The sequence below is a fragment of the Acinetobacter sp. BMW17 genome (assembly GCF_001592855.1).
Taxonomy (GTDB): Bacteria; Pseudomonadota; Gammaproteobacteria; order Pseudomonadales; family Moraxellaceae; genus Acinetobacter; species Acinetobacter johnsonii.
Map to the genome: position 1 here is coordinate 52896 of NZ_LSOD01000019.1, position 57671 is coordinate 110566.

The window sequence follows — 57671 nt, forward strand, 5'->3', positions numbered from 1 at the left end:
CAGGTAGGACATTTGATTTGTAGCGTTATTTTCATACCTCTATTTTATCAAAAGCCATATTGTTTTTTTCAGCATACTTTTTGAAACACCGCCGATGTGTTTACCCATGAGGACTATCATTGGCTAGGGGTTGCAAGAGCTTTAATCGAACACGTCAAAATGCGCACCGAAAAGCGAGCATGTGATCGGGTTTATTGGCTCACCCATCAGGATAATTTAGTCTCACAGCAAATCTAGAATAAAGTCGCGAAAAAGATTGGTTTCATTCAATATCGGGCGTAGCTAAGTTGCTACATTTAAAAACAATTATATCGTTCTAAAGTTGCAACATATCGTTTTATCTTTATAGATGTATTCGTTGTAGAACTCTATAGACTAAGCAGTATTCCAATGTGAGATAAAAACATGAACTTTAAAGCTTTAACAATCGGTTTGGCTGTTGCAACTGCGACTACATTTGCTATGGCGAAACCTGTGGCATATCAAATTGACCCTACACATACAGCAACAGTTTTCACATGGAGCCACTTTGGTTTTTCAACGCCATCTGCAAACTTCAGCGACATTCAGGGTGTGATTAATGTCGATAATGCAAAACCTGCAAACTCATCGGTGAATGTAACGATTCCTTTATCTAGCTTAAACACCAACGTAAAAGCTTTAGATGAACACTTACAAGCGGCTGATTTCTTTGATGCAGCAAAATATCCAACCATCACTTTTAAAAGTACAAAAGTACAGGCTGTAGGCGCGAATAAATACAAAATCACAGGTGATTTAACCATTAAAAATGTGACAAAGCCTGTCGTTTTAGATGCAGTGTTGAATAAACAAGGTGAGCACCCAATGACCAAGGCACAGTCAATTGGTTTCAATGCAACCACTTCATTTGACCGTTCTGCTTTTGGTGTAGGCGCATACGTGCCTAACGTGGGTGATAAAATTACTGTGAATATCACCACTGAAGCATCAGTTCCACAGCCTAAAACTGCTGCGAAATAAGCGATACCTCCAAAAAAGCACCTTCATAGAGGTGCTTTTTTATGTCTGCTGTAAACTTAAAAATTAGAGCAATAGACCCGCCGAACGGAGTATGGCTGAATTATTAAACCAGTGCTTTAAAATACGCTGCCAAAACTTGTCCAGAGATATGTTCTAGTTGAGCTGCAAAGCGTTGGTTGTCTGTACGCAATGCTGGAATATTGATGTTCGCTTGACGAAGTTCAGCAGTATGCCCAATTAGCCATTTTTCTAAACCATCCGCTGCGACTTCAGGATGGAACTGTAAGCCTAGAATATTTTTGCCTACACGAAAAGCTTGGTTGGGATAAACTTCTGAGCTGGCCAACAGTTCAGCTTGAGCGGGGAGTTCAAAGGTGTCGCCATGCCAATGTAGTACTTCAGTTCCTACCAGTGCTTGTAATGGGTTATGTTCAACGGTATTGAGCTGTAACTGACTCCAGCCAATTTCTTTGCTATGACCTGCATATACTTTTGCACCGAGTGCATGTGCAATCAACTGTGCACCTAAGCAAATACCTAAAGTGGGTAAATTCTTTTCTAAACGAAATTTTAGTAAGTCTATTTCTTTTTGTAAAAAAGGGTAATCTTCAGTTTCATATACCCCAATCGGTCCACCTAAGATCACAGTTAGACCTGTGTAGTTCAACGCTTTAGCTAAGTCATTTTTGCCGGCTTCGAAATATCGTACCCGATAACCCAATTGATATAACACATCTTCCCATGCGCCCAAATCTTCAAAAGCAAGATGCTGAATCGCGTAAATGGTATCGGGTAATGTCGTCATAGTTGGCTCGTTCACAGGGGTTAAAGGAGTGTAAAAATGTACAGGGAAATGCGTAGAAGTTGAAGGCAATAAATCAGAAAATATGTAGAAAAAACTATAAATTCAATCCAAGATTTTACTTGAGCTGTAGCATGTTTTTAATCATCCATTTGCTTGAGCTTAAAATTTCCCGTTGTAGATCTTCATCTGCCATGCTGCGCGCCATGACGATTGCACCGACCAGTTGACATAGTACAGCCCAAGCTTGTGTTTCATTGCCTAGATGATGTGTAAAGAGTTCGTGACCACGAAGCATTTCCTGTTGAAAACACAGTTTTGTTGTTTCACTACTACGTGCTACCTCGGCTGCAAGAGAGGGAATAACACAGCCTTGATCTGGACGTTGCACATGAGACAGCGCTAAATAACGTTCAAGTTCGAAGTCAATCCACTCTTCGAGGTTGTCATGTGGATTGGCTTGCCATGCTTGAAAGCTGTGTTGTAACTCGGACTGGATCAGTGCTTCAAATAATTCATGTTTTGATGAAAAATGCGAATAAAAAGCACCGCTGGTCATTTGAGCCGCTTTCATAAAACCGTCGACGCCAGTATTGGCAAAGCCTTGCTTCTTGGCCAGTTGAGCACTGATTTTAAGCAGCTCTTGACGTTTTTCTTCTTTATAGCCTGTTTTATAGCGCATAGGAGTTCATCAAAATAAAATTGACTGATGCTGAAAACTATAACATAGTGATCGTTATGATAACGATCGTTATTTTATGAAGGGAGTGTATTTATGGATGAACTACAGCCAGAACAGCAGTTGCAAAAGACTGATGCTAAAAAGAAAGTAGCGTTAGTGATTGGCGCAGGAGATGCTACAGGGGGCGAAATCGCGAAACGTTTTGCACGTGGTGGATACATCGCCTGCATGACGCGAAGAAATGCCGAAAAGCTTCAACCCTTAATTGCAGAAATAGAAGCCGAAGGTGGCCTGGCATATGGTTTTGCTTCTGATGCACGTAAAGAAGATCAAGTCATCGCTTTAGTGGAAGAAATTGAAACCAACATTGGTGAAATCGATGTTTTGGTGTTTAACATTGGAGCGAATGTGCCATGTAGCATTTTAGAAGAAACTGCACGCAAGTATTTTAAAATTTGGGAAATGGCTTGCTTCGGTGCATTTTTGACAGGGCGTGAAGTGGCAAAGCGTATGGTCGTGCGTGAACACGGCAGCATTATTTTCACGGGTGCAACCGCAGGAATAAGAGGTGCAGCAAACTTTGCCGCTTTTGCTGGGGCGAAACATGCACTGCGTGCCTTAGCGCAAAGTATGGCACGTGAGCTTGGCCCGAAAAATATTCATGTGGCACACGTAGTGGTCGACGGGGCAATTGATACTGACTTTATTAAAGACACTTTTCCTGACATGTACGCGCGCAAAGAACACGATGGCATATTAAATCCCGTGCATATTGCAGAAAATTATTGGCATTTGTCGCAGCAACCGCGCGATGCATGGACGCATGAGTTAGATTTAAGACCTTGGATGGAAACGTGGTAAAAGGACAAAGCATGAAAAGCGTAGAATTTTATTTTGATTTGGGCAGCCCATATAGCTATTTGGCCTACTATCGTTTACTGCAAATGGCAGAGCGGCAAGAGATTCAGATTGTGTATAAGCCTATTTTATTGGGCGGGGTGTTTAAAGCAACAGGCAATCGTAGTCCGATTGAGATTCCTGTCAAAGGGGTTTATTCAATCTTAGATATGCAGCGCTGGGCGGAGTATTACCATATTCCAATGCAAATGAATCCGCATTTTCCAATGAATACTTTAACCCTAATGAGGATTTTGACAGGCATTCAATTGTTGCATCTAGAAAAGTTTGAGCAAGTTTTGAAACTGTTATTCGATGCAATGTTTGGTACACCGCAAAATCTGAATGAACCTACTGTCTTGGCAGAAGTGCTAAAACCAAGTGGTTTTTCTGTAGAAGATATTATGAGTATGGTTCAGGCGGATGTTGTGAAACAAAAACTGATCACTGAAACAGAACAAGCCATTCAACGTGGCATTTTCGGCGCACCGACATTCTTTGTGGGTGATAAAATGTATTGGGGCCAAGATCGCCTACATTTTGTAGAACAAGCGTTAAACAAAGCGAGCTAAAAAACCAAGTTAACAGAACACGCTATTTAAGATCAGCCGTAAAATCACGGCTGATCTGCTCCAAATTAAAATAAACGTTTAGGCGTATGTTCCATGTCTAGACTGACCATTTCATGTTCATCTTTTAAGTCTACACCTGAGTAACCGAGTTTCTTAGAGCCACGCATGAGAGATATTAGTCGTTGTACTGCAACAAGAATGCTTAAGCCCGCAGGTCGAACATTTGAAATACAGTTCCGTTTAGCATCCAACGTGCCTGAGGCTGCTTTCCATGTATAGTAAATGCCCATACTATCAGGTGAACTCAGACCGGGCCTTTCGCCAATCAGCATCACGAGCATAGTCGCCTGTAGGCACTCTGCAACTGGATCACCCAAAGCGACTCGGCTTCCAGTAGCAATAACGATTGGTGCAATGCTCCAGTGTTCCGCTTGCAACTGCGGAATAAGGTGCTGAATAAAAGGCACTGCATTTTCTTCAATCGCCCGTGCAGATAGTCCATCACCAATCACAATACAGACATCATAGTTTTGCGGGTTACTGGCTTTAAAAACCTCTAAACCATGTTGTGAAGTTGGACTTAACAGGCGGCCTAAGTCAGGACGTTTTAAGTATTCTTGCTTATTTTCAGCTTGACTGTGTACCGTTAGACTATCTAAACCTAGTGTATTAAAACTCGCAACTAAGTGTTCGACATCTAAAGCTTGATGTACCGCATCTTGCGCTTCCGCATGCGCCAGTTGAAATTTCAGCAGTTCATGGGTCGGGATGCTACAACCAGCGCGACCAATGGCAATACGTGCATCGGTAAATTTTTTTAAGTTTTCCCAAACATCCTGATGCTGTTCAGATTGATAGTTTTCTAGAGGAACAAGTGACATAAGCTGCTCCTTATATATGTAGAAGTTTTTCAAATTGTGGCGGAATATGTTCCGGCCAGAGAATGTGCTGCTGCTGTTGTTTAAAAATGCCTTGTTCAGCCAACCACAGATCAAACTCAGGTGCGGCTTTTAAGCCCAAAAGTTGCCTTAAATACAGCGCATCATGAAACGACGTGGTTTGATAGTTCAGCATGACGTCATCCGAACCCGGAATGCCCATAATAAAGTTCAAACCTGCTGCACCGAAAAGGGTGAGTAGCACATCCATGTCGTTTTGGTCGGCATCGGCATGGTTGGTATAGCAAATGTCACAGCCCATAGGTAAGCCTAGGAGCTTTCCACAAAAATGGTCTTCCAAGCCTGCACGAATAATTTGTTTGCCATTGTATAAATACTCTGGGCCGATAAACCCAACCACAGTGTTCACCAACAGTGGGTTGAATTTACGAGCCACAGCATAAGCACGGACTTCTAGGGTTTGTTGATCTACGCCGTGATGTGCATTACTAGATAAAGCACTGCCTTGACCTGTTTCAAAATACATCACATTTTGTCCCACAGTCCCACGCTTGAGAGCCAGTGTTGCTTCATAGCCTTCACGTAGTAATTCGAGATTAATACCGAAACCTTCATTGGCGCGCTGTGTGCCTGCAATCGATTGAAACATCAAATCAATCGGCACATTTTTCTCAGCCAGTTGAATCCCCGAACTGATATGCGTCAGTACACAAGACTGGGTTGGAATGTGATGCTCTTGGATCACATGATCGAGTAGTTTGAGCAGCTCCGATAAATTTTGTAGGTTATCGGTTGCAGGATTAATCCCAATGACGGCATCACCATTGCCATACATCAAGCCATCCAAAATACTGGCCGATATCCCCAAGAGATCATCGGTCGGATGATTGGGTTGTAAACGGGTCGAGAGATGATTTTTTAAACCGATGGTGTTGCGAAACTGGGTGATGACTTCACATTTACTCGCAACCAAGATGAGGTCTTGATTGCGCATAATCTTACTCACCGCAGCCACCATTTCAGGGGTTAAACCGAGTGCAAGTTGTTGTAATTTCTGCGTAGTCGCATCTTCACTGAGTAGCCAGTTACGAAAGTCTCCTACGGTAAAATGTGAAATTGGTGCAAATAAATCACTACGGTGCTCATCGATAATCAGGCGGGTTATTTCATCCTGTTCATAGTCGATCAACACTTCAGTTAAAAACTGCTTCAATGGGACATCGGCCAATGCCATTTGTGCGGCAACACGTTCAGTGGCATTTTCCGCTGCAACACCTGCAAGTTGATCACCTGAGCGCAGCGGGGTTGCTTTTGCCATTAAAGTTTTTAAATCATTAAACACATAGTGCTGATGTCCAATCAACGTTTTATAAGCCATGTCATAGGTCCTTCTATAAGTCTTGTTCGGCCTTACGAATACTTTCAAACTCTTCTTCAGGTGTACCTTGAACGAGTCGATGGCGACTATGGAAAATAAAGTAGGCAATAAAGACCGCATAAATAGCGGCAGCCATAAACCAAACTTTAGGATCCACCACAAAACCTGCAATCACAGCAATACTGGCTAAAACCAAAGCAATTGATGAGGTGGCAATCCCACCTGGGGTTTTATAAGGACGATGTAATTCTGGACGGCTGATGCGCAGTTTAATGTGAGAAAGCATCATCAAGACATAAGAAATGGTCGCACCAAATACCGCCATCAGGATGAGCAGATCACCTTCACCTGTTAGAGACAATAAAAAACCAATGATGCCGGGAATAATAATCGCTAAATAAGGCGCTTTGTTTTTATTGGTCAGTGATAACGAGGTCGGTAAATACCCCGCACGAGATAAGGCGAAAATTTGACGTGAATAGGCATAAATGATGGAGAAGAAACTTGCAATTAAACCTGCCAGACCTACAAAATTGACAAAACTGCCTAACCAACTGTTTTGACCATAGACGGCTACCAGTGCATCAACTAAGGGTGCGCCTGATTCTTTAAGTTGTTCTGCGCCAGCAGCACCAGCACCTAAGAACAGAATAAGTAGGGCAAAAGCGGCCAAAATTAGCATCGAACCGATCAAACCACGTGGTAAGGATTTGGATGGATCTTTGGCTTCTTCTGCTGCTAGTGGTACACCTTCTACCGCTAAAAAGAAGCAAATGGCATAGGGTACGGCCGCCCAAATGCCGATATAACCCATCGGTAGGAAGCTACTTGCACCGATATTTTCAGTTGGTGCAATGTTAAATAAGTTGGCGCTGTTAAAATGTGGCGCCATTGCGATGATAAAGACAAAAAGAGCGACGGCTGCAATGGCGGTAATGACAAACATAATCTTGAGGGCTTCACCTGCACCTTTAAGATGAATACCCATAAAAACCAGATAGCAGATGAGATAAATGATCCATCCACTGACACCAAATAAGGCCTCGCAGTAGGCACCAATAAAGCATGCGATAGCCGCAGGGGCGATGGCATATTCAATTAAAATCGCCGTGCCAGTGAGATAGCCACCAAATGGGCCAAATGCGGTACGCGCAAAGCTATAGCCACCTCCCGCAGTGGGCAGCATGGTGGCCATTTCAGACATAGACAGGCACATGCATAAGTACATGATGGCTACGACAACCGTTGCGATAAACATACCGCCCCAGCCACCTTGAGCAAGACCGAAGTTCCAGCCAGCAAAGTCGCCAGAAATGACATAAGCCACGCCTAAACCGACTAATAATAGCCAGCCTACAGCACCTTGTTTCAGTTGCCTTTTTTCAAAATAGTCGTCAGATGTGCTTACAGTTGAAGTAGAGAGTGGAGTCGTTGAGCTGTTAATGGGAGAATCGGTCATGTGAAGCTCCATATCTTGAGTTTTTATAGATGGCTTGATGGATGCAATATTTATGCAATTTCAGTACCAAGCGACTAGACGTCCTGTCTAATGTTTATATGACACAGTTTTGAATTATTGTTTTGATGGTTGATGGTTGATGGTTGATGGTTGATGGTTGATGGTTGATAGAGAAAATGTTTAGGGTAACGAATCACCCTAAACACATAGAGAACTATATATGAATAGACTAAGTGCTTAGAAGAAGCCCATAGGCTTAGTTGCATAGCTCACAAGTAAGTTTTTAGTTTGTTGGTAATGATCGAGCATCATTTTGTGGTTTTCACGACCAATCCCTGACTTTTTATAACCACCGAAAGCGGCATGTGCAGGGTAGATATGGTAACAGTTGGTCCAAACTCGACCCGCTTGAATTGCACGACCTGCACGGTAAGAGGTATGTGCTGAACGTGACCATACACCAGCGCCTAAGCCATAAATGGTATCGTTGGCAATTTTAATGGCATCGTCAAAGTCTTTGAATGTTGCCACTGAAAGTACAGGCCCAAAAATTTCTTCTTGGAAAATTTTCATGTCATTGGTGCCTTTGAAAATGGTTGGTTCAATATAGAAACCAGAACCCACTTCATTACGCTCACTACCACCTGTCAGTACTTGTGCACCTTCACCGCGACCTGTTGCGATACAACCCAAGATTTTCTCTTGTTGTTCCAGTGAAGCTTGCGCACCAATCATCGTTTCTGTATCGAGCGGGTGACCCGTTTTAATGCGTTTCACACGTTCAACTGCCATTTCAAGGAATTTATCTGCAATACTTTCTTGAACTAAAGCGCGTGATGGACAGGTACAGATTTCACCTTGGTTAAGTGCGAACATGGCAAAACCTTCAAGGGCTTTGTCTAAGAACTCATCGTCTTGATCCATAATGTCTTCAAAGAAGATGTTTGGAGACTTACCGCCTAATTCCAAAGTCACAGGAATCACGTTTTCAGTGGCATATTGCATGATCATTTGACCCACAGCAGTTGAGCCAGTGAATGCAATTTTAGCAATACGTGGATTGGTTGCGAGTGGACGACCCACTTCAACACCATAACCGTTGACGATGTTTAAAATACCGGGTGGTAGTAAGTCTTGAATGAGTTCAATTAAAACCAAAATACTCGCAGGTGTCTGTTCAGCAGGTTTTAAAACAATACAGTTACCTGCAGCAAGTGCAGGAGCAATTTTCCATGTCGCCATCAAAATTGGGAAGTTCCATGGAATGATTTGCCCTACCACACCCAATGGTTCGTGGAAGTGATAGGCAATGGTATCTTCATCAATTTCAGAAATGCCACCTTCTTGCGCACGGATACAGCCTGCGAAATAGCGAAAATGGTCAATGGCTAAAGGAATGTCCGCTGCGAGCGTTTCACGAATCGGTTTACCGTTATCCCATGTTTCAGCCACAGCCAATTTTTCTAGATTCTGTTCTAGACGATCTGCAATTTTAAGGAGTAAATTTGAACGTGTAGTAGGAGAAGATTTGTTCCATTGTTCTTTGGCTTTGTGCGCAGCATCCAGTGCAAGTTCGATGTCTTCGACAGATGAGCGAGGGACTTTTGTAAAAACTTTACCGTCGACAGGGGAGATATTTTCAAAGTATTCACCTTTTACTGGAGCAACCCACTCGCCACCAATAAAGTTGTCATACTGTGCTTTAAATTCTACTTTAGAACCAGATTGGTTAGGGTCTACATAGCGCATATTGAAGTTCCTTTGCTTATTGATTTTTTAAAAGCATCTACAGCTTTGGTATAAGGTACATCTGTACAATATTTAAGTAGCATAACTAATATAAGGTTGGAAAAAGGTTGGAAGGAAGGAGGTTTACAAGCCTTTGACAAATGTTTACAACCAAGTAATACAGTGGACGTATATCAGGAATTGTTTTGAGAATAAGGAATGATGGCAATGCAACATTTAATACAGAAAAGACAAGAAATAGAAAAGCTTAGAACCAGTAGCAGTATTTCGACGGTACAAGCTGAACAATTGGGAAAAAGTATTGCAAGTTCATGGCAGCGCTCTAACTCAGCAGAAATTCCAAAGGATCGCTTTGCTGCGCCCATTTCTGAAGGTTCTATGTCACAAGGTTCAGCGCTACAGCACGCTTTAAGTTATTGTGCAGATGAACTAAGACATATTGCACAGCAGTCGTCTATGGTTGTCGCTGTAGGCGATATTGGTAGTACCATTATTTGGAGTGCATCCAGTAGACAAATGCGTAATGCGGCAGAAAGTGTACATTTTGTTGAAGGTGGACAGTGGCGTGAGGAATTGGTGGGAACCAATGCATTGGCCTTGTCCTTAAAAACGCAACAGTCCAGTTGTGTCTTTTCAAATGAGCACTACATGAGCTCCATCCATGATTGGGTCTGTTATGCTGCACCAATCATCGACCCTTACTCAAAACACGTCCTAGGGGTGATTGATTTATCCACCACATGGAAAAACCACAATAGCCTTGGTCTACTCGCAGCAGAGCGCTGTGCATCCATCATTCAAACGGCTCTGTTAGAATACCAGCGTCAACAGTTATATATCCGTGCTTTTGGTGTGCCACAAGTACATTTCAATGGCAAAGTGATGGTACTCACGCCACGACAAATTGAAATTTTGACCATCTTGGCACTGTGCCCACAGGGCATGACTTTAGATACTTTGCATCAGGCTTTATATGGTGAGCGCAAGGTGAGTGTAGGGACGCTTAAGGCCGAAATGTCGCAACTGCGTGACTTGCTCGGTGGTATGTTGGGATCTCGTCCCTATCGGATTTTGGCGCATATCGAGGCCGATTTTTTACAAGCCGAGCAGGCCTTAGATGCAGCGTATATCGAGACCGCATTGAAGCTGTGTTCGGGTGTCTTACTACCTAAAACGGAAAGTCCATTTCTATGTGCATGGCGCGACTGTTTGGAGTCACGTTTAAGCAGTGCGATTTTTAAAGCCAATGAAACCGATATGCTGTTTAAACATGTCGCACGTTACCCAGAGGCGATTGATGCCGTTGAGCGACTCATTGAGCTGACACCGAAAGGACATCCTGCGCATCAGCTACTTGAGAAATATAAAATTTAAAAATTCTTAATTGTGTTTGAAAGGTATATTTACACTATTTTTTGCTCAAGCCACTGGAACAGCTCAGCATAGACTTCGGCACGAACTTCAGGTGCGGAGAGGACTAAGTCGTGTAAACCATTTTGAATGGTCACGACAGTGACGTCACCTTGTAAATTTTTGGCCTGCTTTTCAATGTCTTTAACATCTAAAATCACATCGCTGGTTTGTGCGGCTGCGCCCCATTTCTTTGGGTTGAGCGTTTGATGTGAATGCATAATGAGTGCAGGAACAGAGAGCTTTAAACCACCGCGATGAATTTCTTTCTGTGCTTCATGGATTGCACGTACAAAGCTGATCCGAACCATAGAATAGCTTGGTTGTTTCCACTTCAAATCAAAGTTCCATTCACCATGCTCGTTTTGATGTAGGCTCGGTACATACCATTTATTCAGTTCACTTGGAAACTTGAGGTCAGGAAAATGCTTTGCGAGTCGACTGAGCTGCGGCACGCCAAGTTTGCGCTTAATGGGATGCATATTAAAATCATAAAAAGGGCTATTGGCCCAAAGTGCTTTGATCAGTGGGTGCTTAGGATTGTGCGCAGCGTATAAAGTCGTGATTAAGCCACCCGTAGAGTGTCCTGCAAGTAGCACCGCAGTATGGCCTTCATTGCCAATGATCTCTAAGGCTTGGGTAATCTCAGCATCATATTCGTTGAGATCACGGACGTTATAATATTTTTGATGGCTCAAGTGAGAACGACCATATTTTCTTAAATCGAGCGCATAAAAATCATAACCATGCTGATTAAATTGTTCAGCCATTTCGGTTTGGAAAAAGTAGTCAATAAAACCATGGATATACAGCACAGCTTTTTGAGTATTTTGCGGTGCTTTTTTGCGCACGAGGGTTGCACATACAGCACCTTCATAATCGTCTGGAAAACTGAGTTTTAATTGTTCATAGCCTTCGCCGAGGACATCAGGTTGATAAGCAGGATGAGTCTGAGTTGCTGACATAATTTGCTCTGGTTGTTATTGTCATGAGTTTTCTTATCCTTGATGAAGTGCAAAACTTTGTCAACCACAAATAAAAAAAGACAATTTAAGTGCACAGGTAAGCAAGGATTAGGCTTACCTGAATGAAACAGTATGGACGTCTGTTTCATTCCACTTAAATTGTCAAAGCAAACAAAAAGTTAAGAAGAGAACTTAGACCGCTGCTTTAAAATCGACCACTGAAGCACTAGATTTGAGTGCAGCTTTGAAGATGTCGACCACTTGAGCATGGTTTGCTTTACGTGGGTTCGTCAACATGCAGGCATCTTTTTGCGCATTTTCAGACATAACACCCAAATCTTGCTCTTTCACACCCAGTTCAGACAAGCTCGATGGAATACCAATCGATGCAGATAGTTCACGAATTGCGTCAATTGCAGCATATCCAGCTTCTGTCACAGTTAAACCTGTGGTGTTAACTCCCATCAGTTCAGCAATTCGTGCATAACGGTCAGGGCAGGCAATTAAGTTGAACTCACAGACGTGTGGAAGTAGGACTGCATTACATACGCCGTGAGGTAGGTTATAGAAGCCGCCGAGTTGATGTGCCATTGCATGGACATAACCTAGAGATGCATTATTAAATGCCATACCTGCTAAATATTGTGCATAACTCATGGCATCACGTGCTTCTAAGTTTTCACCGTTCGCAACTGCTGGACTTAACCATTCGCTAATCATTGAAATGGCTTTTTCAGCACAGGCATCAGTGATTGGGTTTGCTGCTGTTGAAACATAAGCTTCAACCGCATGGGTTAAGGCATCCATACCTGTTGCAGCTGTTAAGCTTGCAGGTTTTGCAATCATGAGTTTAGGGTCATCAATTGCAATTAGTGGAGTGCAACGCCAGTCTACAATTGCCATTTTTACATGGGTATCTGTATTGGTAATAATACAGAAACGTGTCATTTCTGATGCTGTACCTGCCGTGGTGTTGATGGCAATAAGAGGAGTCATAGGAACCGTACTTTTATCGATCCCTTCGTAGTCACGAATATGACCACCACCCGCAGTCACGAGTCCAATACCTTTAGCGCAGTCATGCGAAGAACCACCACCTAAGGACACAATAAAGTCACAACCTTGTTCGTTATACGCAGTCACGCCGTTGTGGACATTGATGTCAGTTGGGTTCGGTTCTGCACCTGGGAAGATGTGGCTATCAACACCTGCATCTTTGAGATATCCTGCAATGGTGTCGGCTACGCCAAATTTAAATAAACCTGCGTCGGTTACAATCAGTGCTTTCTTTGCGCCGAGGTTTTGTGCTTTACCACCAATTTCTTTGGCACAGCCTGGGCCAAAAAGTGAAACACAAGGGATATAAAAACCGTTCGTTTGATCTGCAATATTTTTAAAAGCCATGGTGCGATTCCTTCTACCATTATTTATGTTGTTATCGGTGCTCATTACCGTTTTTAGAGTATCGAATGATTCAAAAAACTTGTGTACCTACCAAATACCTACCATAAGTAAGGGAATGAGGAGAAATGGCTTCAACGCACAGAATAGCTATCGATAAAAGGCATAGCCTGTGGTTCAGGATTTGTTTATATTGGTTTTGAAGTTGTGGTGAAAATAGCCAAATTCAAAGAGGGTCAGCCGTGGAGCAAAACGATAAGCTTAAGCAATATCAAAGTCTTGCTATACAGTTAAGACAAGTTTTTCCGAGTATTCAGCAGCTTTATCACGATCAGTCAGCATTTCTCTCTACACTCAATGTGCAAAACGTTTTAAGTGTCGACGTAAAACAACAACGGATTCAAATTTTAAATCATTGTTTTCATATTCAGTTTTATGCACCAGCTGAACAGGCGGAGCTGTGTGTTCCACAGTTTATCTATCAAGGGCACTATGCAGAAGCACTCGAAGAGTTTTATTTACACGACATTGTATTTTTAGTGGGTGATCAATCTCCACAACATTCTTTGTATTTGCGCAATAAAGTTAAACAGCTGCGTCAGCTGATTCTTCAACAAGTGTTTGTTTTGTTCGATGGACCGAGTCGCGTGCAAACAATTTTGACTGAAATACGGCAAACGCAATCAGAACTCTTTCAACAGCTGTGCCAGCAAGTTGAATTCAATACAGATGATTCAACCTCTGAGCGAAGTTTGCTGGCCGAGTTGCAGCGCTTATGCTGCATAGATGCAGATCAGGCGGAAGATATTTTACCCTTACAGTCTTTGATGAATAGTTATGATGAGCTGTGTTGCAGTGCCAATCAATTCTTAGAACCACATGTTTATCGCATTATACAAACGGCATTTCCTGAACGGTTTTCTTTACAAGAGTTGATGGATCATACGCACGACATTCACTTGTTATATCCGCATGCTAAAGAGCAGCCCCATATGCTTGGCTTTGTGCGGCTTATGCATCGGGATATTTGGACATCGCGTGATTTGTTGGCAAAGCGACATTTTTTAAAAGCTGAAACTAAGACATGGCAAAAGAAGGTCGCAAAACTCCCGATTTTTGATGAAAGCCGTACCGTAAATTGGTTATTCAAACAAAAAGCTGTGGTGACAGACTGGGTTAGTCAAAATATCCAGCACAGTAGTATACGCGTTGCTATAACAGCTTTGAGTTATCTTGATACGCAGCCTTATCATCCCGAAATTATTGTGACTACCTTAAAGTACTTCCAACATGTTGCGGCGCGCTTATTTATACAAAGTTGCTATGAACATGCCTTACAACAGAATTGGTTTGAGCTGGAGGCCAACCAGCATGTGGTCTTAAAAAATAGACGCCAAGATATGGATGATCAGCGGATAGCGATCAGTCCGTCTATTTTGTATTTAGATGAATGGCTCGAACTGCTACGCCGTGTGGTCGAACAACAGCCTGAATGGGGGAAACGGGTCTACACAAAATTGAGTCGTGTAATGCAGGCTTATATTCAGCATCTAGATAAAATTGCACAGGAACTTCCTAAAGACTTAGTGATTTATTTTAGTGAAGATAAGCAACAACACCGTGATTTTTATTTTCAGTTAAAGCAACATAAAATGCATATTAAAAGCTTTCGACAGTTGTTTTATTTAAATCGGCCCCCTTTACGAATTTCGGTGTTTGATGCTTATGTGCGTGATTATTTGCCTGAACATTTCGAGACGCAAAAGGAGGTTTTAAAAAATGTCACATGGAAGAGCCTATTTCATCAGGCTGTGCAGTGGCATGATCAATTGCATAGCCAAGAGCTACTTGCGGAGTTGAAACGAAAGCTTGGTTGTGTGTCATGGCAACCGATCAGTCATGAGGCTTATTATTTTATTGAGAGTTGGGTGCTTGAGGAGCTCAAAGATATTGATCGCATCATTGCTGAGTCACGTCGCTTTCAACATTGTTTAGCAGCCAGTTTTGCTGAGCGAATTATTGTGCGCGAATATGCTGCATTTCATATGAGTCATACCGATGCACAGCGGCACTTGACGCTTGGTTGTCATTATATTGCAGGGCAACTGTTATTTGATCAGCTTGAATATCCAAACAACCAAAAAGCGTTACCTGATGATGTTGTCGTCGCTGAACAATTCATTGCCATGCTGAACCAAACCCAATAACCAAGCTCTTAAAATTTAAACAACAATGGACCTAATTTGTCGCACATCATTTCTTGTGTGACGAGATCTGCTTAACTTTTTTGCAAAAACTCGGTAGGCTATAGCCGTTCATCAATGGTATAGGTCTTATGAAGCAAGAAACTGCACTCAAACTTTTAAAAGCGGGCGAAAATGTCTTTTTAACCGGTTCCGCTGGTGCAGGAAAAACCTATACGCTGAACCAATACATTAACTATTTAAAAGCCCGCAAAGTGCCTGTGGCGATTACTGCTTCCACAGGTATTGCCGCGACGCATATGAATGGCATGACCATTCATACTTGGGCTGGCATTGGAATTAAGGATGCGTTGGGGGAAGATGAACTCAAACGCATGAAAGAACGTAAATACTTAAAAGAGAATTTAGAAAATGCCCAAGTCTTAATCATTGATGAAATTTCGATGTTACATGCTAAGCAACTCAATTTGGTCAATAAAGTCCTTAAGTTCTTTAAAGAAAGTGAAGAGCCATTTGGCGGGATTCAAGTGATTGTTGCAGGTGATTTCTTCCAGTTACCGCCAGTTGGTAAAAATGAAGAACGCAACCGTGATAAATTCTGTTTTATGTCTGATGCTTGGGTGGAAGCTAAATTCCGCGTGTGTTATTTGACCGAGCAGCATCGTCAGGGCAATGATTATCTCAATGATATTCTAAATGCCATCCGCAGTCAGAGTATTAACGCTCAGCACTTGCATGCTTTACAAGCTACACGTCAGCAAGATATTGGGGAAATCTTTACACGTTTATATACGCATAATATGGACGTGGATACCATCAACTTCAAACATTTGAATGAAATTGAAAATGAAGGTCGACAGTTTGAGGCGGTGTGTGATGGCAATGACAAGCTTATTGAAACCTTAAAGTCTTCTGTGCGTGCACCTGAAAACCTAACCCTCAAGAAAAATGCCAAAGTGATGTTTGTAAAGAACAACTTCGATGTGGGCTATATCAACGGTAGCTTAGGTGAAGTGGTGGGCTTTGAAGAAGATGATGACTTTGGGATCTTGCCTAAAGTCAAACTGACTGATGGAACAGTACTGGTGGTTGAGCCTGAAACGTGGTCAGTGGACAATGATGCGGGTAAAACCATTGCCAGTTTTCAGCAAATTCCATTACGTTTGGCATGGGCCATCACCATTCACAAGTCACAAGGAATGACTTTAGCAGCAGCGGAAATTAATCTTAGTCATACTTTTGAAAAAGGACAGGGCTATGTGGCTTTGTCGCGCTTAAAGACTTTGGATGGTTTAAGGCTGCTGGGATTTAATGAACAAGCTTTGGAGCTAGATAGTCTTGCCATTAAAGCAGACCGCCGCTTCCAAGAACTGTCCGATGAAGCCGAGACTCACTTTGAGGCCATTGATCTTGAGCCACAACACAAGGCATTTATTCGTCACTGCGGTGGAACGCTCAATGAAATTGAGATTGAGCGTAATGAAAAGAAAATTGCCCGTAATGCAGGTAAAGCCAACTATGCTTCTGCAACACTCGATGAAACACGTGAATTGTTTGAAGGTGGTTATGAAATTGCCGATATCGCACAAGAGCGCGGTTTGACGGCTGCAACTATTATTAACCACTTGGCAAAGTTGCATAAAGAGCAAGGCTTAGATATTTCCGTGGCACATCCTGGAGAAGAAGTAGTTGAGCAAGTGCGGAAAATTTATAAACGCTTAATGAAGCGTCAGCAAACAGAACACTTTAGCGAAGATGGTGCGATTAAGCTTCGTCCTATTGTGGAACTGACTAATCCACGTATGGGCTATGACCAAGTTCGTCTAGCGCTGTTATATATTGAATAACATCTTAAAACTAGGGCATTTCGTGCAGAAATTTCTTACTTACTTTGCCCAGAACTTCAGTTAAACTGAATTTTAAGGGATAAGAATAACTTAGAATCGTAATGAAATTGACAGCTTGGTACACGCTACGCAAATTTGTTTATAACAATTTGCATAATGAGGATTATGAGACGCCCTTAAGTCGAGGGTTGAACTATTTTCTCATTGCACTGATTATGAGTAATGCAGCTGCGGTTTTGCTGGAGTCTGTACAAAAGTACTATGTGTCGTACCAAGACTTTTTCTATTATTTTGAAATCTTTTCTATTATCGTTTTTAGCGTCGAATATCTCTTACGTTTTTGGTCAATTGCTGAATCTAATAGTTTTGAGTCGGATTGGAAAAACCGTCTAAATTGGGTCAAAAGTGGTGGGGCGATTATCGACCTTTTGGCTATTCTACCTGCGTATTTAAACTTCTTTGTTCAGTTCGACTTACGATTCTTAAGAATTGTTCGTTTGCTTCGACTTCTCAAGCTCACCCGTTACTTTGTCTCTCTACAAATTTTATTACGTGTCATTGAGCGCGAAAAAGGCTCATTTCAAGCGGTTATTTTCATCTTAATGATTATGATCATTATGGCGGCTGCAGGGGTGTATTTGATTGAAAGTCAGGCACAACCTGAAGTTTTCAGCTCCATTCCAGCTTCAATGTGGTGGGCCGTGGTTACACTGACCACCGTCGGTTATGGTGATGTGACACCTATTACGCCGTTAGGACGCTTTCTTGGAGCGATTATTACCATCTTAGGGGTAGGTTTAGCGGCATTACCTGCGGGTATTTTGGCGAATGGTTTGGCCAATGAACTTGAGCAGCGTAAAGAAAAACTTGAGCTTAGATTTCGAGAATTAATCCAAAATAGTGATATTGATTTTGTCTTAGAAACAGAAAAAATTGAAGAAGTTCGTAAAGAAGTTGGGCTGACCAAAGAGCAAACACAGGATATTATTTTACAGCTCATTCGTGAACAAAAAGAAGAATCTTTAAGGCAAGAGCGTGAGCAATATGCCTATTGTCCACACTGTGGGAAGAAACTACCTGAATGATTATGCCAGTCAGTTAAGGAGTTTCGTATTTAACTTCTTAATGCTGATGACGTTATCGCGTATCGAATAAAACCTAGAGTTTAAAAAAATGCCAGTAAGATTCTTAACGGCCTGATATTAATCTGAATGATGGATTGTAAAAGCGTGCATAACAATACGATTGAGTTTTTATGCACGCTTATTGTTTTTAGATAAAAGTCATTTATAGGGGGTTAACAAGCCTGATTTGCATCATTTTTACATGCGGATATCGACTTTTTCTCATGCTGAAAAGCCAACAATAAAATAATCAGCCCACCTAAACTTAGTAAAACTCCGACCCAGATTGGAGCTAGCCAACCTAAACCTTGGCTAATTAACCAGCCGCCCAGAAAAGCACCAAAAGCATTGGCAATATTAAATGCAGAATGATTCAGCGAAGCTGCTAAGCCTTGTGCATTACCAGCGACATCCATTAAGCGGGTTTGGAGTAAAGGCCCCAAGCCTGCAATACTGAAGCTGACTAAGAAGAGTGCAATAAAAGCAGTGGCAAGGTGATCCATAGATAAAGCACAAAGTACATAAGAGCAGGCATTGGAAACTAAGACCCAAATAATCGCCTTGTTTAAGTTTTTATCGGCAAAGTGTCCTGCGACAACACCGCCGACGACCAACCCGAGCCCAATACATGCCAGTGCAAACGGAATGACTTGAATGCTAGCATGGGTATATTCAGTCAAAATAGGCGATACATAACTATAGACAGAAAACAGCCCACCAAATCCAATTGCACCGACAGCAAGCGTTAGCCACATTTGTGTATTTTTAAGTCCACGCAGTTCATTTTGAATGCTGGCTGTGTGATGCAGCTGCATTTTAGGTAAGCCAAAACAAATTGCGACCACGGTCAAAAATGCGATAGATGCAGAAAATTCAAAACCTGCACGCCAACCATACAGCTGACCCAGCCATGTCGCAAAAGGCACACCAATCACGGTCGCGACATTAAGCCCCATCATGAGCATGGCGACTGCCGAAGCACGCTTTTGTTTTCCAGCAAACTCTGCAACCACCAAAGCGGCAATACCAAAGTAAGCGCCGTGAGGGAAACCTGCAATAAAACGTGAGACCAACATAGACTCATAGCTGTTTGCGAGAGCTGTACTGGCATTGGCGATACCATAAAATAGCATGAGACCAATTAAAAGCGTTTTACGCGGAACCTTTGCGGCCAGAATGGCAATTACAGGCGCGCCAATAGTCACACCTAAAGCATAGGCACTAATAAAATGCCCTGTGACGGGAATGCTGAGATTGAAACTTTGTGAGATCTCTTGGATGAGTCCCATGGCAACGAACTCAGTAGTCCCAATACAAAAACCACCGAGTGCCAATGCCAAAATAATGACAGATAAGTTGCGGGTTGGCGGGATGCTATTTTCTTGAGAGGACATAAATAGAGGAGTAAATGAAAAGTATTATACTTTCTTTATCACATGAAAATTTGGTTGTTCAAAAAAGTTATAAGTGAACGAAGCAATCGTAATATTCATATGAACTCTGAAGATTCTGCACGATGAATATTTATTCATAGCGCTATATTGAGTGGACATTCTATAAAAAGAAGTCAAATTTAAAGGCAGCAAATACAGATTAATTCGACCTAGCTTGAGAATTTGGATTTTTTTTGTATTCGCTAGGCTAGGGCTGTCCTGTACCAATGATTAGGGTAAGTAAACCAGCCGCAATGAGTGGGCCGACTGGAACTCCACGCAGTAAAGCCACCCCTGCAACGGTTCCGACCAGCAAGCCTGCAACAACATCGGGTTGGTTTGACATTAGTTTCACTCCACGGCCGCCTAGCCATGCAACCAAAACACCAATCGCGATGGCAAGTAATGACTTGATACTTAAAAAAGATTTAAAAATACTTTCACCACTAATTCTACCACTTGCAATAGGTACCAAAACTGCAATGGTTAAAATGATGATCCCGATATTTAATCCATGTTGTTGGATGAGTGGGAAGTATTCACTCAGTGGCGTCATCCGCAAAATAATGAGTACTGCCGCAGCAATGGTTACTGCAGAATTGTGACTAAAAATACCGCAAGCCAGTAGGATCAGGAGGACGATCAGGTTCAAATCTAAGTTCGGCATAGGGGGCGAGACTGGTCAAAAAAACATGTGCATTGTAACGTTTTTTTAGCCACTTTGCCGAATGATCCAAGTCCTTTGATTGATGTTCCTGTATTTCAGTATAAAATGAGCCTTTATTTAAAAATGTGGTGTGCTGATGCTGTTGGAAAAAATGTTGCAGTCGCAAGGATTTGGTTCGCGAAAGCATTGCCAACAGTTGATTAAAAAAACAGCCATTGAAATTGATGGGCAGATCATTACTGACCCTAAACATAAACTCAAATTGGATGCGCTGCACTACAAGGTACACGGCAAGAGCTTTGAATACCGTGAAAAAGTCTATATCGCCTTAAGCAAACCTCAAGGCTATGAATGTTCACATCAGGCGACGCATCATTTTAGTGTTTTTGATTTGTTTGACGATGTGCTCTTGAATCGTGGCATTCAATGTGTAGGTCGTCTAGATCAAGACACCACTGGTTTATTGTTACTCACCGATGATGGTCAGTTTTTACAAGCATTGACACACCCTAAAAAACATGTGGCAAAAGTGTATCGGATGCAAACGGCCGACCCCGTTACAGATGAACAAGTTCAACAGCTGGAGCAAGGGGTTGAACTGCGAAATGAAAAAGGGAGTTTTGCTGCAACAGATGTAAAACGCTTAGCTGAATGTGAACTACAAATGACCGTACACCAGGGGGTATATCATCAAGTGAAACGTATGCTTGCGGCAGTGGGAAATAAAGTTGAGAGTTTGCACCGTCAGCAAATTGGTGCACTCAACTTAACGGGTATACCAGATTTAGGCGAGGGGCGTTGGATTTATTTAAATGCCGAACAAGTGGCTTTAGCCAAGACACGTAATGATCTTGAGAGAGAAGGCCTTTAGACGCTGAATGCTATAGAAAGCAATGATAGGTCTTAAATTCATTATCCGCTACAAAGCCCATGGCTTCATATAAGCTGTGGGATTGATAATTATTCTTTTGAGTTTCAAGCGTAATACGAATGGCTTTTTCGTGTCGCGCAAACAAAATAGCGGTATCAATCAATTGTTTTGCTGAGCCATGGCGACGATGCGGTGGAGAAACGTAAACATCATCTAAAATATAGTAAGTTGCGCAGGCCACAGAAGAAAAACCTAAATACAGCAGCACAAAACCTGTAATCACATCGTCTTTGACATGAATGAAGATGACGCTTTGTTCGTTTTCAAGGCGAAGTTTAAGGAACTTTTGGGAAAGCGCTAAGTTGGAAGATGCACCATAAAATTGGCGATATTCATCAAATAATACAGCAAGTTTTTCTAAGTCTTCTAAAGTGGCACGTCTAACGATCATGTATTACTCCATGCTGTATTTATAATGTTTACATGAAGCATACCTAAGTTTTGAAAGGGATATTTCTAAAATTTGTTTAGAAATGCAACACTGTTAAGTTTTGTCACTTTCTCCCAAGATTGCAGCTAATTCCTCAAATAGATCAATATGTTCATCGTCTGCAAATAAATCATTGGTTGCAGTTGAGTCTGCGCTGGTGATGTGTTCAACCGCTTTCTGTTCTTGCTTGAGCTTACGTAGTTTAATCAGCTGTTCAAGATTGATGTTCTGGTTTTCGATTGAGAAAGGGATGGATTTGGTTAAAACCACTTGTTTGAAGAACAAACGAACGGCTTGTGCAGGTGTAATTCCCAGTTGTTTAAACACTGCAAAAGCTTGTTTCTTTTCTTGGGAATCGAGTCGAATTTGATAGACTTCTGTTTTTCTCATGATTTTTTAAATAATTTGAACGACTTAAGGGTAGAAGTTATTTTAATCAATTCCATTGTAATTTCAATATTCATACAATGGAATTTTAAATTATTTTGTAATGACAAGCAGATTACAGTGTCAATTCAAAATTGGAGATAAACTGCATAAGCTGTTGAGTTATTGGGTCTTTAAATGAAAGATGCTTGGCTAAGAGCTGTAAAGGCTGACTAAAATCATCGTCGGCTTTATGTACAACTTTAGGATAGAACGGATCATTTTTAATCGGGAGACCTAAGAAGTTAAGGTGTACACGGAGTTGATGTTGCTTCCCTGTCTCGGGTTTAAGCTCATATTTTGCCCATGTTGCATCATGCTCTAAAAGCATGATTTCAGTTTCACTGTTCGGTGCTTTGTCCAAGACCTGCATGGTGTAGAAAGGCTCACCTTTTTGCATATGCAACTTTACAGTATGTGGAAAGCTGAGTTTGCGATGAAAAGGAGCAATTGCATGGTAGGTTTTTTGAACCTGTCGATCTGCAAACATTTGCTGATACATCCCTCGACTGTGAGTGCATTTGGAAAACATCACTAAGCCAGCGGTTTCACGGTCAAGGCGGTGGATGGGCGTTAAATGCTCAATGCCTGTTTGTTTTTTCAGGCGCACCAATAGGGTTTGTTGAACATATTGCCCCGTGGGACTGATGGTCAGAAAGTGCGGCTTATCCACCACTAAGAAATGATCGTTTTCAAATAAAATGTCATGCTGAAATGGCACTTCAATTTCATACGCTAAAAAGCGGTAATAAAACACATGCTGATTTTCAAGATATGCCGAATCTGTATGGAGAATATTACCTACAGCGTCATAGACCAAACCATCATGAAAGCGTTGCTGCCACTCAGTTGCTTCAATATGCGGAAATTGGTCAGATAAATAAGCCAATACGGTGTGTGGTGCGGGCGTCATTTTAGGTAGAAACACTTTACTTGCGCTCACGCCATTGAGTGTGGGAGGGTAAAATTCAGCAGGTTTTATGTTGAGCATGATGTGCAGGCAATATCTAATCGGTTGGCGCAGTTAAATACGAGATTTCAAGCTTGTGGCTTGGGCATTTTGTGAGTCCAGTGCTATCATAATTGTTCTTTTGTCACTTGTCGTGAGTATTATGCAGTATTCATTTAATTTAACGCTCAATAATGAACAAGATACCCAAAATTTAGCGCAAATTTTGGCACAGCATTTTACGACGGGTGTAGTGTATTTAATTGGCGATTTGGGGGCAGGTAAAACCACCTTAACGCGTCATTATTTACAGCATTTAGGCCATCAGGGTTCCGTAAAAAGTCCAACCTATACTTTGGTTGAGCCGTACCAAATTCAAGGCCGTGATATTTTCCATTTTGACTTGTATCGTTTAAACGATCCGTATGAACTGGAGCTAATGGGCATTCGTGACTATTTGGAAACGCCCAATGCACTGTTTTTGTTTGAATGGCCGTCTAAAGGGGGCGATGAGATCCCTGAGGCGGACTTAATTATTGATATTCAAAAATCGGAAGATGAACTGACACGGTCTGCTACCTTAAGTTTCCATTCAGTAGCATTATTACAAGCATTAGAGAGCCAATTAAACAATGCGTGATGATTTAAAGATACGCCGTATTCATACTTTGAATCCTGCTTTAGCCAACCAAATTGCAGCGGGTGAAGTCATTGAGCGTCCAGCGTCTGTGGTCAAAGAGTTACTTGAAAACTCGATTGACGCAGGTGCGACAGAGCTGATTATTCGGGTAGAGCAAGGCGGCAGTACTTTAATTGAAATCATGGACAATGGTCGAGGGATTCACGCAGAAGATCTCCCTTTGGCGGTGATGCGCCATGCGACCAGTAAAATCCAAACCGCTGAAGATTTACATGCAATTGTCAGTTTAGGCTTTCGCGGAGAGGCATTGGCTTCTATTGCAGCGGTGTCGCGTTTAACCTTAACCAGTAGTCAAGCGGATGATGGAATTGGCTATCAAGTTGAAGTCAATGGAACTGCATTTGACCATCAAGAGATTCAGGCTGTAGCTGCACCGAAAGGTACGCATATTCGGGTACAAGATTTATTTTTTAATGTGCCTGCGCGTCGAAAATTTCTCAAAAAACCTGGCACAGAGTTTGGTCATATTGAGGAAATTGTTCGGCGTTTAGCGCTGACGCATTTCGATATTCGTTTTGTGCTTGAACATAATCAAAACATCAAATTGAACTTGCCGATTGCAGACAGTGGTGAGCTACGTTTTCAGCGCGTACAGCAGTTGCTAGGGCGCGCATTTACTGAAAATGCTTATTGGATGGATGCGGATAGCATCAACATGCGTTTAACAGGTTGGTTGGGACATCCCTCCGATGCGCGGGCTCAGGCTGACTTGCAGTATGTTTATGTGAATGGTCGAATTGTTAAAGATAAAACCATCTCTCATGCGCTGCGTATGGCTTATGATGGTATTTTGCATGGACATCAGCATGCGGGTTATTTACTTTTTCTGGAAGTCGACCCCGAAAATATTGATGTCAATGTACATCCGACCAAACATGAAATTCGCTTTTTGAATCAACGTGAAGTACATGAATTTGTACGTCACTATGCCAAAGAGACTTTATCGCAGTTTCAAACGGCAACCGCAGATTTATCTGATGCAATGAAGGTTGCAGAGAATCAAGCTTTGATGTCTGTGCAGCCTCGTTATCAAGAGCCTTTGCAGTTGCATCGTCGTGTTGAGCCTGAACAAGCTAGTGAACAAGCCCCATCGGATGTGCTGACTGACTTTAGTTCAAATCAACCGCAAGGCGTCCATTATTCGGCGCAACCTTCACGCTATCAGGGCTCACAACAGCTTAATAATGCCTTGCAAAGCTATTTAGCACCTCTGCGTGATACGTCATCTGCTGTTGATCAAGCTCAGTCTTTGGCTGATTTTACAGTGCAAAGCCCAAAAGTCGATGAACATCCGTTGGGAATTGCAATTGCACAATTGCATGGTATTTATGTGCTGGCTCAAAATACAGAAGGGCTGATTATTGTTGATATGCATGCAGCGCATGAGCGTATTTTGCTACAGCAAATGAAGTCAGCGTGGGATAAACCAGAGTTTTGGACTTCTCAGCAGTTACTTATTCCCAAAGTGATTAATATCACGCGGATGCAAGCGACACGAGTGGAAGAACTCAAAGATCAATTGGCGCGTTTAGGTCTTGAAATTGATCAATATGGCGATGAGCAGGTCATTGTTCGTGGTGTGCCTGCGATTTTACATAAAGCCAATTTTGAGGCGCTGGTACCTGAATTACTGAACGATTTGGATCCAAATGATGAAGCGCAGGGCTTACTGCAAAAGCGTGATCAAATTCTAGCGGGTATGGCCTGTCATGGTGCTGTTCGCGCCCATCGCATTTTGGGTCTTTCTGAAATGAATGCTTTGCTTCGTCAAATGGAACAAACTGAATTTGCCAGCCAATGTAACCATGGTCGCCCAACTTGGCGTGCGTTTCCATTGGCTCAACTAGATAAGCTTTTTGCTCGAGGAGAGTAGTTGTACATGTCAACTCAATTGCCGGTCATCAATTTAATGGGGCCAACTGCAAGTGGTAAAACTGCTTTGGCATGTCAGCTCTATGAGCAAGGAAATTTTGAACTGATATCTGTAGATTCAGCATTGGTCTTTAAGGATATGGATATTGGTACAGCTAAACCAACCAAAGAAGAGTTGCTGCAATATCCACATCACCTTATCGATATTATTAGCCCATTAGAAGTCTATTCGGCTGCAAACTTTGTTGAAGATGCATGTGGTTTAATTGATGACATGCATGCACGAGGTAAAACCCCGATTTTGGTGGGTGGAACCATGCTCTATTTCAAGGCACTTTTAGAAGGTCTTTCAAGCAATTTACCGAGCGCAGATTATGCTGTTCGTGCTGAAATAGAAGCCAAAGGTGAAAGTGAGGGTTGGTCTGCGGTCTATGCTGAATTATGTAATGTGGATCCACTGGCGGGCGAAAAATTTAAAGTGAGTGATAAACAACGGATTATTCGGGCTTTAGAAGTTTACAAATTGACAGGGCAGCCCATTACTAAACTTCAAGCTGAACAGCCTAAAAACGTGCCTTATCGCTATAATTTTCATAATTATGCTTTGATGCCAGACCGTGCCGAATTGCACCAAAGAATTGCACAACGATTGAAAATTATGTGGGACATCGGATTTTTGAATGAAGTGGAAGCACTTATGAAAAAATACGATTTAGATGAAAATTTACCCTCTATGCGCTCAGTTGGTTATCGACAAGCACTCGAATTTTTACAGAAAGGAGATAAAACTGTCGAAAAACAACGTGAAATGGAGGATAAAGCACTTTTTGCGACACGACAACTTGCCAAACGTCAATACACTTGGTTAAGATCTTTGCAAGAGGCACATAAATTTACAACGTATTCTACTATCACGCAGGCACAAGAAGACTTGCGAAACTGCTATGGATAAAGCAAAATTTAGCTACTATCTTTTTTATAATTTTTAATTGAAAAATAAAGATAGTTTTTTGCGCTGATTTTTAAATTTTTTTGGAGTTATAACATGTCTAAAGGTCAAACTTTGCAAGATCCGTTCTTAAATTCTCTCCGTAAAGAACGTATTCCTGTCTCTATCTTCCTTGTAAACGGTATTAAGTTACAAGGTCATATTGAATCTTTCGACCAATATGTTGTTTTATTAAAAAATACAGTAAGCCAAATGGTTTACAAGCATGCAATTTCTACAGTTGTTCCTGCACGTAACCCACGTCCTGCTGGTGCACCTGCTGGCGCTGGTCAACAAGGTAGCTTTGGTGGTCAACAAGGCGGCTTTGGTGGTCAACAAGGCGGCTTTGGCGGTCAACAAGGCGGCTTTGGCGGTCAACAAGGCGGCTTTGGCGGTCAACAAGGTGGCTTCGGTGGTCAAGGTGGCTTCGGTGGTCAAGGTGGCTTCGGTGGTCAAGGTGGTGGCTTTGGTAGTCAAGGTGGCTTCGGTGGTCAAGGTGGCTTTGGTGGTCAATCGACTGGTTTTGATGGCGAATCAAAATTTGAAGACACTCAAGATGACGAAAATAATCGTTAATTGATTGTTAAAAAAGCCTCTCACATGAGAGGCTTTTTTTATGCCAAATTTTTAGTTTTAGTCTAAGCGGATAAATAAAAAGACCAGCATTCATGCTGGTCTTTTTATTTATCCAAACTTATGACTTGTTGTTCTTACGGTCTAAGTTCGGATCTTTGATTTCGACATAAGCTCTGTTGCGTGTTTCGCGTAACCAGCTATCAAGCTCTGCATCAAATTGACGCTCACCTAAAATTTGACGTGCCATACGTTCTTGGTATTCAGCAGTCATGTCTTGTTGACGTGTTTCAGTCACCTGAAGAATATGCCAGCCAAATTGGGTTTGGAAAGGTTTACTGGTTTGACCTACAGGCGTATTTTTCATGGTTTCTTCAAACTGAGGAACCATCACACCTGGGCTGACCCAACCCAAGCTCCCGCCATCACGTGCTGAACCTGTGTCATTAGAGTAGGTTGAAGCTAAGACTGCAAAGTCTTCACCTTTTTGAACGCGGTTATACAAGCTTTCGATCATTTGTTTAGCATTTTCAGGGCTAACCACTTCAGAGGGTTGAATCAAAATATGGCGTGCTTTGTATTGAGGTACAATTGCTTTTTGCTCAGCACCTTTGCGTTCAACTAATTTTAAAAGATGTACACCATCTCGTACTGTAATTAAATCTGTGGTTTGTCCCACTTGGAGTGGACTCACACGTGCTGCAAGCTCGCTAGGGATGTCAGAAAGTGCTCTAAAGCCCATATCTGCACCTTCAACTTTGGTGCCAGCAGTACTGAACTTTTTAGCAATTGCAGCGACGTCATTGTCGTTTGCTAGAACAGTTTTGACTTGCTTCGCCACAGCATCAGCATTGTCACCTGAAACACGCACATGTAGCACATGTACTTGATTGCCAAGTGCTGCTTGACCTTGTGGTGTATTTAAGAAGTTTTTAACGTCTTGGTCTGAAATTTGGATACGAGAGGTAACGATTTGCTGGCGCAAACGATTGATTGCTAAATCTTCAGCAACGCGACTACGCAAAGAAGCATAGGTTCCTGGTGCCATTTTATCGAGCTTTTGTTGGAATGCTTCTAGGCTTGTGCTACCAGATTGTTTTGCAACATTTAAAACCGCTTCATTCAAGCTTTTTTCATCAGGTTGAATGTTGTAACGTTTCACTTGCTCAAGCTGAGTCTGACGAATAATCAGTTGCTCTAATGCTTGTTGTGCCAAATATTGCTCTGGTGGGACTTGCTTCTTTTGGCTCTCAAGTTGATGTTTGAGCTCAGCCATACTTGCTTCTAAGTCACTCTTCAAAATGACACTGTTATCGACAACAGCAACAACTTCATCCGACGCATGTACAAAAGTTGGAATAGCGGTTGCGAGAGCTAAAGCCAAAGCACTCGCTTTAAAAAATTGTTTGAACTGTTTTGTCTTCATTAACGGTCTGTCCAAGTCTGATTAATATTGTTAAAGCCTAGAATACGATTTTCTAGTAATGATGAAAGTTTACTGTTGAGTCCGCCTAAGCCTTTAAGTGTAATTTCGGCCATAATTGCACGTTTAGGTTCTACACCTGCAGCATTGACGTCATCCAAGTCGTTATAGTACTCACGACCATAAACGGAGATTCCCCAACAGCAAGACTCGTAATTGACACCAAGGAGGTATTCACGAGCGACATTGTTGTCTAAGTCATATTGAGCATGGCCCATAATACGCCAGTTGTTATGGATGGGTTGTACAAAAGATGCAACCACTTGGTCGTAATGTTCTTGACGGTCTGCAATTTCTTTACGGTAGAAATAGCCAACGTTATAGAGGTTGCCTTTATCACCCGTAAAGTAAAGTTGTAAGTCGCGTTGCGCATTATCGCCATTTGCCATCCATGCTGAGTTTGCACCGAGGGTAAAGTTTTGCGAGAGTTGGCTAGATACGCTGACAATCGGACCAGAGTGATTTTCTCTGTCAAAGACATCTGCTGTTTGGTCAAGCGTTACGCGGCGGTCTTCGAAATAATAGCTTTGGCCTACACTGGCTTTTAAGCGCTCTAGCCCCACCGTATCAAATAAGCTATAGCTTAAGCCTAGTGATAAGAAGTTATTGTCTTCTAGACGGTCATGGCCATAGAAGCGATTTGCACTAAACAACTGATCATAGTTAATCGATGCTGTTGCAGAGTCAAAGTTTGGTGCGCCATCTTGATTTTTATAGGGTGCGTAGGCATAGAACATGCGTGGGCTTAATGTCTGTAAGAAAGTGCCTTCTTTTTCAAAGGTTAAACCGGCATCAAAAGTCACCTGTGGTACGACATAAGACTTGTCGTTTGATGAGCGGTTGGTGTTGTCAAACTCATTGATGGTATCTTGATCGTAGAATGTGTTTACATTACGAATAGATACTTCTGGAATGGCGAAAGCCCACGGTGTACGGTAGTTATAGCGTACAGAAAAGTCATTGTAGACACGGGTGCCGCTTGGTTCAAAGCTATCGTTGGTATCGCCATCGATAGTCCCAAAGTCCTTTTTAAAGTAAGCCGTATCGTTGTTGAACTCGTATTCTAAGCCTAGTGCATTACCCGCTTTATAGTTGAGTAAGAACTGTGGTAAACGTGCATACGGACGGTCAACGTAGGGCGTAGTTTCGTCTAGTGTTTGGAAGTCTTCAACTTTCAGTTGGGCTTTTAGACCAGGAATTCCATTTTTATAGTTTAACTCCCACGCACGACGCAGGTTTAAGTCTGTTTTGGTGTTTGGGTTGTTACTTAGGTCAGTAAAGTAGTCTTTGTCTGACGCATAGTTATATTCAAGATTGGTTGAGAACTGTTCATTGATTTGCCAGTTATGTAAAAAGTGCAAATCTTTACGGTCTTCATCGTCATATTTTCGGTCACCAGCTAAGTACCCCCCCCAAATTTGACCTGAACCAAAGTTTTCGGTCAAATAGCGAAACTCACCCTCAAACATTGGGCCGCGGTCGCTGATATAGCGTGGCGTAACAGTCGCGTCGTAGTTAGGTGCTAAGTTGAGATAAACAGGTACTGCAAGCTCTACACCACCATCATTGGTGAAGCCAAAACTTGGTGTCAAAATACCGGTAGTACGACGGTCATCAATCGGGAAGTTGAAATAAGGAACAGCGAGAACGGGCACATCTTTAACATAAAGTTTTGTGCCGCGTGTTTCACCACGGCCAGTTTCTTGATTTAACTTAATTTCGTCTGCTTGGATTTTCCACGTTGGCGATTGCTCTGGTGGGCAGGTGCTATAAGTTGCATTTTTTAGCGTGGTGGTCGTTTGCGATTCACGTAGGATTTGGTCAGCCCGCCCATGCGCATGTTGTTCTTCTGAAATATAGAAACTGTTTTTCAGATCGCCTTGCTGAGTTTTTAGATTGTAATTAATTTGGTCACTTTGCGCTAATAAGCCACTTTGCGCCATTTGCACACGACCTTCAGCATTGGCAAAGGTCTGGGTTTGATCAATGGTGATTTTATCGGCACGGATTTGACGACCTTCTTGATCAATCAGGACATTACCTTCAAGAACAGAGTCACCTTGTGGGTTGTAGTGACCATAGTCCGCTGTAATGGTGGATGTCGCATTGGCTGCGTCAGCAGCTTTGGTTTCAGGGCTTACAGGGGTTAACCATGTGCCTTGGCAATACGCGGAACTTAAGTAACGACCTTGGCGCTGTTGAGCTTCAGGAGATGACTTATCAACGTAGTATTGTTCGAAAAACTTTTGTCCAGGATAGCTTTCTTGTAGTGCTTGTTTTAGCGATTGTTGTTCGTCTGAAATAGACGTGGTTGGTGTTGCAGCATAGCTTGTGATTGAGCTACCACAAAGAAGGGTAAATATCGCAGTCGCTAAAGGATTAAATTTAAACTGATGCTTCATGTGTCTCATTTACCAAGTATGCTTAAAACGCAATTAATTATTGTCGCATCATAGAGAAAAAGTTGATAAGTGGCTACACTTAGCACTTTAAAAACTCAGCCTGTATTAGAATTTATCGCAAATGAATACACAACGTGAACAATTGATACAAACATGGATTTCATCTGTACTTGGTTCAGATCAATTTGAAATTAACTTTTTAGCAGGCGATGCAAGTTTCCGTCGTTATGCACGAATCAAGTTGAATAATAAAACATTTATGCTGATGGATGCACCACCAGAAAAAGAAGATTGTGTGCCTTTTGTGACGATTGATGAATTTTTTGATACGAACGGTGTTCGTGTACCACATATTGTGGCGAAAGATTTGGAGCAAGGCTTCTTATTGCTTGAAGATTTTGGTGATGTGCTACTGTCTACACAGCTCGATGACAAGACTGTCGATGCACATTATGAGCAAAGTTTTAAGCAGTTGATTCAATTGCAGTCTATTGATGGCGTAGGTCATTTCCCAGCTTATTCTTATGAGAAGTTAATGACCGAAATGTCGTTATTGACAGATTGGTTATTGCCAAGTTTACAGATTCAACTCACTGATGAGGAGTCTGCGCTGATTAAACGTACATTTGCAATTTTAGCCAATGCTGCTTTGGCTCAACCTCAAGTGATTGTACATCGTGATTTCCATAGTCGTAATCTCATGCTTTTGGTAGATGAGCAAGAGCAAGGCGTAATTGACTTTCAGGATGCTGTGATTGGTGCAGATACTTATGATCTGATCTCAATTACACGTGATGCGTATGTACAGTGGAATCCTGAGCGCGTTTATCATTGGTTTAAAGTGTTTTATGACCTATTGCCAGCTTCTGCCAAAGAAGGGCGTGACTTTGAACAGTTTAAGCAAGACGCTGACCTGATGGCAATTCAACGTCATATTAAAATTTTAGGTATTTTTGTGCGTTTATTTGAACGTGACGGAAAATTAGGTTATCTCAAAGATTTGCCACGTGTGATGTGGTATTTACTTGAAGAAAGCAAACCTTATGCAGAACTACAACCTTTCATGCAATTTATTTGCGATAAAGTGATGCCAAAATTTGAAGCAAAATATGGCAAATATGAGGTTGTTGCAGCATGAAAGCAATGATTTTGGCAGCGGGACTTGGCAACCGCATGCGTCCTTTAACACTCTATAAACCGAAACCTCTGCTTGAAGTGGGTGGTAAACCACTGATCGTTTGGCATATTGAAAAACTCAAGCAAATTGGGGTCACAGAAATTGTGATTAATTCTGCCTGGTTGGCCGATGTGTTGATTGGTGCGCTTGGGGATGGTTCACAGTTTGGTGTGACTATTCGCTGGACGCGTGAAGAAGAGGGGCTTGAAACAGCGGGTGGTATTATTAATGCTCTGCCACTGCTGGGGACAGAACCGTTTATTTTAGTGAATGGTGACGTTTGGACCACTTTTGATTTCGAAGCTTTACTTGATGTGCAGTTGGACACCGATTTTGCGCATCTGGTATTTGTACCCAACCCGACACAACATCCCAAAGGCGACTTTATCTTAAATCAAGGGCGTGCTTATACCTTTGAACAAGAGCAGTCAGGCGAAGCGCTGACTTATAGTGGTGTTGCAGTTATACATCCACAGATGTTTAAGGGATTAGAAGCAGGTAAGCGTCCGTTGGCTCCATTGCTAAAAGAAGCGATGTCTGCTGGAAAAATTTCTGCCGAGAAAATGCAAGCCGCATGGGTGGATGTTGGCACACCTGAGCGATTAAGTGATCTAGATCTACAGATTCGTCAAGGTATGTACGTTTAAGTGCATAATCACTAAGCGTTAGCTACTGTTCCACGGCTGAGAAATCGGTATACTTCAGTTTAATTTTATTGAGATGTCTTCTTTATGCATCCATTTTTTCAAGACTTAAAGCAAGGTAGTCAAAAGCTTGGCTTAGATTTGAGTGAAGAAGCATTAAATTTATTGCTGAAGTATCAAGACGCACTTGTGCTGTGGAACAAAGCTTACAATTTAACAGCGATTCGCGATCCTAAAGAAATGCTGGTGAAGCATTTATTAGATAGTTTAAGTATTTTAAAAGATTTGCCGAAAGGTCGTTTGCTGGATATTGGTACAGGCGGTGGTATGCCGGGCATGATTATTGCTCTATGCCAACCTGAGCGCCAATGTGTTTTGCTCGATTCCAATGGCAAAAAAATTCGTTTTTTAAAGCAGTTTATTGCAGATCTAAAATTAACCAATGTAATTGCAGTTCAAACGCGTGTTGAAAATGAAGATAGCATCCATGATTTGGGTCAGTTTGATGTGATTACCAGTCGGGCATTTGCTTCTTTAACCGATTTTATCAATGCATCGAAGCCTTATATGCACCCAGACAGCATTATTGCGTCGATGAAAGGCTTGGTTCCGCATGACGAAGTTGAAGCATTCAAAAACGAATTTAGTTGTGACATTATTGCGTTAAAAGTTCCACGTTTGGACGAACAACGACACTTACTTTTATTAAAACGTATCTAAAAAAATTCAAAGGATTGGGCGGGTCATGGCACAAATTATTGCGATTGCGAACCAAAAAGGTGGTGTAGGTAAAACCACAACCGCAGTAAATTTGGCTGCATCTTTAGCAGTACTTAAAAAGCGTGTTTTATTGGTCGATATGGACTCGCAAGGCAATGCGACCATGGGTTCAGGCATTCAAAAAAATGACCTACTGTATTCAGTGACCGATGTTTTACTGGGTGAAGTGCCTATAGAAACTGCAATTACCAAGGCGGAAGTGGGTTATAAGGTCTTGGGTGCAAACCGTGATTTGGCGGGAGTTGAACTTGCGATTGCTGAGCAAGAAGGGCGTGAGTTTATTCTGCGTGACGCATTGCAAGAAATTGAACAAACATATGACTACATCATTGTGGACTGTGCGCCCAGCTTAAGCTTGATCACAGTTAATGCACTGGCAGCGGTGGATGGCGTGATGATTCCAATGCAGTGTGAATACTATGCTTTGGAAGGCTTGGCAGATTTAACACAGACCATTGATCGCATTCAACAAGCATTGAATCCTGAGTTAAAAATTATTGGTGTTCTACGCACCATGTATGATGCACGTAATGCACTGACACGTGACGTGTCTGAAGAATTAGAACAATACTTTGGCAAAAAACTCTATGACACAGTCATTCCTCGTAATGTGCGTCTAGCTGAAGCACCTGCGCATGGTTTGCCAGTGATTTATTTTGAAAAAAGCTCGAAGGGTGCAGTTGCTTATTTACATTTAGCAGCTGAAATGATTAAGAAAAGCAAAGTGAAAAAAGGAAGTAACGCATGACCGTTAAGAAACGTGGACTAGCAAAAGGTCGTGGTTTAGATGCCTTACTCGGTTCCATTCAAAAAGAGAAATTACAACTTGAAGCACAAGCTCTTGATCACGGTCAGCTAAAACAAATTGATGTGCATTTATTGCAGCGTGGTGAATATCAGCCACGTCGTTTTATTAATGAGCAAGATTTACAAGAGTTAGCAGCATCGATTGAAAAACATGGTGTGATGCAGCCGATTGTGATTCGTCCAATTGATAATGAAAAGCATCCCTATGAAATTATTGCGGGTGAGCGTCGCTGGCGTGCGGCTCAACTTGCTGGCTTAACGCAAGTCCCAGCCATTGTTCGTGATTTAACAGACCAAGTTGCAATTGCACTGGCGTTGATTGAGAACATCCAACGTCAAGACCTTAATCCGATTGATCAAGCGATGGCATTACAACGTTTTCATGAAGAGTTTGGTTTAAGTCATCAAGAAATTGCGGATACGGTAGGTAAAGCGCGTACCACAGTAAGTAATTTGCTGCGTTTATTAAGTCTAGCTGAGCAAGTTAAAGACTTTATGCAGCAGGGGTTATTGGATATGGGACATGCTCGTGCCATTTTGACTTTGAAAGGGAAAGATCAACTGAAAGTCGCAGAATTGGTGATAGAGAAAAGTTTATCCGTTCGCCAAACTGAACAATATGTTCGTGATCTCAATGCGCCGAAACAAGAAAAATCGAAAACGGAAATTGCACCAGATCTTCAACAATTGACACAGCGCTTAACAGATCGTTTTAGTGCAAATGTCAAAATTGATCATAATAAACAAGGGAAAGGCAAGCTCACGATTCATTATCATTCACTAGATGAGTTGGATGGTATTTTGAATATTTGCTTAGCTGAATAATTTTATTTTCTATTTTAAATACTTGGGGAAGTGTTATGTGGGAATTGGTAAAAGCAGGTGGGTGGCTTATGCTGCCCCTTGTACTCTGTTCGATCTTTACTGTTGCGATTAGTTTAGAGCGTTTTATTCGCTTAAAGAAATCCGCTATTTTACCGAAAGATTTGCTATTAAACCCAGCGCAAAGCGTACAAATGGTTTTGCCTAAACTTAAACAAAATCAGGATTTACAGGCAACGACATTAGGTCGTATTTTGGAAGCTGGTTACCAAAGTAAGGCACAAGGTGAACAGTTTGCACGTGCGCAGATGGAAGCAACGGCTTCTCAGGAAATTGGTTATCTTGAAAAAAATATCAATTTTTTGGGAACATTGAGCGCTGTCGCGCCTCTTTTGGGGTTATTGGGAACGGTACTGGGGATTATTGAGTCATTTTTAATGATTGATATTGGTAATAGCAGTAATCCAACACTGATGATTCCAGGGATTTCTAAAGCGCTGATTACAACTGCGGCAGGAATGTTCATTGCGATTCCCGCATTATTTGCTTATCGTTATTTTCAGCGTTTGGTTCAAGAGTATGTTGCTGAATTAGAACAGCAATCGACTTTATTTCATGCGGCTTTATTTTATAAGCAAACAGAAACTGTGCTTGAAAACCATGATGTTGTTGTGAAACAAGCGAGCTAAGGTGAAGTATGAAATTTAAACGTTCACAAGTTGAAGATGTTCATATTAACCTTACACCAATGATTGATTGCTTATTATTTATTTTGGTGTTTTTATTGCTGACCACCACATTCAATCAATTTAGTCGTATGAATTTAACCTTGCCCGATGCGCAAGGGGTTCCACCGAAAACATTTGATCATAAAATTGAAGTGGTGGTAGATTCCACGGGACATTATTCAATTAATGGTCAGTCTATTGCATCGAAAGATGTTTCAGAATTAAATACCGCAATTAAACAGATTTCCAATGACCGTCGTGATCTAATGTTTGTGATCGCTGCGGATGCAAAAGCAACCCATCAGGATGTGATCCGTGTGATGGATGTGGCTGGTCAGTTGGGATTTGTAAATATTAATATTAGTACCAAAGTGCCTTCTCGAGGTTATTAGTGAAACACGATTTAAAAGTTTATCTACGTCTACTGAGCTATTTAAAACCGTATTGGGGCGTAGCGATTCTTGTGGTGATTGGTTTTGCTATAAATGCGGCGACAGAGGTTTCGGTCGCTAAATTACTTGAAAAAATTATTGAGGCGATTCAACATCGTGACCGAGGTTTCACAACCTTATTCCCGCTTTTAGTTGTCTTGGTGATGTTCTTCCGTGGAATAGGTTTGTTCATGGGGGGCTACTTTACTGCGGTTATCTCAAGAAACTTGGTCTTTAATATCCGCCAAGAAGTCTTTGCAAAATTATTGCGCCTTCCTTCACAGTACTATCTCGATAATAACAGTGGTCATATCACTGCGAAAATTATGTTCAATGTGGAGCAGCTTACAGCAGCATCCTCAGATTCACTCAAAACTATTGTTCAACAAGGTTTAATTGCTATTGCATTACTGGGTTACCTGATTTATAGCAACTGGCGTTTGACCTTATGTATTTTGATTTTTGCACCGTTGATTGGTTTGCTCATCCGTAAAGCAGCAAAGCGTATGCGTAAGCTCTCTATTCAAGTTCAAAACACCATGGGTGATGTTAACCATGTGGTACAAGAGACGGTCAATGGCCACTTGGTGGTGAAAGGCTTCGGTGGACAAGTTTATGAACAGCAACGCTTCAGAAATACGTCTTTAGAAAATTTGCGTCGTGGCTTGAAAATGGTGATTGTGCAACAACTCAATAGCCCGATTGTGCAGCTCATCATGTCGATTTCACTGAGTATTGTGATGTGGATTGCACTGCGCCCAGAGATTATGCAGGATACCAATGCAGGACAATTTGTGGCGTACATTACCGCAGCCGGCATGTTGAGTAAGCCCATTAAGGCACTGACTGATGTGAATGAGAAAATCCAACGGGGTATGGCGGCCGCGCATTCAGTCTTTGAGCTTTTAGATTTACCTGAAGAAAAAAATACTGGGACGTTAACTCCAGTGTTGAAAGGCAATATTGACTTTAAACATGTGAACCTAGTTTATGTCGATGGCTATCAAGCACTGCATGATTTTAATTTAAGCGTCAAAGAGAGTGAGACGATTGCTTTAGTGGGGCGCTCTGGTGCTGGTAAAACCTCTTTGGTGAACTTGTTAGTGCGTTTCCAAGATACGACCTCGGGTCAAATTCTTTTTGATGGGATCGATATTCAGGATATTGAAATCAATAGTCTGCGTACCCAAGTGGCAATGGTCAATCAGCAAGTGGTTTTATTTAACCGTACTGTACGTGACAATATTGCCTATGGTCAGCTTGAAAACGCCTCGGATGAAGAGGTAATTGCAGCAGCAAAAGCGGCCTATGCACATGACTTCATTATGGCTTTACCACAAGGCTACAACACTAAGTTGGGGGCACAAGGCCTTAATTTATCGGGTGGCCAACGTCAACGTATAGCCATTGCTCGTGCGATTTTGAAAAATGCGCCTGTATTGATATTGGATGAAGCCACCAGCGCGCTTGATAATGAATCAGAGTACTTTATTCAGCGTGCTTTTGATGCTGCAATGCGAGATCGTACCACGATTGTAATTGCACATCGTTTATCAACCATCGAGAATGCAGACCGTATTGTGGTGATGGATAAAGGGCGTATAGTAGAGCAAGGTACACACGCTGAACTGATTGCGAAGCAGGGTGCTTACTATCAGCTCCATCAGCGTAATTTTGAGGAAAACTAAGTCATGTCAGGTGCACAGTTTATTCAGGATGCTTGGAACTCACAAGCAAAGTGGTTAATTGTGCTTCGTCCGCTGTCTTGGTTATATCGAGGCGGTTTTCTTTTAAACCGTAAGTTGTATCGGTGCAATATTAGAAAAGCCTATACGGCTCCTGTGCCTGTCATGGTGATTGGTAATATTACCGTGGGTGGGAGTGGTAAAACCCCGCTGCTCATTCACTTGGTGAGTTACTTACAAAGTAAGAATATTCGAGTGGGTGTGATCAGTCGTGGTTATGGTGCCAAAGGGCCATTTCCGACTATGGTGGATCTCAACTCATTGCCTGAAAATGTAGGTGATGAGCCAACGCTCATCGTGCAATCCACTGATGTACCGATGGCAGTGGGTCCCAATCGTCAAGAAAGTATTGAACTGCTTTTATCTCACTATCCGATTGATTTGATCATTAGTGATGATGGGCTGCAACATTGGGCATTGAATCGCCAAATTGAATGGATTGTCCTAGATAATAATCGTGGACTAGGCAATGAAAAGTTATTGCCCGAAGGTTATTTACGAGAGCCAAAGTCTAGATTGGATCAAGGCGTAGTAATCGAACATGCAGATCATCCTACTCGTGCTATGCACATGCACTTAGAAGTTGCAGAGCCTTACTTGTTGAACAGTACTGAAGCAAAAGCATTTAATCCGCAAAATGATTTTTATGCGGTCGTGGGAATAGGTTTTCCGCAGCGTTTTTATCGTACTTTAGAGCGTATGGGGGTGCAGCAGTTCCAGTGTCATGAGTTTGCTGATCATTATGAATATGAATTAGAGGATTTGGTCTTTGATGATGCCAATCCCATCATTACCACTGAAAAAGATGCAGTGAAAATTTTAGCACTGCTCAAACAAAATCCTAGTTTTTCCCGCGATATTTGGGTTGTTCCTGTCGATGCTGTGTTATCGACGGCGTGTTATGACACCTTACATCAACAGCTCGCCGCTGTAGGTATTGAAATTTCTTAAGGTCTATTATGAAGCATATTGTTATTCCTGCGCGTTTTGCGAGCACACGTTTATCTGGAAAACCACTCCTTAAAATTCATGGTCGTGAAATGATTTTACGGGTCGTTGATCAGGCGAAGAAAGTTGAAGGTTTTGATGATCTCTGCGTCGCAACGGATGATCAACTGATTTATGATCTTTGCATAGCTGAAGGGGTGGATGTGGTGTTGACCTCAGCGGCTCATCCCTCTGGAACAGACCGCCTAAGTGAAGTGGCAAAAATTAAGGGCTGGGGCAGCGAAGATATCATTGTGAATGTTCAAGGTGATGAGCCTTTGTTGCCTGCAACTTTGGTCAAGCAAGTCGCGCAACTTTTAGAGTCACAAACTGATTGTTCAATGTCGACCTTGTGCGAACCAATTCAGCATTTAGATGAATTTAAACGTGACAGTATTGTTAAAGTGGTAATGTCGAAGTACAAACAAGCACTTTACTTTAGTCGTGCTACTATTCCATATGACCGAGATGCTGCAAAACAAGTGGAACAAACGTTGCATGAACAAGCCTTCCGTCATTTGGGTTTGTATGCTTACCGCGTGAAATTACTTCAAGAATATGTGACATGGGATATGGGTACACTCGAAAAGCTCGAAAGCCTAGAGCAACTACGTGTTTTGGAGAATGGGCACCGTATTGCCATTGATATCGCAGAAGCGAACTTGCCGCCAGGTGTGGATACACAAGAAGATTTGGATCGTTTAAATGCCATGGATGTGGCTCATTTTGCATAAAAGAACTTAGGTCGTATACATGAAGCAAACGCTGCCTGAGCAGATTTATCCGTGGCATCAAAATGTTTGGGAAACTTTAACCACGCGATTTCCGAATATTGGTCATGGCTTATTGTTTTATGGGAAAAAAGGTTGTGGTAAAGAGATTTTTGCTGAGCAGTTTCTTGCTTGGGTCTTATGTGCGAAGCGGCAGCCAAATCATTTGGCCTGTGGGGAGTGTGGGAGTTGTCAGTGGTTAAAGGCGGATACACACCCTAATTATGTGCACATCACTACCGATGAAGACAATAAAAAACAAAATGCCAAGATCAAAATTGAGAAAATTCGTGATCTGCTGCCTTTTGTGCAGCAAACGGTAGATGGTTGGCGCGTCATCATTATTGAACCAGCCGAAGCTTTAAATACAGCTTCAGCCAATGCTTTATTGAAAACGCTTGAAGAACCAGGTGATCGTGTTGTTATCATTTTATTGGCAGATCATTATTTAAAACTGCCTGCAACCATTCGCAGTCGTTTGCAACATTTTGCTTTGGATCGCATAAATGAACAGCAAGCAGAGCAATTTTTAAATCAGCATTTGTCCCATAGCGATTTGGCACAGCAACATTTGTTGATGAATTTGTCCAATCATATGCCGTTGCAGGCAATTACATTGTCCGAGAGTGAATGGATCCCTCAACGTGCTGAATTTTTAAAAGATTGGCAAAAGTTGGTGATGGATAAAAATATGCCGATGGCAATTGCGACCAAGTGGAATAAAGCGCTGGCATTTAGTGATTTTAGTCAAATGTTTGAGTACTTGTTGTCAGATTTGATTTGTGTCAAGCTAAATCAGCAGTTAAAAAATACTGATTTGGATTTTAGTGTGCTAGCAGAGCGGTATTCACTTGAAACTTTGTTTTCAATTTACGCCGAGCTGCAACAGTCAAAACAATATATTGAACAAAACGTACAAACTAATTTAGTGCTCGACCAATTGTGTATTCGGTTGATGGATGTTTAAAACAGGGGAATTTTATGCAACCACGTATGGGCGGAATCATTCAAGCCAATATTCCAGATAAAGCAACGTTATATGCAAGTTACATGCCTTTTGTGGTTGGTGGTGGTTTATTTATTCCATCCAAGCAACCTGTAAAGATGGGAGAGGAGGTCTTTGTTTTGGCAACATTGCCAGAACAAGCACAGAAAATTCCTCTCACAGGTAAAGTGATTTGGATTTCACAAAAGCAAAATGGAATCAAACTCCAAGGATTTGGTATTCAACTTTGTGGGGAGAAAGGGGTTTATTACAAATCAGAAGCGGAAAAGTTGCTAGCTGGTCTTAAGTCTGAAGGGCGAACTAGTTACACTATGTAATTAAGTATATGAAGTAGGAAACGCCTGTGTTTGTAGATACGCATTGCCATTTAACCATGCTAGATTTAACCCCTTATGATGGGGATTTGGATTTAGCATTAGCGCAAGCACGTGCAGCGGGCGTTCATGGCTTTATGAGCATCTCGGTTGATCTTGATGATTATATTGAGCTAGCAAAAATTGCGTCACGGCATGACGATGTGGGCTATAGCGTCGGGGTGCATCCTTGTGAAGATCCTGAAACCATGGCTCGTGCGACCACAGACTATTTAATTGAGTTGGCGCAGCCTGAAAAAGTTTGGGCAATTGGTGAGACAGGGCTCGATTATTTTCATAGTACAGATTTCATCGCTGAGCAAAAAGACTGTTTTGCACGACATATTCATGCTTCACAAGCTGTAAAAAAGCCAGTTGTTGTGCATACCCGTTCTGCCAAGCACGATACTGTCGATATTATTCGCGCCGAAAAATCGACCCATGGAATTTTGCATTGCTTTACAGAAGACTGGGAAACGGCCAAAGCTGTTTTAGACTGCGGTTACTATGTGTCATTTTCAGGGATTGTGTCTTTTAAAAATGCGCAAGACCTGCGTGATGTGGCGAAGCAAGTTCCTTTAGATCGCTTGTTAATTGAGACGGATAGTCCTTATTTAGCACCGATGCCATATAGAGGAAAGTCTAATGAGCCAAAGTACGTTCCTTATGTAGCCAAAGCCTTGGCAGATGTATATGATAAGTCCTTGGAAGAGATGGCTTTCATCACAACACAGAACTTTGAAAACCTTCTCAACATGAAGTAAATAAATTGAAACGATAAAAGCGTATAAGAGAGTACTAGGGTGAAAATGGATCGTCAGGCTCAGTTTCGAGCAAGAGAAGCGTTAATTTTCCAAGTGGCTGAACAGTTGCTTTTAGAAAATGGCGAAGCAGGGATGACCCTTGATGCATTGGCTGCAGAATTAGATCTAGCAAAAGGTACGCTTTATAAGCATTTTCAAAGTAAAGATGAACTCTATATGTTGCTCATTATTCGTAATGAGCAAATGTTGCTTGAAATGATTAAAGATACAGACAAACAGTTCCCTGAACATCTTGCTTTTTTTATGTTACATCATTTGCATCATCCTGAACGCACGGTGTTGTTTCATCAAATAGAAGAGCGATTATCGACCACGGGTGTTGGGATCTATCATTTATTTACTGAGCTTTATCAAATTCGGAAGCAGCGTCTACGTTTAATTATTCGTATGACCGAGCGGTATTTAGAGTCGATAGAGAGTCAAATGACAGTACGTGATTATTTGGCATCGATTTGGTCTTTAACGCATGGTGCCGCAGCGATTTTGAACTCTAGTTTTTACCAACGATATTTGGGTTCGCGTGACACTTTGCGCGTGGCCTACATTGACCAAGCTCTGGCGATGCCTAAACAAACGGGCGCAGCAGGATATCTTGCTTAGCGGATAGGATGTATGAAACAGAAACCACCTTCAAGGATTCAAGGATTTACACTGGTTGAATTGATGGTGGTTATTGTTATTATGGCCATTATGGCGTCATTGGTGATGTTGAATATCAATGGGGTCGACCAACGTAAAGCAGCGCAAGCCCGTGATTTTTTTATCATGGATGTACAGAAAATTGCACGTGAGGCAAATGATCAAGCACGTGTTTTGGCACTAGAGGTTCATCCTGCGACCGATGTGGCTGATTTTTCTTATGCTGTTGTTGAATATAAAAATCCTCAATTTACTATACCCACAGAACAACAAAATAATGTAATGCTGAATCAACAAAAATGGCAAAAATATAATGAGTTCCCGCAGCAAGTGTTAGCCAAAAATGTTTCTTTTGCTGTGCAATCTTTAGACTATGATGTTTCCCAAGCCCGAAACGATGATTTAACCCAAGAGAATGCACCTAAACTGATTTGGTTGGGGAATGGCGAAGCAAAACCTGTTCGTATTCAATTTTATTATGCCAATGAGCCCGTGGGTGCAGAAATTGAAATTGATCATTTGGGTAAAATAAATGCGAGCTAAAGCTTTAAAGAGTAGTCTGCCGGCTTGCGCTCGGATGAAATATTATTTCATTAATCCTCGCTCAGGATTTACATTGCTAGAAGTGATGGTGGCGCTGGCTATTTTTGCTACAGCAGCGGTCGCTTTAACCAAAGTGGGTATGCAATATACTCAGTCTACAGCCCATGCCATCTTGCGTACTAAGGCACAATTTGTTGCCTTGAATGAAATTTCTATGATGGAAATCAATCGTGATTGGCTACAAGGCACGGCCTCTAAACAAATCACCCAACAAGGTGAAACTTGGCAAATTGATAAATCAGCGCAAGCAACGATTAGTGCTAATGTGCAACGCGTCAATGTACAGGTGAGCTTGGTGAATACTGAAACTGGAAAAGTAGATTCGGGTGTTACGAGTTTAGTTTTTTTTAACCATCGTGATGGAAGCCAACCATGACAAAACGCTCAGGCTTTACTTTGGTTGAGTTATTGGTGGCAATCGCGATTTTTGCTGTGCTTTCAGCTTTGGGTTGGAAGGTTTTTGATTATCTGATCAAGATTAAAGAGCGTAATACCCAACATGAACAGCGCTTAGGTCAACTACAAGAAGCATATCAACAAGTGTTACGTGACACTGTGCAAATTGTACCAATTACTGCCAATGTTGCGGGGCAGGTTCAACCCGCAGTCATGTTGCAAAATGGTCAGTTAACCTTTAGTAAAACTGGCGTGACTGATCCTTTAATGCAAGGCATACCGCCTGAAGAGCGAGTTGAATATATTTATAAAGCAGATGAAAAAAAACTGTACCGTTATAAATATAAAAATTTAAATCAAACCGGTAATGATCAACCTGAAACCAGTGTTCTACTTGATTCAGTTGATCAATTTCAAATTATGTTACTCAATCCCAATGAAATGGCACAATGGCCTGAGGTGGCATTGAGTGAAAATGATGTAACTCAGGCAAAAATACTACCGCGCGGTTTAAAAATAAACCTCACTGTCAATGAGGTGGGTTATGAATGGGTGTTTAGTTTATTAAATACAGACTTTTTAAAACAAAAAAATTAAGTTGCAGGATATGAAACTCACGGACTCTATGCAAAACCATTTTTCCTTAAATGTATTCGTTGTAAATAGGTGGATGTTTTGAAGCGCTCTCAGCATGGCATTGCATTGATCACCATTTTGGTGATGGTGGCTTTAGCAACTATCCTTGCTGCTACGATTGCGAAACATCAGCGCAATACCGCAGAGAGTACGGCTTATTTAATGCGACAAAACCAAGCTCTGTTATACGCAAAAAGTGCTGAAGCTTTTTTTTCTGAGCTGTTGGTGGATGATGCTCAAAATACAGCAGAGGTCGATCATCTACAAGAAACGTGGGCGAAGCCGATGCCTGCTTTTCCAGTGGAAGATGGCTTTGTTTCTGGGCGTTTAGAAGATGAGTCAGGAAAATTTAATTTAAATGCTTTAGTTAAGTCGGATAAAAAGCCGAATGAGGCTGCAAAACTTTGGTTTGAAAAGCTATTAGTCCGTGTTGGGTTGCCTGCGCAACTTTCAGAAGCAGTGATTGATTGGCAAGATGAAGATGATGAAATCAGTGGGCCGATGGGTGCTGAATCTGCATATTATCAAAGTTTAGCTCAGGGTTATCTGGCATCAAATCGTGCTTTTTATAATGTTGAACAGTTGAAGTTGGTGCGGGGTTTTGAGGGGCGCAACTATCAACTGATTGCACCTTATGTGAGTGCTTTACCGAGCAATGAGTTAAAGGTGAATATCAACACTGCACCTGCACTGGTGTTGGCCAGCATTGATCCTAAGTTGGATGTATCTGCTATTCAAAATTTACAAAAGCAAAGACAGGCCAATTTGGAACATTTTTCCAATGTTAATGAACTGTGGGAGGTTGATCCATTTAAACAAGTAGACGAGGCTCAGCGGGCTGCTGTTAATGATTTTCTCGGAGTTCAATCGAACTATTTTAAAGCTAGAATTGAAGTCCTGTTGAGTGAGCGTAAGCGTCAGTTTAGTAGTGATTTGGTGCGAAAAGATCAAGCGGTATATGTGGCTTATCGGAGCATGTCACCGTTTTAAAGGGTAAATATAAGACTGATATGATTTACCAATTGGATTGAACAATAAAATAAATGAGCATAGGTTAACTTTTGCTTTATAATTAAAGTCAATTCTCAGAAAGTTTGATTGCATTACGGCATATGTTAATTCGTAAGTTATTTAAGTTTGAAAATGCCCATATTGTACGCAACTGTACATCGGATCGTTGTAAACGCTCCATTCATGGTCATAGTTATAAAGTTGAATTACTCCTCAAAGCATCGAAATTAGATCATGGTCAAATGGTTTATGACTTTGGCTTGCTGAAAGGGGTGATTAAAGACCTTTATGACTCTTTTGATCATGCGATTTGTTTTTGGCAAAACGATGATCCAGAATATATCCAAGCATGTAAAACATTTAGTGCACGTTGGGTGTCGCTGCCTGTTTCGCCATCGGCTGAACAATTTTCACGTATTTTCTTTTATCTTGCACAACAAGTACTCGCGTCGACCGTGACTCAAAACGGTGAAGGCGATGTAGAAGTGTACTCGGTGATTGTGCATGAGACTGATACGGGCTATGCGCAGAGTTTTATTGAAGATATTGAAAATACACAGATGGGGCTTTTAGATTTAAGCCAGATCGAGTTTTCAGAACAAATCCAAGCGGAATGGGCGGACACTGAAATGTATACCAAATTAAAAGAAGGTATCCAATTTCACAATCCGAATGTAGAATTGCAAGTCAAACTGTGAAATTTGTCACGGAATATACAGTAAGGGAATAAGGCGCAAGTATGTCTTTAACAGAACAACAGCAAACCAAGCTTGATAAAATTCAGCTGGATGCCAGTTGGAAACATGGATTAAGTGACTTTTTGCTTAGTACAAAGATGGATGCGCTAAAGCAGTTTCTTGTTACAGAAATAAAAGCGAATAAAGTGATTTATCCGCCAAATGCGCTGATTTTTAATGCATTTAATACGACGCCTTTGGCGAATGTAAAAGTGGTAATACTCGGACAAGACCCATATCATGGGCCGAATCAAGCACATGGGCTCAGTTTCTCTGTGCAAAAGGGGCTTGCTTTACCACCATCTTTACGTAATATTTTCCATGAGTTAAATAAAGATTTAGGAATTGATATTCCTAAACATGGGGATTTAACTCGTTGGGCGCAGCAAGGCGTTTTGCTGTTGAACAGTGTATTAACCGTTGAAGCTGGTCAACCCACATCACATCAAAAACAAGGTTGGGAAGATTTTACCGATCATGTGATTGATGTTTTAAATGAACAGCGTGAGCATATTGTTTTTATTCTTTGGGGAGCATATGCGCAGCGGAAAGGACAACGGATTGATCAAGAAAAGCATTTGGTGTTAAAGGCGGCACATCCGTCACCTTTGGCAGCAAACCGTGGTGGATTCTTCGGTTGTAAAGTTTTTTCAAAATCCAATAATTATCTTAAACAACATGGCATTGAGCCTATAGATTGGCAGCTGGACGCATGACATATTCTCCCGTTTCTAAAAACTACCATCCAGATTTGATTGTAGAAGAAGCAAAAAATGGTTGGCGCATTGTTCGTCTGAATAGACCAAAATCACTTCACGCTTTAGATGAAACGATTGTTTCAGCTTTATTTGAAGTGTTTCAAGATTTTCATAGTGATGACGCAGTAAAAGCCATTTGGTTGGATTCAACCACACCAAAAGCATTCTGTGCGGGTGGTGATGTACGTAAACTTCGTCAACTGGTGATTAACGATGAAGTTGAAACAGCTAATCAGTTCTTTGAGCAAGAATATGCGTTAGATTTATTACTACACAACTATGCTAAGCCTGTCTTGGTCTGGGGTGAAGGTTATGTCATGGGCGGTGGTTTAGGCCTGTTTATGGCAGCACCATTCCGTTTAGTGACGCCGCATTCACGTTTAGCGATGCCTGAAATTAATATTGGTTTGTACCCAGATGTGGGTGCAACGCGTTTCTTGGCGGATCGTGGGGCAATTGGTTTGTTCACGGGCTTAACGGGTTCAATCATGACGGCTGCGGGCGCATATGGTATTGGTTGGGCAACACACATCTGTGATGCGCAGCGTAATACGGTGCTTGAGAAAGTCATCAATATAGACTGGAGTCATTATCCAGCAGGTGATTTTAGAGCCATTGATGACACATTAAACAGTATGCACCGTCCGGTAGGCCCAGGTCCATTACAGAACTCTTTGGATGTCATTCATAGTGTATGTCGTGGTGTGAACTTCGAGCATGATTATGGTGCTATTGTTGGTTTAAGTGATGCGCGTAGCGATTGGCTTCGTCAAGCCAGTGAGAACTTACAAAAAGGCTCACCAACAACGGCTGCATTAACATGGTTGCTATGGCAGTGGGGCAAGCAGGTTCATTCTTGGAATGAAGTGTTTGAGCTTGAAACGCAAATTTCTGACTGGAAAATCCGCCACGCCGATTTTGTTGAGGGTGTGCGTGCGCGTTTAGTGGATAAAGACTTGTCGCCAGCCTGGAAACAAGGGGCTAGTAATAGCTTAAAGGGTATTTTCGCTGGTAATCCACCAACAACGAGTATTGAAAGCTGGAATGAACTCCTTAAACATTATGATGTAATCTAATCTTTATGACTGATGTTTTAAAAACAGATAGTGAATGGATGCAGCTTGCTTTAGAGCAGGCTGCTATTGCAGCGTCAAAAGGTGAAGTCCCTGTTGGGGCGGTCATTGTGAGTCAAAATAAAATTATTGGTTCTGGCTTTAATGCGCCTATTACGCTAAATGACCCTACCGCGCATGCTGAGGTTCAAGCACTTCGCGATGCTTGTCAAAATACACAAAACTATCGTTTGCCTGATGATGCGGTCATGTATGTGACACTTGAGCCTTGTACTATGTGCGTGGGCGCTTTGGTGCATGCACGCGTTTCAAAAGTAGTCTTTGGTGCGACAGAGCCGAAAGCTGGCTCTCTTATAAGTGCACGTAAATTATTTGAAACGGGTTATTATAATCATCAGTTCTTGGTTGAGTCGGGTTGTTTACATGAGCAATGCTCACAGCAGCTCAGTCACTTTTTTAAAATGCGCCGCGAACAAAAGCGACTATCCCGTCTACAAGAAAAGGGATGAATCCATTCGTAAAATAATAATTTCATGTAAAATGAAATGACAATAATTATTGTCAAATAAGGCGTTGGAACCACCATGAATAATATTCAGATTAAAAAAGAATTTAATGCACCCGTAGAGCAGGTATTTGATTTACTTTCTAAACACTCAACGTATAACGTTGCTTTTGCACCAGTTCAAGTTGTGCGAGTGAAAGATTCAGCAGATCCAGAACGTCCGGATGGGCTTGGTTCTGTACGTCGTATGGGGTTTGGTCCAATTAAACTGTTGCAAGAGCAAATTACATTAATGAATGTGAATGAGCGTATTGAATACAAGATTATTAAAAATCCACTCATCAAACATCATTTGGGTATTATTGAGTTTGAGCCGATTGACTCGAATAAAACGTTAGTGACCTATACGATTGAATTACAGGCACGTGCACCTTTTGTAAGTAAATTAATCCTTGCACAGCTTAAATCTGCGATTAAACTAGGTTTTTCAAAACTCGCTAAATCTGTATAACAAACTTTGGGTAAGCAATGACAGTTCAAATAATCACAATTGATGGTCCAAGTGGTTCGGGTAAGGGCACACTAGCTGCGAAAATAGCAGCTCATTATCAATTTCATTTACTTGATTCGGGAGCGTTATATCGCTTGTTGGGCCTGTCATTGCATCAACAGGATTTGTTGGATGCTTTGTCAAGTGAATTGAGTCAATGTGTCGAAATTGCTAAACATTTAGACATACAATTTTTAAGTTCTGCACAAGGCGCACAAGTCTTGCTCAATGGTGAGGATGTTAGTCAAACCATTCGAACTGAGCGAGTTGGTGAGTTTGCATCAAAAGTTGCAACAATTCCTGAGCTTAGAGCTGCGCTGGTTGATCGCCAGCATGCTTTTGCACAAGCACCGGGCTTGGTTGCAGATGGTCGAGATATGGCCACATCCATCTTTCCAGAGGCTCAAGCCAAGATTTATTTAACCGCTTCAGCCCAATCTCGTGCTGAACGCAGAGTAAAGCAGTTGCAGGGTATGGGGCTGGATGCTAAAATAAACGATATTTTAGCTAATATTGAGGCGCGTGATAAACGTGACATGGAGCGCGAAGTTGCTCCACTCAGACCAGCAACTGATGCCTACATCATTGATAGTTCTGAATTGAACATTGATGAGGTGTTTCAGCTTATGATGGCTTATATCGATAAGCAATTAGCAAACTAACGAATTTTTATATTCAGCAGAAGCATAGCTTGATCAGTTCAAAATGGACTATGTAGACGCTTAACTAAACCGGCCTTGTCTGATCCAAGACCGCTGACTTTATCAGGTATATCATGACCGAATCTTTTGCAGCCCTCTTTGAAGAAAGCGAATTAAACCTCAACGTTGAAAAGGGTGCTGTCATCCAAGGCGTTGTAGTAAACATCGATTCTGATTGGGTAACAGTTGACACTGGCCTTAAATCAGAAGGTATTGTTGACCGCGCTGAATTCTTAAATGAACAACGCGAACTTGAAGTTCAAGTTGGCGACACTGTTGATGTTGTTGTTGAAGCGCTTGACAACGGCATGGGTCAAACAGTTTTATCACGTGAAAAAGCGAAACGTGCTGAAACTTGGACTAAACTTGAAAAAATCTTTGAAGACGGCGAAATCGTTACTGGTGTTATCTCTGGTAAAGTTAAAGGCGGTTTCACTGTTGACATCGGTCCAGTTCGTGCGTTCCTTCCAGGTTCTTTAGTTGATACTCGTCCTATTCGTGATACTACTCACTTAGAAGGTAAAGAGTTAGAATTTAAAGTAATCAAACTTGATGCTAAACGTAACAACGTTGTTGTATCTCGTCGTGCTGTTATGGAAGCTGAATCTTCAGCTGACCGTGAAGCTCTTCTTGCTCAGCTTGAAGAAGGTCAAACAGTTACTGGTACTATCAAAAATCTTACCGATTACGGCGCATTCGTTGACCTTGGCGGTATTGATGGTCTTCTTCACATCACTGACATGGCTTGGAAGCGTATCAAGCACCCATCAGAAGTTGTTGAAGTTGGTCAAGAAGTTACTGTTAAAGTACTTAAGTTTGACAAAGAACGTAACCGCGTATCTTTAGGTCTTAAGCAATTAGGCGAAGATCCATGGTTAGCGATCATGAACCGTTACCCTAAAGGTTCAATCGTTAAAGCTCGCGTAACTAACTTAACTGACTACGGCTGTTTCGCAGAAATCGCTGAAGGCGTTGAAGGTTTAGTACACGTTTCTGAAATGGACCACACGAACAAAAACATCCACCCATCTAAAGTTGTTCAGATTGGTGATGAAGTTGATGTTATGGTTCTTGAAGTTGACGAAGAGCGTCGTCGTATTTCTCTTGGTATCAAACAAACTCGTGCTAACCCATGGGAAGAGTTTGCTAAGAATCACGACAAAGGTGAAAAAGTTTCAGGTACGATTAAGTCAATCACTGACTTTGGTATCTTCATCGGTTTACCAGGCGGTATCGATGGTCTAGTTCACTTGTCTGATATTTCTTGGAACGAACAAGGCGAAGAAGCGATTCGTCGTTACAAGAAAGGTGACACAGTTGAAGCGGTTATCTTGTCTGTAGACGCTGAAGGCAACCGTATCAGCCTTGGCATCAAGCAAATGAACAGCGATCCGTTCAACGATTTCTTAGCTGCTAACGAACGCGGTGCACTTGTAAAAGGTACTGTAACTGCTGTTGACGCTCGTGGCGCAACACTTAAGTTAGCTGACGAAGTTGAAGCGACTCTTAAAGCATCTGAAATCAACCGCGACCGCGTTGAAGATGCAACTAAGTTCCTTGAAGTTGGTCAAGAAGTTGAAGCGAAAATCATCAACGTAGATCGTAAATCTCGCTCTATCAACTTGTCTATCAAAGCGAAAGACGAAGCTGAAGAGAAAGAAGCAGTTGCTAACTTGAAGACAGCAACTACTGGTCAAGACAATGGTCCTAAGACTATTGGTGATTTGATCAAAGCTCAAATGGGCAACTAAGTAGATGTTTGAATTGTATTGTTAATGTAAGTTAACTAATACTTTTTACACAAATACAATAAACGGTAGCGTAGTATTCACTTATTACGCTACCGTTTTGTATTTAAACAGGTTATTATCAATCTATCTACAAGGTAGCTTGATAATTAAAGAGGTCGCAGATGACTACTGAAGCACTTAATAAGTCTGACTTAATAGAGCGTATTTCTCTTAAAAACCCGCACTTAGCAGAGCCATTAGTGGAAGAAGCTGTTAAGATTATGATTGATCAAATGATTGCATCTTTGTCTTCTGATAATCGTATTGAAATTCGTGGTTTTGGTAGTTTTGCACTCCATCACCGTGAGCCTCGTGTTGGGCGTAATCCTAAAACGGGTAAGTCGGTAGAAGTGGCTGCTAAAGCTGTTCCACATTTCAAACCAGGTAAAGCATTACGTGATGCAGTAAACGAGACTGCAGGCGAATAAAATTTATTGGGGTGCTTATGCGTTACGTATTATTCGCATTATTAATTGTACTGTTTGGCTACTGCCTAGCTTTGGTACTACAAAACGGAACTGAGCTAACCGTTGATCTGTTGTTTATACAGGTTCCAGCAATGCGTTTAGGTCTATTGTTATTATTAACAATGGCTTTAGGGATTGTGTTGGGTTTGTTAATTGGTGTTCAGGTATTTCGTGTATTCCAGAAAGGTTGGGAAATTAAGCGACTACGTAAAGACATTGATCACCTTCGTAAAGAGCAGATTCAATCCGCTCAGCTGGCTGCTGCAGAAGCAGCAGCACATACAAGACATGAGAAAACGGTGTTAGACATCAATCCTAATGATCGTCCATCTACACCGCTTTAAGCCACAATATCAAGTAAGATTTCTATCTTAGAAGTATTGAAGCAAGTTTGATTTAAACGCCTTTGGATATATAGCTAAAGGCGTTTTTTATTGTGCTTTAAAATATTGATAACTATATAAAAAGTATATGAATAAAGAACTTAGTTTGAATTTTAAATAGTTTTTAGAAAAATAGTCTTGGTCGTTTTAGGCTTAATCCGTATAATGCCATAATTTTGTGAGTTTGAAGGGTCTCCCCATGAGTATTATTGTTGCCTTAGATGCAAAAAGTCATTATGACGCAATGACGATTGCTGGGCAATTAGACCCTCAATTATGCCGTGTAAAAGTCGGTAAAGAATTATTTACCCATGAAGGCTCATCTATTGTTAAAGCTTTACATGGTGAAGGCTTTGAAGTCTTTTTAGATCTAAAATTTCACGATATCCCAAATACGACTGCGCAAGCGGTATGTGCTGCTGCAGATATGGGGGTTTGGATGGTAAACGTCCATGCTTCAGGTGGCCGTAAAATGATGGAAACCTGCGTTGAGCGCTTAAAGGCTGGCAACTATAACACTCAACTAATTGCAGTAACGGTGTTAACCTCGATGGGACGTGAAGATTTAGCCGATATTGGTCTAGATATTGAACCATTTGAACAAGTCAAACGTTTAGCAAAACTGACTAAAGACAGTGGTTTAGATGGTGTGGTATGTTCAGCGCAAGAAGCAAAAATGCTGCGTGAGACTTTGGGTTCAGAGTTTGCATTGGTGACACCAGGCATCCGCCCTGAGGGTTCAAGTGCGGATGACCAAAAGCGTATCGTAACGCCAAAACAAGCAATGTTAGACGGTGCAACACACCTAGTGATTGGTCGACCAATTACACAGTCTGCAAACCCGTGTCAGATGCTCAAAGATATTTTAGCGACGCTTTAAGCGACTAGAAATCTAAAAAGCCTTTCATTCGAAAGGCTTTTTTATGGATTAAATTTTAAAAAGAATTGTTGGTGAGCGAAGTGGCAATAGCAAAATAAAAAGACGGCATCGAATAGAGCGCTATGCTTTACAGAGCAGTCAAGACACTCACAACAATCGGCGCCAAAACTGACAGGATGAAGCCGCTTACCATGGCATGTGGAATAAAGTCATTCCCACAGGCTTGTTTGACCATCGGTAGTGTAACATCCATTGCTGTAGCTCCTGCGGATGAAATCGCAGAGCGGGGGTAACGCCAGCCAATGATATACATAAACACAATCGCAAAGATTTCTCTGAACAAATCATTCATCAGTGCAATACTGCCTAAATGTGCATTCTTTAACTCTGTGACCACAATGCCAGTCATGGAGTAGAAACCATAACCTTGAGACAACATAATCAGGTCTTTTAGTTGAATGCTCGGTACAAAATAGGCCGTTACAAACGCCCCAATAATTGAACCCAGAATACAACCAAGTGGAACGAGCAGTATTTGCCAGTTCAACCATGAACGATCTAGTGGTGAATAGGCTAAATCAAGCCCGATCAGGAACATGAAAACCAGTAACAAGTTCCATGTACTGATATGAAGTGTATAGCCGAAACTTGAAGATAGCTCTGCCAAGCCATAGCCTAAGGCCAGTGCGATAAATGCATAACTGATATTGATTAATGACTTGCTCACAAGGCTCATGGATACTTTGCCATGACTCGGTTGATAGCCCAAAAGTTTAAATAATATGTAACAACAGACAAAAGCACCGATACTGGTCATAACTGCTAAAAGCGCTGCATGATTGAGTATCTGCCAAGGTTCGGCAATGCTATGCAAAGTCGTTGAAAACTCAATTGCAATTGCAATTAAGAGAATATACGTAAAATAGGGCAGGATTTGAAAGGCAAGTCGTTCAAGCCATTTGGGTAAACGACGCGCCAAAACAAATCCAAGTGCTAAACAAATAAGAAGCTGAAAAATCAACCAAAACGATTGCATGTCAAATAAAGTGTGAATAAATACTAACTTATTATGACCTCGATCTTAATTTATTGCTTGACTATCTTGCTTGGAATTTAAAAAACGATAGTCTGCTGGATTGGCTTTTCGTATTTTTAGCCAATACCTCCATGTATAGTTGGGCCATAAAGAGAAATTTTTTCCATCCGCTTGTTGATACCAACTGACGCAGCCAGATTGCCAAATGGTATCTGTAAATTGACTTTGTAAATGCTGATTAAATTGATCTTGAGTATCTGCTTTCACAACGATCGCTTGAGATTGGGTTTTTTCTGCCATCTCGATGAGCTGTAGAATGTAATTTACTTGTGACTCAATCATAAAAATAACCGAGTTATGACCTAAGACCGTATTAGGCCCTAAAAGCTGAAATAAGTTTGGGAAACCTTTGGTGCTAATTCCATAGTAACTTTCGGCCCCATCTTTCCATGCGTCTGTAAGCTCGACATGATTCAGTCCTGTACAGCTAAAGGATTTAAGATAAATACGTGGGTCAGTCACAAAACCTGTGCCATAGATGAGGCAGTCAATTTTACGCTTTTTCCCATCTTTGGTGATGATACTGTCTTCTGTCAGTTCCAAAATGTTTTCACTCACTAAATCCACATTTTTACGGTTGAAGCTTGGATAATATTTGTTGGAGACCAAGATGCGTTTACAACCCATAATATAGTTGGGAATCAGCTTATCTGCGGTTACAGGGTCTTTGACTTGATGGCGAATATACGCTTCTGCTAGTTTTTGTGCATATTTCATGACCTGTGGTTTCATAATGGGAACTACACGAGATTCATTTGTCCAATACAGACGAGCTCGATGAATTTTTCGAAACCAATCAAATCGATTAAACAGTGTTTTTTCAATGGGTAAATAACGACGTTCATCCCGAGGAATAACCCATGCAGCTGTCCTTTGCAGTACGTAAAGTTGTTTCACTTTTTCTGCAATTTCAGGAATATATTGAATCGCGCTTCCCCCAGTGCCAATCGTGGCAACATTTTTATTGCTGAGGTCATAGTCATGATCCCACTGTGATGAATGGAAAACTTTGCCTTTAAATTGCTCGATACCCGCAATATGTGGAATTTGCGGTACATGCAGGGGACCAGATGCAAAAATAACAAATTGAGCGGTCAGAGTTTCATTTTGATTAAGGGTGAGTTGCCATAAACACTGATTTTCTAAGTAATGTGCAGCACAGACTTCGGTGTTAAAGCGGATATAAGACTGCAATTGATGCTCAGCAGTGAGTGTTTGGATATATTGATAAATTTCAGGTGCTTCAGCATAACGTTTAGACCAGTCGGTCTTGGGTGAAAAAGATAAAGAATAGAGATGTGACTGTACATCACAAGCAGCGCCCGGATATTGGTTTTCACGCCATGTTCCACCTATCTCACTGGCTTTTTCCAAAATTACAAAATCACGAATATTGTTTTGTAAAAGACGAATAGCCATCGCTAAACCACCAAAGCCTGCACCAATAATGGCGATTTTTACCTGAGGGGTTGTTGAATTTGCTGCCTGCATTTGTTTTTTCCTTTTTGTTTTACTTTATTGTAGAGCAACTATCCAGAAGGTCTATGATAGCCCTGACAAGAAAATTGATAGATTCGGCAATTGTTGTGCGCTAGGTGGCTGTAGTAAAACATAGGCCAATATTTTGCTTTTAATTGATTATGAAACGTTCTGTACTTGGCTTGATGTATTTGATTCAAGGAATGCGTAAAGCAGGAGTCGCAGTCGATCAAAAGTTACAAAGCATTGGCTTACGTGTGGAGTCGCTTGATCCGAATGCGATCATTCATCCTGCTCTAGAGTGGGATATTTTGAAAATCATTGCAGAGGATATTGAGCCTGAGCAAGGCTTGTTTATTGGTCAGCATTATGTTTTGGCAGGATATGGCCCCTTACTGATGTTATTGATGACCAGTCCAACGACACACACCGCTTTAGAGCAAGGTATTCGTTATCAAAGTTTGACGCATTTGAGTGGCTTATTGGGTTTGAAAAAACAAAATGATCAAGTTGCACTGTGTTATTTACCGAGAGACTTGCAAACACCTGTGGGACAATTGCGTGCACATTCTGAAATAGCGGGAACCTATAAGTTTTTACAAGATATTTATAAGATGATTGGGCTGGAAATGCCTGAGATTCGAATTACTTTACCTGTTGCACGACCTGAAGATGCGAAAAAACTGGCGCTCTATCAGCAGGTTTATGGTCAACAAGTGAGTTTTGGTACGCAGCAAGCTGAATTTTGGTTTGATGAATGGGTTTTAAATGTACCAATTCCTTCAGCAGATTTGATGACATTTAACGTTTATGCAGGCAAATGTCAGGCGGAATTGCAGCGTTTGGAAGAAACCGCAGAACAGCCGAGTCTGATTCAACGTGTACAAGATTATTTGGAGTTGCAACGAGGTTTACTGCCGACCATGGCTGAAACCGCGCAAGCGTTGAATTTGCCAGAGCGAACCTTAAGACATCAGTTGCAACAGTTAAATAGCAGTTATAAACAAATTCGTGAGCAATTAATGAAAGACCGTGCATTACATTTGATGGAATATCAGGAATATTCCATTGAAATGATTGCAGAGTTATTGGGTTACTCGGAGCCTGCAGCCTTTAATCATGCATTTAAACGGTGGTTTGGTTACAGTCCACGACAATATGGGAAATAGCCTAAGCATAATTATGCCAAAGTGTTATATATTAACTTTTCCACTCCGCTATAATTGATATAGCCTAAAAACAGTATTAAATGATATGTCAGATTTTAATTCACCTACCGCATTCAGTCCTTTATCTCCTGCAGAGCGCTATGCGCAAGCCTTAGCATCTGGACAGTTCATGTCTGATGAGGCACAAGCTCAGGCCGTTCATGAGTTGGATCGCGTTTGGCATGAATTAATTCAACGTTTTAAGGCATCTAAAAAAGCATTCCGTCGTTTCCGTCGTCAAACTTCTCCCCGTGGTGTGTATATGTGGGGTGGTGTAGGCCGTGGTAAAACATGGTTGATGGATCAGTTTTATGACTCAATTCCATTTCGTCGTAAAACACGGATGCACTTTCACCATTTTATGCAACATGTACATCGTGAGCTCAACAAGCTTTCAGGTCAGCGTAACCCTTTAGATGCGGTTGCGGATCAAATTTATA

At 41.5% G+C, this 57671-nt stretch carries 59 protein-coding genes and 1 pseudogene (1 of these 60 only partly in view); 43 read left to right on the top strand and 17 right to left on the bottom strand.

Features of this window, described 5'->3' with window-relative positions; translation table 11 throughout:
* Positions 1–93: 93 nt before the first annotated feature.
* Together AXW61_RS17135 and AXW61_RS04815 are read left to right on the top strand one after the other, a co-directional pair.
* A pseudogene (locus AXW61_RS17135) lies at positions 94–237 on the top strand (GNAT family N-acetyltransferase); the annotation flags it as partial.
* Between the two features lie 168 nt (positions 238–405).
* Positions 406–1002 (top strand): YceI family protein, encoded by a 597-nt coding sequence (locus AXW61_RS04815; RefSeq protein WP_062032850.1) that lies wholly within the window; start codon positions 406–408, stop codon positions 1000–1002.
* Positions 1003–1105: 103 nt separating this feature from the next.
* Here the strand turns inward: AXW61_RS04815 and AXW61_RS04820 are convergent, their stop codons facing one another.
* Together AXW61_RS04820 and AXW61_RS04825 are read right to left on the bottom strand one after the other, a co-directional pair.
* Entirely contained in the window at positions 1106–1807 is a 702-nt protein-coding gene (locus AXW61_RS04820) for a glutamine amidotransferase (protein ID WP_062032853.1), read from the bottom strand.
* Between the two features lie 115 nt (positions 1808–1922).
* On the bottom strand, positions 1923–2486 hold the full coding sequence (locus AXW61_RS04825) for a TetR/AcrR family transcriptional regulator (protein WP_062032856.1): 564 nt from the start codon (positions 2484–2486) through the stop codon (positions 1923–1925).
* A 93-nt stretch (positions 2487–2579) separates the two neighbouring features.
* On the opposite strand from AXW61_RS04825, the gene AXW61_RS04830 reads away from it, so the two are divergent.
* Entirely contained in the window at positions 2580–3347 is a 768-nt protein-coding gene (locus AXW61_RS04830; RefSeq protein ID WP_062032859.1) for an SDR family oxidoreductase, read from the top strand.
* Positions 3348–3358: 11 nt separating this feature from the next.
* Positions 3359–3955: a 2-hydroxychromene-2-carboxylate isomerase gene (locus AXW61_RS04835; protein ID WP_062032978.1), complete on the top strand. Its 597-nt coding sequence runs from the start codon at positions 3359–3361 to the stop codon at positions 3953–3955.
* A 65-nt stretch (positions 3956–4020) separates the two neighbouring features.
* Here AXW61_RS04835 and eutC read toward each other — a convergent pair whose 3' ends face one another.
* The 4 genes from eutC to AXW61_RS04855 form a co-directional block, all read right to left on the bottom strand.
* Positions 4021–4836 (bottom strand): ethanolamine ammonia-lyase subunit EutC, encoded by an 816-nt coding sequence (gene eutC / locus AXW61_RS04840; protein WP_062032862.1) that lies wholly within the window; start codon positions 4834–4836, stop codon positions 4021–4023.
* Between the two features lie 10 nt (positions 4837–4846).
* The gene (locus AXW61_RS04845) at positions 4847–6232 is read right to left on the bottom strand and encodes an ethanolamine ammonia-lyase subunit EutB (RefSeq protein WP_062032864.1); all 1386 of its coding nucleotides are present in this window, start codon (positions 6230–6232) and stop codon (positions 4847–4849) included.
* A gap of 13 nt (positions 6233–6245) precedes the next feature.
* Positions 6246–7691: an ethanolamine permease gene (gene eat, locus AXW61_RS04850; RefSeq protein ID WP_062032867.1), complete on the bottom strand. Its 1446-nt coding sequence runs from the start codon at positions 7689–7691 to the stop codon at positions 6246–6248.
* Positions 7692–7928: 237 nt separating this feature from the next.
* Positions 7929–9440, bottom strand: a complete 1512-nt coding sequence (locus tag AXW61_RS04855) for an aldehyde dehydrogenase family protein (RefSeq protein WP_005401131.1) — start codon at positions 9438–9440, stop codon at positions 7929–7931.
* A gap of 198 nt (positions 9441–9638) precedes the next feature.
* Here AXW61_RS04855 and AXW61_RS04860 point away from each other — a divergent pair, with 198 nt between their 5' ends.
* Complete coding sequence (locus tag AXW61_RS04860; RefSeq protein ID WP_062032869.1) at positions 9639–10814, top strand: hypothetical protein; 1176 nt, start codon at positions 9639–9641, stop codon at positions 10812–10814.
* 29 nt (positions 10815–10843) lie between these two features.
* Here AXW61_RS04860 and AXW61_RS04865 read toward each other — a convergent pair whose 3' ends face one another.
* A complete protein-coding gene (locus tag AXW61_RS04865; protein ID WP_062032872.1) occupies positions 10844–11815 on the bottom strand; it encodes an alpha/beta hydrolase in 972 nt (323 codons plus the stop codon).
* Between the two features lie 192 nt (positions 11816–12007).
* Positions 12008–13219, bottom strand: coding sequence for an iron-containing alcohol dehydrogenase (locus AXW61_RS04870; protein WP_062032875.1), 1212 nt, complete (start codon positions 13217–13219; stop codon positions 12008–12010).
* Between the two features lie 239 nt (positions 13220–13458).
* Here AXW61_RS04870 and AXW61_RS04875 point away from each other — a divergent pair, with 239 nt between their 5' ends.
* From AXW61_RS04875 to AXW61_RS04885, 3 genes are all read left to right on the top strand, one after another.
* The gene (locus AXW61_RS04875; protein ID WP_062032877.1) at positions 13459–15423 is read left to right on the top strand and encodes a hypothetical protein; all 1965 of its coding nucleotides are present in this window, start codon (positions 13459–13461) and stop codon (positions 15421–15423) included.
* Between the two features lie 128 nt (positions 15424–15551).
* A complete protein-coding gene (locus tag AXW61_RS04880; protein ID WP_062032881.1) occupies positions 15552–17267 on the top strand; it encodes an AAA family ATPase in 1716 nt (571 codons plus the stop codon).
* Between the two features lie 101 nt (positions 17268–17368).
* Positions 17369–18352, top strand: a complete 984-nt coding sequence (locus tag AXW61_RS04885; RefSeq protein WP_062032884.1) for an ion transporter — start codon at positions 17369–17371, stop codon at positions 18350–18352.
* 212 nt (positions 18353–18564) lie between these two features.
* On the opposite strand, the gene AXW61_RS04890 is transcribed toward AXW61_RS04885, so the two are convergent.
* Together AXW61_RS04890 and AXW61_RS04895 are read right to left on the bottom strand one after the other, a co-directional pair.
* A complete protein-coding gene (locus AXW61_RS04890) occupies positions 18565–19785 on the bottom strand; it encodes an MFS transporter (protein WP_062032886.1) in 1221 nt (406 codons plus the stop codon).
* Between the two features lie 247 nt (positions 19786–20032).
* The gene (locus AXW61_RS04895; RefSeq protein WP_062032888.1) at positions 20033–20491 is read right to left on the bottom strand and encodes a DUF441 domain-containing protein; all 459 of its coding nucleotides are present in this window, start codon (positions 20489–20491) and stop codon (positions 20033–20035) included.
* Between the two features lie 136 nt (positions 20492–20627).
* Between AXW61_RS04895 and AXW61_RS04900 the strand changes: the two genes are divergently transcribed.
* Positions 20628–21362, top strand: a complete 735-nt coding sequence (locus AXW61_RS04900; protein WP_062032890.1) for a pseudouridine synthase — start codon at positions 20628–20630, stop codon at positions 21360–21362.
* A 10-nt stretch (positions 21363–21372) separates the two neighbouring features.
* Here the strand turns inward: AXW61_RS04900 and AXW61_RS04905 are convergent, their stop codons facing one another.
* From AXW61_RS04905 to AXW61_RS04915, 3 genes are all read right to left on the bottom strand, one after another.
* A complete protein-coding gene (locus AXW61_RS04905; protein ID WP_004696801.1) occupies positions 21373–21813 on the bottom strand; it encodes a GNAT family N-acetyltransferase in 441 nt (146 codons plus the stop codon).
* Positions 21814–21906: 93 nt separating this feature from the next.
* Positions 21907–22242: a type II toxin-antitoxin system RelB/DinJ family antitoxin gene (locus AXW61_RS04910; protein WP_004696803.1), complete on the bottom strand. Its 336-nt coding sequence runs from the start codon at positions 22240–22242 to the stop codon at positions 21907–21909.
* 112 nt (positions 22243–22354) lie between these two features.
* Positions 22355–23269, bottom strand: coding sequence for a pseudouridine synthase (locus AXW61_RS04915; protein WP_062032891.1), 915 nt, complete (start codon positions 23267–23269; stop codon positions 22355–22357).
* Between the two features lie 121 nt (positions 23270–23390).
* Between AXW61_RS04915 and tsaE the strand changes: the two genes are divergently transcribed.
* From tsaE to hfq, 4 genes are all read left to right on the top strand, one after another.
* Positions 23391–23867 carry a tRNA (adenosine(37)-N6)-threonylcarbamoyltransferase complex ATPase subunit type 1 TsaE gene (tsaE, locus tag AXW61_RS04920; RefSeq protein ID WP_058951858.1) on the top strand — a complete coding sequence of 159 codons (477 nt, stop codon included), beginning with the start codon at positions 23391–23393 and terminating at the stop codon, positions 23865–23867.
* Positions 23860–25800: a DNA mismatch repair endonuclease MutL gene (mutL, locus tag AXW61_RS04925; protein WP_062032893.1), complete on the top strand. Its 1941-nt coding sequence runs from the start codon at positions 23860–23862 to the stop codon at positions 25798–25800. Before tsaE ends, mutL begins: the two co-directional genes overlap by 8 nt.
* A 6-nt stretch (positions 25801–25806) precedes the next feature.
* Complete coding sequence (gene miaA / locus AXW61_RS04930; protein ID WP_062032894.1) at positions 25807–26751, top strand: tRNA (adenosine(37)-N6)-dimethylallyltransferase MiaA; 945 nt, start codon at positions 25807–25809, stop codon at positions 26749–26751.
* Positions 26752–26844: 93 nt separating this feature from the next.
* Complete coding sequence (gene hfq / locus AXW61_RS04935) at positions 26845–27363, top strand: RNA chaperone Hfq (RefSeq protein WP_062032896.1); 519 nt, start codon at positions 26845–26847, stop codon at positions 27361–27363.
* A gap of 118 nt (positions 27364–27481) precedes the next feature.
* On the opposite strand, the gene AXW61_RS04940 is transcribed toward hfq, so the two are convergent.
* Positions 27482–28786, bottom strand: coding sequence for a peptidylprolyl isomerase (locus tag AXW61_RS04940; protein ID WP_004696818.1), 1305 nt, complete (start codon positions 28784–28786; stop codon positions 27482–27484).
* Complete coding sequence (gene lptD, locus AXW61_RS04945; RefSeq protein WP_062032897.1) at positions 28786–31245, bottom strand: LPS assembly protein LptD; 2460 nt, start codon at positions 31243–31245, stop codon at positions 28786–28788. The genes AXW61_RS04940 and lptD overlap by 1 nt, the downstream gene beginning before the upstream one ends.
* 121 nt (positions 31246–31366) lie before the next feature.
* Between lptD and AXW61_RS04950 the strand changes: the two genes are divergently transcribed.
* The 28 genes from AXW61_RS04950 to pyrF all read left to right on the top strand — a co-directional run bounded on the left by AXW61_RS04950 (position 31367) and on the right by pyrF (position 53448).
* Positions 31367–32383, top strand: coding sequence for a phosphotransferase (locus AXW61_RS04950; RefSeq protein WP_062032899.1), 1017 nt, complete (start codon positions 31367–31369; stop codon positions 32381–32383).
* Positions 32380–33069: an N-acetylmuramate alpha-1-phosphate uridylyltransferase MurU gene (gene murU, locus AXW61_RS04955; protein ID WP_062032902.1), complete on the top strand. Its 690-nt coding sequence runs from the start codon at positions 32380–32382 to the stop codon at positions 33067–33069. Before AXW61_RS04950 ends, murU begins: the two co-directional genes overlap by 4 nt.
* Before the next feature lie 84 nt (positions 33070–33153).
* Positions 33154–33786 (top strand): 16S rRNA (guanine(527)-N(7))-methyltransferase RsmG, encoded by a 633-nt coding sequence (gene rsmG, locus AXW61_RS04960; RefSeq protein WP_004696825.1) that lies wholly within the window; start codon positions 33154–33156, stop codon positions 33784–33786.
* Between the two features lie 25 nt (positions 33787–33811).
* Positions 33812–34594 carry a ParA family protein gene (locus tag AXW61_RS04965; RefSeq protein ID WP_005401148.1) on the top strand — a complete coding sequence of 261 codons (783 nt, stop codon included), beginning with the start codon at positions 33812–33814 and terminating at the stop codon, positions 34592–34594.
* Positions 34591–35478: a ParB/RepB/Spo0J family partition protein gene (locus tag AXW61_RS04970; RefSeq protein WP_004696828.1), complete on the top strand. Its 888-nt coding sequence runs from the start codon at positions 34591–34593 to the stop codon at positions 35476–35478. The genes AXW61_RS04965 and AXW61_RS04970 overlap by 4 nt, the downstream gene beginning before the upstream one ends.
* Positions 35479–35513: 35 nt before the next feature.
* Positions 35514–36164 (top strand): MotA/TolQ/ExbB proton channel family protein, encoded by a 651-nt coding sequence (locus AXW61_RS04975; protein WP_062032905.1) that lies wholly within the window; start codon positions 35514–35516, stop codon positions 36162–36164.
* Positions 36165–36172: 8 nt separating this feature from the next.
* The gene (locus AXW61_RS04980) at positions 36173–36595 is read left to right on the top strand and encodes a biopolymer transporter ExbD (RefSeq protein WP_004696832.1); all 423 of its coding nucleotides are present in this window, start codon (positions 36173–36175) and stop codon (positions 36593–36595) included.
* A complete protein-coding gene (gene msbA, locus AXW61_RS04985; protein ID WP_062032906.1) occupies positions 36595–38322 on the top strand; it encodes a lipid A export permease/ATP-binding protein MsbA in 1728 nt (575 codons plus the stop codon). The genes AXW61_RS04980 and msbA overlap by 1 nt, the downstream gene beginning before the upstream one ends.
* A 3-nt stretch (positions 38323–38325) precedes the next feature.
* On the top strand, positions 38326–39330 hold the full coding sequence (lpxK, locus tag AXW61_RS04990) for a tetraacyldisaccharide 4'-kinase (protein WP_062032909.1): 1005 nt from the start codon (positions 38326–38328) through the stop codon (positions 39328–39330).
* 8 nt (positions 39331–39338) lie between these two features.
* Positions 39339–40100 (top strand): 3-deoxy-manno-octulosonate cytidylyltransferase, encoded by a 762-nt coding sequence (gene kdsB / locus AXW61_RS04995; RefSeq protein WP_062032911.1) that lies wholly within the window; start codon positions 39339–39341, stop codon positions 40098–40100.
* A gap of 19 nt (positions 40101–40119) precedes the next feature.
* Entirely contained in the window at positions 40120–41103 is a 984-nt protein-coding gene (locus tag AXW61_RS05000; protein WP_062032914.1) for a DNA polymerase III subunit delta' C-terminal domain-containing protein, read from the top strand.
* A 14-nt stretch (positions 41104–41117) separates the two neighbouring features.
* A complete protein-coding gene (locus AXW61_RS05005; protein ID WP_062032916.1) occupies positions 41118–41459 on the top strand; it encodes a PilZ domain-containing protein in 342 nt (113 codons plus the stop codon).
* A 26-nt stretch (positions 41460–41485) separates the two neighbouring features.
* Entirely contained in the window at positions 41486–42259 is a 774-nt protein-coding gene (locus AXW61_RS05010; protein WP_062032919.1) for a TatD family hydrolase, read from the top strand.
* A gap of 45 nt (positions 42260–42304) precedes the next feature.
* On the top strand, positions 42305–42919 hold the full coding sequence (locus AXW61_RS05015) for a TetR/AcrR family transcriptional regulator (RefSeq protein ID WP_004696845.1): 615 nt from the start codon (positions 42305–42307) through the stop codon (positions 42917–42919).
* A 12-nt stretch (positions 42920–42931) separates the two neighbouring features.
* A complete protein-coding gene (locus tag AXW61_RS05020) occupies positions 42932–43501 on the top strand; it encodes a type II secretion system protein (protein ID WP_062032921.1) in 570 nt (189 codons plus the stop codon).
* Between the two features lie 34 nt (positions 43502–43535).
* A complete protein-coding gene (gspI, locus tag AXW61_RS05025; protein WP_062032924.1) occupies positions 43536–43937 on the top strand; it encodes a type II secretion system minor pseudopilin GspI in 402 nt (133 codons plus the stop codon).
* Positions 43934–44554, top strand: coding sequence for a type II secretion system minor pseudopilin GspJ (gene gspJ, locus AXW61_RS05030; protein WP_062032926.1), 621 nt, complete (start codon positions 43934–43936; stop codon positions 44552–44554). The genes gspI and gspJ overlap by 4 nt, the downstream gene beginning before the upstream one ends.
* Before the next feature lie 78 nt (positions 44555–44632).
* Positions 44633–45583, top strand: coding sequence for a type II secretion system minor pseudopilin GspK (gene gspK / locus AXW61_RS05035; RefSeq protein WP_062032984.1), 951 nt, complete (start codon positions 44633–44635; stop codon positions 45581–45583).
* Positions 45584–45705: 122 nt separating this feature from the next.
* Positions 45706–46302, top strand: coding sequence for a 6-carboxytetrahydropterin synthase (locus AXW61_RS05040; protein ID WP_004696854.1), 597 nt, complete (start codon positions 45706–45708; stop codon positions 46300–46302).
* 41 nt (positions 46303–46343) lie between these two features.
* A complete protein-coding gene (gene ung / locus AXW61_RS05045; protein WP_004696856.1) occupies positions 46344–47057 on the top strand; it encodes a uracil-DNA glycosylase in 714 nt (237 codons plus the stop codon).
* Complete coding sequence (locus AXW61_RS05050) at positions 47054–48175, top strand: enoyl-CoA hydratase/isomerase family protein (protein ID WP_062032928.1); 1122 nt, start codon at positions 47054–47056, stop codon at positions 48173–48175. Before ung ends, AXW61_RS05050 begins: the two co-directional genes overlap by 4 nt.
* A 5-nt stretch (positions 48176–48180) precedes the next feature.
* Positions 48181–48681 carry a tRNA adenosine(34) deaminase TadA gene (tadA, locus tag AXW61_RS05055; protein WP_004984825.1) on the top strand — a complete coding sequence of 167 codons (501 nt, stop codon included), beginning with the start codon at positions 48181–48183 and terminating at the stop codon, positions 48679–48681.
* Between the two features lie 75 nt (positions 48682–48756).
* The gene (locus AXW61_RS05060) at positions 48757–49188 is read left to right on the top strand and encodes an SRPBCC family protein (RefSeq protein WP_010326848.1); all 432 of its coding nucleotides are present in this window, start codon (positions 48757–48759) and stop codon (positions 49186–49188) included.
* A 17-nt stretch (positions 49189–49205) separates the two neighbouring features.
* Positions 49206–49889 (top strand): (d)CMP kinase, encoded by a 684-nt coding sequence (gene cmk / locus AXW61_RS05065; protein WP_062032931.1) that lies wholly within the window; start codon positions 49206–49208, stop codon positions 49887–49889.
* A gap of 113 nt (positions 49890–50002) precedes the next feature.
* Entirely contained in the window at positions 50003–51679 is a 1677-nt protein-coding gene (gene rpsA, locus AXW61_RS05070) for a 30S ribosomal protein S1 (protein ID WP_004696863.1), read from the top strand.
* 161 nt (positions 51680–51840) lie between these two features.
* On the top strand, positions 51841–52146 hold the full coding sequence (locus AXW61_RS05075; RefSeq protein ID WP_004696865.1) for an integration host factor subunit beta: 306 nt from the start codon (positions 51841–51843) through the stop codon (positions 52144–52146).
* 17 nt (positions 52147–52163) lie between these two features.
* Complete coding sequence (locus tag AXW61_RS05080) at positions 52164–52529, top strand: LapA family protein (protein ID WP_004696867.1); 366 nt, start codon at positions 52164–52166, stop codon at positions 52527–52529.
* 223 nt (positions 52530–52752) lie between these two features.
* On the top strand, positions 52753–53448 hold the full coding sequence (gene pyrF, locus AXW61_RS05085) for an orotidine-5'-phosphate decarboxylase (protein WP_171057611.1): 696 nt from the start codon (positions 52753–52755) through the stop codon (positions 53446–53448).
* A gap of 127 nt (positions 53449–53575) precedes the next feature.
* Here pyrF and AXW61_RS05090 read toward each other — a convergent pair whose 3' ends face one another.
* Together AXW61_RS05090 and AXW61_RS05095 are read right to left on the bottom strand one after the other, a co-directional pair.
* On the bottom strand, positions 53576–54484 hold the full coding sequence (locus tag AXW61_RS05090) for a lysine exporter LysO family protein (protein ID WP_062032933.1): 909 nt from the start codon (positions 54482–54484) through the stop codon (positions 53576–53578).
* A 45-nt stretch (positions 54485–54529) separates the two neighbouring features.
* Positions 54530–56035, bottom strand: coding sequence for an NAD(P)/FAD-dependent oxidoreductase (locus AXW61_RS05095; protein ID WP_062032936.1), 1506 nt, complete (start codon positions 56033–56035; stop codon positions 54530–54532).
* Positions 56036–56184: 149 nt separating this feature from the next.
* Between AXW61_RS05095 and AXW61_RS05100 the strand changes: the two genes are divergently transcribed.
* Complete coding sequence (locus AXW61_RS05100) at positions 56185–57192, top strand: AraC family transcriptional regulator (RefSeq protein ID WP_004984809.1); 1008 nt, start codon at positions 56185–56187, stop codon at positions 57190–57192.
* Between the two features lie 85 nt (positions 57193–57277).
* Positions 57278–57671, top strand: partial view of a cell division protein ZapE gene (zapE, locus tag AXW61_RS05105; protein WP_062032938.1) — the start only. Its footprint extends 758 nt past the window's final position; only the first 394 of its 1152 coding nucleotides appear in the window; it begins with the start codon at positions 57278–57280; its stop codon lies off the right edge, out of view.

Bases quoted from the DNA above. Each gene is read 5' to 3' on its own strand.
- AXW61_RS04910 (WP_004696803.1), bottom strand. From the start codon at position 22,242: ATGAGAAAAACAGAAGTCTATCAAATTCGACTCGATTCCCAAGAAAAG.
- eat (WP_062032867.1), bottom strand. From the start codon at position 7,691: ATGACCGATTCTCCCATTAACAGCTCAACGACTCCACTCTCTACTTCA.
- AXW61_RS05090 (WP_062032933.1), bottom strand. From the start codon at position 54,484: ATGCAATCGTTTTGGTTGATTTTTCAGCTTCTTATTTGTTTAGCACTT.
- AXW61_RS04950 (WP_062032899.1), top strand. From the start codon at position 31,367: ATGAATACACAACGTGAACAATTGATACAAACATGGATTTCATCTGTA.
- AXW61_RS04855 (WP_005401131.1), bottom strand. From the start codon at position 9,440: ATGCGCTATGTAGACCCTAACCAATCTGGTTCTAAAGTAGAATTTAAA.
- AXW61_RS04940 (WP_004696818.1), bottom strand. From the start codon at position 28,786: ATGAAGACAAAACAGTTCAAACAATTTTTTAAAGCGAGTGCTTTGGCT.
- AXW61_RS04885 (WP_062032884.1), top strand. From the start codon at position 17,369: ATGAAATTGACAGCTTGGTACACGCTACGCAAATTTGTTTATAACAAT.
- AXW61_RS05015 (WP_004696845.1), top strand. From the start codon at position 42,305: ATGGATCGTCAGGCTCAGTTTCGAGCAAGAGAAGCGTTAATTTTCCAA.
- AXW61_RS04900 (WP_062032890.1), top strand. From the start codon at position 20,628: ATGCTGTTGGAAAAAATGTTGCAGTCGCAAGGATTTGGTTCGCGAAAG.
- AXW61_RS04870 (WP_062032875.1), bottom strand. From the start codon at position 13,219: ATGGCTTTTAAAAATATTGCAGATCAAACGAACGGTTTTTATATCCCT.
- AXW61_RS04820 (WP_062032853.1), bottom strand. From the start codon at position 1,807: ATGACGACATTACCCGATACCATTTACGCGATTCAGCATCTTGCTTTT.
- AXW61_RS04860 (WP_062032869.1), top strand. From the start codon at position 9,639: ATGATGGCAATGCAACATTTAATACAGAAAAGACAAGAAATAGAAAAG.
- AXW61_RS04915 (WP_062032891.1), bottom strand. From the start codon at position 23,269: ATGCTCAACATAAAACCTGCTGAATTTTACCCTCCCACACTCAATGGC.
- AXW61_RS05000 (WP_062032914.1), top strand. From the start codon at position 40,120: ATGAAGCAAACGCTGCCTGAGCAGATTTATCCGTGGCATCAAAATGTT.
- AXW61_RS04890 (WP_062032886.1), bottom strand. From the start codon at position 19,785: ATGTCCTCTCAAGAAAATAGCATCCCGCCAACCCGCAACTTATCTGTC.
- AXW61_RS04865 (WP_062032872.1), bottom strand. From the start codon at position 11,815: ATGTCAGCAACTCAGACTCATCCTGCTTATCAACCTGATGTCCTCGGC.
- AXW61_RS05050 (WP_062032928.1), top strand. From the start codon at position 47,054: ATGACATATTCTCCCGTTTCTAAAAACTACCATCCAGATTTGATTGTA.
- AXW61_RS04970 (WP_004696828.1), top strand. From the start codon at position 34,591: ATGACCGTTAAGAAACGTGGACTAGCAAAAGGTCGTGGTTTAGATGCC.
- lptD (WP_062032897.1), bottom strand. From the start codon at position 31,245: ATGAAGCATCAGTTTAAATTTAATCCTTTAGCGACTGCGATATTTACC.
- AXW61_RS04845 (WP_062032864.1), bottom strand. From the start codon at position 6,232: ATGGCTTATAAAACGTTGATTGGACATCAGCACTATGTGTTTAATGAT.
- hfq (WP_062032896.1), top strand. From the start codon at position 26,845: ATGTCTAAAGGTCAAACTTTGCAAGATCCGTTCTTAAATTCTCTCCGT.
- mutL (WP_062032893.1), top strand. From the start codon at position 23,860: ATGCGTGATGATTTAAAGATACGCCGTATTCATACTTTGAATCCTGCT.
- miaA (WP_062032894.1), top strand. From the start codon at position 25,807: ATGTCAACTCAATTGCCGGTCATCAATTTAATGGGGCCAACTGCAAGT.
- kdsB (WP_062032911.1), top strand. From the start codon at position 39,339: ATGAAGCATATTGTTATTCCTGCGCGTTTTGCGAGCACACGTTTATCT.
- tsaE (WP_058951858.1), top strand. From the start codon at position 23,391: ATGCAGTATTCATTTAATTTAACGCTCAATAATGAACAAGATACCCAA.
- AXW61_RS05020 (WP_062032921.1), top strand. From the start codon at position 42,932: ATGAAACAGAAACCACCTTCAAGGATTCAAGGATTTACACTGGTTGAA.
- cmk (WP_062032931.1), top strand. From the start codon at position 49,206: ATGACAGTTCAAATAATCACAATTGATGGTCCAAGTGGTTCGGGTAAG.
- AXW61_RS05080 (WP_004696867.1), top strand. From the start codon at position 52,164: ATGCGTTACGTATTATTCGCATTATTAATTGTACTGTTTGGCTACTGC.
- AXW61_RS04905 (WP_004696801.1), bottom strand. From the start codon at position 21,813: ATGATCGTTAGACGTGCCACTTTAGAAGACTTAGAAAAACTTGCTGTA.
- lpxK (WP_062032909.1), top strand. From the start codon at position 38,326: ATGTCAGGTGCACAGTTTATTCAGGATGCTTGGAACTCACAAGCAAAG.
- AXW61_RS04975 (WP_062032905.1), top strand. From the start codon at position 35,514: ATGTGGGAATTGGTAAAAGCAGGTGGGTGGCTTATGCTGCCCCTTGTA.
- AXW61_RS05005 (WP_062032916.1), top strand. From the start codon at position 41,118: ATGCAACCACGTATGGGCGGAATCATTCAAGCCAATATTCCAGATAAA.
- AXW61_RS04815 (WP_062032850.1), top strand. From the start codon at position 406: ATGAACTTTAAAGCTTTAACAATCGGTTTGGCTGTTGCAACTGCGACT.
- tadA (WP_004984825.1), top strand. From the start codon at position 48,181: ATGACTGATGTTTTAAAAACAGATAGTGAATGGATGCAGCTTGCTTTA.
- rsmG (WP_004696825.1), top strand. From the start codon at position 33,154: ATGCATCCATTTTTTCAAGACTTAAAGCAAGGTAGTCAAAAGCTTGGC.
- AXW61_RS05040 (WP_004696854.1), top strand. From the start codon at position 45,706: ATGTTAATTCGTAAGTTATTTAAGTTTGAAAATGCCCATATTGTACGC.
- AXW61_RS05075 (WP_004696865.1), top strand. From the start codon at position 51,841: ATGACTACTGAAGCACTTAATAAGTCTGACTTAATAGAGCGTATTTCT.
- AXW61_RS04835 (WP_062032978.1), top strand. From the start codon at position 3,359: ATGAAAAGCGTAGAATTTTATTTTGATTTGGGCAGCCCATATAGCTAT.
- eutC (WP_062032862.1), bottom strand. From the start codon at position 4,836: ATGTCACTTGTTCCTCTAGAAAACTATCAATCTGAACAGCATCAGGAT.
- ung (WP_004696856.1), top strand. From the start codon at position 46,344: ATGTCTTTAACAGAACAACAGCAAACCAAGCTTGATAAAATTCAGCTG.
- AXW61_RS04980 (WP_004696832.1), top strand. From the start codon at position 36,173: ATGAAATTTAAACGTTCACAAGTTGAAGATGTTCATATTAACCTTACA.
- AXW61_RS04825 (WP_062032856.1), bottom strand. From the start codon at position 2,486: ATGCGCTATAAAACAGGCTATAAAGAAGAAAAACGTCAAGAGCTGCTT.
- gspI (WP_062032924.1), top strand. From the start codon at position 43,536: ATGAAATATTATTTCATTAATCCTCGCTCAGGATTTACATTGCTAGAA.
- AXW61_RS05100 (WP_004984809.1), top strand. From the start codon at position 56,185: ATGAAACGTTCTGTACTTGGCTTGATGTATTTGATTCAAGGAATGCGT.
- AXW61_RS04895 (WP_062032888.1), bottom strand. From the start codon at position 20,491: ATGCCGAACTTAGATTTGAACCTGATCGTCCTCCTGATCCTACTGGCT.
- AXW61_RS04880 (WP_062032881.1), top strand. From the start codon at position 15,552: ATGAAGCAAGAAACTGCACTCAAACTTTTAAAAGCGGGCGAAAATGTC.
- AXW61_RS05095 (WP_062032936.1), bottom strand. From the start codon at position 56,035: ATGCAGGCAGCAAATTCAACAACCCCTCAGGTAAAAATCGCCATTATT.
- AXW61_RS04965 (WP_005401148.1), top strand. From the start codon at position 33,812: ATGGCACAAATTATTGCGATTGCGAACCAAAAAGGTGGTGTAGGTAAA.
- murU (WP_062032902.1), top strand. From the start codon at position 32,380: ATGAAAGCAATGATTTTGGCAGCGGGACTTGGCAACCGCATGCGTCCT.
- rpsA (WP_004696863.1), top strand. From the start codon at position 50,003: ATGACCGAATCTTTTGCAGCCCTCTTTGAAGAAAGCGAATTAAACCTC.
- AXW61_RS04830 (WP_062032859.1), top strand. From the start codon at position 2,580: ATGGATGAACTACAGCCAGAACAGCAGTTGCAAAAGACTGATGCTAAA.
- AXW61_RS05060 (WP_010326848.1), top strand. From the start codon at position 48,757: ATGAATAATATTCAGATTAAAAAAGAATTTAATGCACCCGTAGAGCAG.
- gspJ (WP_062032926.1), top strand. From the start codon at position 43,934: ATGACAAAACGCTCAGGCTTTACTTTGGTTGAGTTATTGGTGGCAATC.